The organism is Bacillus cereus group sp. BfR-BA-01380 (genome assembly GCF_022663535.1).
Lineage (GTDB): Bacteria > Bacillota > Bacilli > Bacillales > Bacillaceae_G > Bacillus_A > Bacillus_A cereus_BB.
Genome location: NZ_JAKUFS010000017.1, coordinates 57,672 through 109,777 on the forward strand (window position 1 = coordinate 57,672; position 52,106 = coordinate 109,777).

The following is a 52,106-nucleotide window of genomic DNA, read 5'->3' on the forward strand; positions in this document are numbered from 1 at the left end:
GGTATACATCACAACGGTGTAGGAATATTAATTTGTTCATCAAAATTTAATTCTACAAGCTGTCCAGCGTGAACTAAACCAGATCCAAAACCGTACATAAGAACTCGATCTCCATTTTTGACTTTTCCCTCACGGATTCCAAGGTCAAGAGCTAAAGGAATTGTTGCAGCAGAGGTATTTCCAAAGTTGACTAAGCTATAAAGGTTTTTTTTCAATGGGAATTCTAATTTTTCGCAAATCGGTTCTATCAGCCTTAAGTTAGCACTATGAGGTATAAACCAATCCACCTGATCTAAACTCGTTTGCGTTTTTTCTAAAATCTGTCTTATACTATCTGGAACATTCCTTACAACCCATCGAAAAACTTCCCTACCATTTTGTACAAGATATTGAGTATCGACTAATTCAATTCCATTGACCTTTTTTGATAGTCCAGGACGATATACATGTTGTGCTCCTCTCCCATCACTTCCTAGGTGGAATCCAATAAAGCTTTTTGATTGTTCATCCCTTTCAACTAATACCGCGCCAGCACCATCACCAAATAAAACACATGTACTTCTATCTGTATAATCCGTAATTTTTGAGATTGTGTCTGCTCCAATAACGAGTACCTTTTTGTGGAGCCCAGAAGAAATTAAACTGTTTGCTGTATGCAATGCATAAACAAACCCTGCACACGCTGCACTTAAATCTATGGCACCAGTTTGAGATATATTTAATTGGTCCTGTATTATACTGGAGACAGATGGGAATGGAAAATCTGGTGTGCTAGTAGCCACAATAATCATATCTACATCTTCGACTTTTTTATTATATCTGTACATTAAATCTTTTACGGCAGATACACATAAATCACTGGTAAATTCATCAGGGCGAGTTATTCTACGTTCATGAATTCCTGTTCTTTGAATAATCCACTCATTATTTGTTTCAACCATTTGCTCAAGTTCAAAATTTGTTAATTTCTTTTCAGGTACATAGGTACCAATAGCTGTAATTCTTGCTTTTGACCTCATTTATTTGTCCCCCTTTACTATTTTATACTTGATATTATAATCTAATATTAGTACCACATACTAATAACTGTCAATAATTTAAAATGAAAATAATGGTAATTAAATAACCACTTGTGAAAGTATAAAGGGGAGGGATTTATGCTCCATACTCAACAAATGAAAGAAAGTTTCCCTTAAACAAAAAAATCACCTCTTAAGATCGTGCTATCTCACGAGGTGATTTTTATCAAACTTTTTTATAAACCTACATTACAACTTAGCCGACTTCTTGGTTATTACCATCATTACTAATGTATAAAAGATAAAGATTCTTTCATCCACATTATTCTTCTGGCGTGATCCAAACAATTTGTTGCATCCGAATAAAGAACGGTGTATCTTCCTCTTCAATCACAATATGGTCTGGTTTAACGGCCCTTAACATGCCCTGCAAGCTGCCGCGCATTGTATCCACAACAACATTTTTCCCAACAATCATTTGTAACGTTTGCACAACATATGGATCAACACTAGAAACTACTTCTCCGCTCAACTGATAACCATTTCGAAAATCTCCGTACACATCTTCGTTTGTATTATCCATTATTCTCCCCCTCTTTCTACAATTCGTTTGTATTGTATGAAAGGAATTAGCTAGATGTGCCTATGTAAAAAAGAAACGAGATGCCATCATTTTCAGCATCTCGTTATGTTTCATAAGTTAGAAGGTTTGCTGCTTCTAGCTTATGATTTCCATTTATACGTCCAAAATTGTTCAATTTGCAACCGTTTTGTCGTCGCTGGATCCTGCTTTTTCAGCTTTGCTTCCATTTCTTCTAACATCGCTTCTGTTTGCGAACGATGCGCACGAAGCGCCGCTAATTTTTGCGGTAATACATCGCTTATATCGTTGACTACATCTGGTTTTCCTAATACTTCTTCACGATTTTTCGTAATAGCCACCGCGTGAATAACTGGGCGTTCTTCTTTTGGCATACGTTCTACTGCGCGAACAGCTGCGCGTCCAAATGCATTGTGATCTGGATGTACACCGTGTTCTGGGTAGAATGTGATGATTAAAGAAGGATTCACATCACGAATCACTTCTTCAATTTTATCTGCGACAAAATCAACGTCTTCAAACTCTAACGTTTTATCATGGAAGCCGAGTAAACGTAAGTCTTCAATTCCCATCGCTTGGCAAGCTTCTTCTAATTCCCGTCTTCGAATGCTCGGAATCGTTTCGCGATTCGCAAATACGTTTTTTCCCATGTTACGTCCCATTTGCCCAAGTGTTCCACAAGCATACGTAACAGGTACTTCATTATTTCGGTATTGACGAATTGTTCCTCCCGCCGCAAACGATTCATCATCTGGGTGCGGAAATACTACAAGTACATGTCTTTCCATAATCTCCACTCCTTATGCAAATGGCGTTAAACTTAATTGCAGCGCAACTGCTAAACGCCCTTTTTCATCATGACCCGCTAATAAAAGACGATTTTTCTCATCTTTTTCCCAATGTGTCACACCTTCTGCATATACCCAGCCGTGCTCCATTTTTAAACCTATGCGATATGGATTCGTCCCTGTAATCATACCGCGTTCAAAACGAATCACTGCATTACGGATGAACGCCCCAACTGTCATCGCTTTCTCATTTACATGCGAAGCATATGCACCGTTTGTCGTTTCTAAATGAAGATATACATCGTGATTTAGAAAACGTTCAATTTCACTTTGCACGACAGAAGTATTTGTAATTATTTCCATCGGATTTCACCTCTTCTAACCAGTTTACGAAAAAATAATGTAAATTGCTATCTCTTATAATAGAGGACAATGATTACTTTGCATACTTTTTTGCTTTTTTATTTTTTTATATTTAATACAGTATGTGAAATTATCAATCTTTTTTGATGTATTCCGCATTTTCATTTCTTTCTGTATGCGAATTTGCTACAATAAAATTTATGCAGAGGGATACATTTCGACATTTTTATACACAACTATGTATAAGATACTTAAAAAGAAGGTGAACACATTGGATCATTCAGCACATGAAGTTGCAAACTGGCAATATTATTTTGCCATTGCTGTGTTTTTAATTACATACGGCTTTATTATCTCTGAAAAAATTAATCGTGCTGTCATTGCTTTACTTGGCGGTGCCATTATGGTGATTATGGGAATTGTAGACTTACATACTGCCTTTACTACACATATTCAATGGGAAACAATCACTCTGTTAATAGGAATGATGATTCTCGTACATATTACAAGTCAATCTGGTGTCTTTGAATATGTGGCAATTAAAGCTGCAAAAGCAGCTGGTGGAAAGCCAATTCGAATTTTACTACTTCTCTCTCTCTTAACCGCAATTGGTTCTGCATTTTTAGACAATGTAACAACCGTTTTATTAGTTGTACCTGTTACATTATCGATTACACGTATTTTGAAGGTACCTCCTGTTCCATTTTTAATTTCAGAAGTATTATTTTCGAACCTAGGAGGAACAGCAACACTTATTGGAGATCCTCCTAACATTATGATTGGATCAGCAAATAAGCATCTTGATTTTAATGCATTTTTGCTGAATTTGGCACCCATTGTTGCTATTATTTCTGCCGTTACGTTGCTTATTATATATATCATGTATCGTAACAAATTAAAAACAACTGACGAACAAATTCAGAAACTGATGTCTTTAAACGAAACTGATTATATTCGCGATCGCAGCTTACTCGTTAAGTCTTTATCCATTTTAGGACTAACAATACTTGGATTCATTTTTCATTCTATTATTCATGTTGATGCTGCCGTCATCGCTCTACTTGGCGCTGTCCTTTTAATGCTAATCGGTGTAAAAGAACACGAAATAGAAAATGTATTTGCACATATTGAATGGGTAACGATTTTCTTCTTTGCAGGTTTATTCGTTCTTGTCGGTGCACTTGTTGATATCGGGCTTATTTCCTCACTTGCTAAAAAAGTATTGGACGTAACAAACGGAGATATCGGCTATGCATCTATCTTAATTTTATGGGTATCCGGGGCTGCTTCTGCCACAATTGATAACATTCCGTTTGTTGCAACAATGATCCCGCTTATTCAAAACTTAGCAAGCGGACTTGGACTTGGGGCAGATTCTCCGCAAGTTGAAGTATTATGGTGGGCATTATCACTTGGGGCTTGCTTAGGAGGAAACGGTACGCTAATTGGCGCTTCTGCCAACGTCGTTGTAGCAGGTATTGCGAAACGTGAAGGATGCGGTTTCTCGTATATGGATTTCTTAAAAATTGGATTACCATTAACAATTGTTGCACTACTTTTATCACACGCATATATTTATTTACGTTATTTAATGTAAGAAGGTTTGCAGCATGAGCTGCAAACCTTCTTTTTCACCAAAAGATACCAATAATTGCAAGAGCACCTAAAATTAAACCGCCAACTTGACCAATCATGGTCGGTGTCCATTCAATTCCCTTTTTCATTTGTACAACTGGTCTTTCATGCATCAATTGCTGCACTTCTGCTTGCAGTTGATGAATGGAACCATGCAACTCTTTCACAAGCTCCTTTAGTTCTACTATTTCTTCTTCAGCTGACTTCTTTTTTTCTAAATTCATTTTCAATACCCCTTTTAAATCAATAGATTAAATAATGTTGGATTGTGATTGATTTCCATATAACGTACACCTTGTTCTTCCATTCGCCTAATAAGAGGCTCATAGTCTTCTTTTTTCTGCAGTTCAATTCCAACTAGTGCCGGGCCATTATCTTTATTATTCTTCTTCGTATACTCAAAACGAGTAATATCATCATGAGGTCCGAGCACGTTATCTAAAAACTCACGCAGGGCACGTGGCCGCTGTGGAAAATTAATAATAAAATAATGTTTCAGTCCCTCATACATTAATGATCTTTCCTTTGTTTCCTGCATCCGATCAATGTCGTTATTGCCGCCGCTCACGATACAAACAACTGTCTTTCCGCGAATTTCGTCTCGGTATAAATCAAGAGCTGCAATCGGCAATGCACCAGATGGCTCTGCAACAATCGCATTTTTATTATAAAGTTCAAGTAATGTCGTACACACTTTTCCTTCTGGTACAGCAACAATATCATCTAGTATGTGTTTACAAATTTCATATGTAAGATAACCAACTTGTTGAACCGCTGTTCCGTCCACAAATGAATCAATCTGAGGAAGCGCGACAACCTCTCCTTGTGCAAACGCCTCTTTCATCGAAGCAGCACCTTCTGGCTCCACCCCAACAATTTTCGTTAAAGGACTAATCCCTTTTATGTATGTTCCAACGCCTGCCGCTAAGCCTCCCCCGCCAATTCCCATAAACATGTAATCAATCGCACAATCCGTAATGTAAAATTTCTACACCAACCGTCCCTTGTCCTGCAATGACATGAGGATCATCAAATGGATGAATAAATGTTAACCCATATTCTTCACAATATTTCACAGCCTGCCCATAAGAGCTATCAAATGTATCTCCTTGCAACATTACCTCTATGTATTCCCCTCCAAAAAAGCGTACTTGTGATACTTTTTGACTTGGCGTTGTATTTGGCATGAAAATTTTTGCCGGAATTTGTAATTTATGACATGTATAAGCTACACCTTGCGCGTGATTACCAGCGCTAGCGCAGACTACCCCTTTTTTTAAATCTTCCATCGGTAAATTACTAATACAGTTATAGGCACCTCGTATTTTAAAAGAACGAACAACCTGTAAATCCTCTCGTTTTAAATATACGTTACATTGATATTTCTCTGATAAAATCAGATCTCGCTCTAAAGATGTATTTCGAATTACATCTTTTAACGTATTATACGCAACGAGAATATCTTCAATTTTGATCATTTCTTTCACATGTTTCATATCTTTGACCGCCTCACTGTGAGATTTAAAAAGTTTTGCTTTACATTATACAGAATAATCTAAATTTTTCAAACCTTGTTTAAATAAAAAATGAACCAACATATACACTACGTTGATTCAACCTTTTATGATGACGTTTCCACTTTAATAGAATTGCTCTTTGACATGTACAAAGTTTATTCTTTTTATCTTATATAAAATGATCTCTTAATCAACCTCTTGTTCAGGAATAGACTTCCATCCGGTAGCTACGACGCCTGCTTCTAATCTAAGACCATGTACTACTTTTTCAATAAAAACTGTTTTCTTAGCATCACAATGTAAAACTGCGCGAATCACTACTTTTTTACTGTCTTCAATCTCTTCACTATATAGTTCTCTTAGCTCAATTTCTTCTGTATTTAACATTTGCATGAGCAACAACCTAATATGAACTTCATCTGTATTAGAGCACGTTACAGATAACATATAACTCATTTTCTCTGGCATTTGATCGGTTGATTTTTTATTCATAAATAGTGCAACTGGACGAAGGAAAATATTAGCTAATAAAACGCCAAATGCCCCTAGTATAGCTACTTTTAGAAAACCTGCTCCGACAAGAGTTCCGACAGCTGCAGAACACCATAATGTTGCAGCTGTATTCAATCCTCGAATACTAAAGCCATCCCGAATAATGACTCCCCCGCCTAAAAAGCCAATTCCACTAACAACTTGAGCTGCAATCCGGGTCGGACTCGATTCTCCTGTCACAATAACTGATAATAAAACAAACAAGCATGCTCCTAATGAAACTAGCGCATTCGTTCTTAAACCTGCCATACGATGAAGCCACTGGCGCTCTGTTCCGATAAGGGCCCCAGCAAATATAGCTACAAGTATACGAAGTGCCATCTCTTGTAACATCATTTTCTTCACCCCTATCTTCTAATCATAAATCTTACTCCTATTTATTCTTCTATAAATAACTGTCTCACTTCTTCATCATAATCAAATAAATCTGCATAGCGTCCCCAATCAATTAATACATCCAATTGTTTTTCAGATTCTTCTACATTATAATGTTGATTTAAAATTTCAATGAAAAACTCCCGGTTCATCGTTTTATTCGCTTTAGAATGCAAGACATTCACAACTGTTGCCATCATCGGGATATGTTCCAATACTTGTTTACGAAACAATTCTTTCCGCTCTTGTACAGAACCCTCCGCAAACAAATGCCCAACTTTCGTTAAAGAAATATCTCCATTTGTTGTCGTTGTAAGACATAATAAATCTGCTGCTTCAACAAGAGGAAGGAAATCTTCCAAGTCAAGCATCAGCTCTTCCCCAGCAAGCCGATATAAATCCATTTTCTCTTCTCCTAAATCTTGCAAAAGCTCAATAAATCCAGCTAAGGCACCTCCTGAAATCGTAGAAGGAACTTTCGCCCATTTTTTGGTATTCTTTTTCTCTACAACAACTTTTTCTCTTTTTGTAAGTAAAGAATACAAATGATCAACAATACTAGAAAAAATCGGATCTTCTTTGTCCCTTGGACGTTTCATCGTTATTGAAATATCACTGATAATACGCGCCGGATCTCGTGATAATACAATAGCTCGGTCTGACATATAGACGGCTTCTTCAATACTATGTGTTACCGTAATGATTGATTTTGTTGGAATTTTTCTTTCAAACCATAGATCTAAAATATCATTTTTAAGATTCTCAGCAGTTAATACATCAAGCGCTGAAAAAGGTTCATCCATCAGTAAAATATCTGGTTCCATCACTAAAGCACGCCCAATCCCAACACGTTGGCGCATGCCACCAGATAGCTCTTTCGGATACGCATTTTCAAATCCTTCTAAACCAATCATTTTCAGAATTTGATTTACCTTTTCCTTTTTTTCATTTATTGACAAAGAAAATGTTTCTAAACCTAATTCAATATTTTCTTCTACAGTTAACCACGGAAATAGTGCAAAAGATTGAAATACCATACTGCATCCCGGATTAATTCCCTCTATTTTTTGACCATTATATTGAACAATTCCTTTAGAAGCAGGAACAAGCCCAGCAATAATACGCAATAATGTTGATTTCCCCGATCCAGAAGGACCCAGTATAGAAACAAACTCTCCTTCTTGAATTTCAAGTGTAATATTTTCAAGAACAATTTTATTTTGAGATTTTTCTTTTTCATATAACTTTGTTACATCTTGTACTTTTATTAGCGCTTGAGACATAAGACTTTCCTCCTCTAATCAAGGCGATATTTTGTTTCAGCCATTGTATATAATTTCCTCCAGAAAAATCGATTAAACAAGACAACAATGAAAGCCATGATAACAATTCCCCAAATAATATGAGGCCAGTTTCCAGCAGTTGTAGCTTTTGTAATATAAGACCCAAGTCCAGTCGCAACAAGATCATGATTTTTCCATGAAACAAATTCCGCAACAATACTAGCATTCCAAGCCCCGCCACTCGCTGTAATCCCTCCTGTTACTACATAAGGAAAGATACCTGGTAAAATTAATACTTTCCATGTTTTCCAAACTGATAATTTTGACATTTTAGCAGCTTCACGAAGATCAGAAGGAATTGCCATTGCCCCTGCAATAACATTAAATAAAATATACCATTGTGTTCCAAGCATCATAAGAGGAATCGATCCTACTTCAAAATTCACTCCATATTTCACATATAGAATAGTTAGAAATGGAAACGCCATATTCGCTGGAAATGAAGATAAAATTTGAACAATCGGCTGCATAATTCGAGATAATCGTGGATGAAATCCAATTGCTACTCCGACAGGTATCGTCCATAACGCACCTAGCAACGTAGAAATACATACACGAAACAATGTTAAGCATCCTAACCAAATGACATGCATCATCTCTTTTATACTTAAGGTTGCCATAAATTTAATTCCTTGCACAGTATACATACCCAAACACATAACCGCACTTATTATAAGAACAATATAAATAAAACGAAGCAAGACAAAATTCACTTGTTTCTTTGACGTTCCTATTTTTTTATTCCTTGCAAATCGTTTTCTCATTTGAAATATCGTTTTTTTCCGTATAAGTAACATTTGTTCACTTAATACTTGTACAAAAACAGCTCGCTTTATAAGTGTAAGAACCCATGAAGTTTGTACATTTGTTGAAGTTGTCTGTTCATTTCGAAATTTTTGTGACCAAGCAACAATTGGACGCCAAAATAATTGATCAACGAGAATAATAAGAACCACCATTGTAAGAATTGCATATAAGATAGCTTTCATATCTCCTTTATCAATTGCAGACGCCATATAAGAACCGATCCCAGGTAATTGAATATTCTTATTCAAAACGGATATCGTTTCAGATGCTGCAAGAAAAAACCATCCCCCGCCAAAAGACATCATACCATTCCATACGAGCCCAATCATGGCATGAGGCAATTCTAACTTTGTAAATCGCATCCATCCATTTAAACGACTCATTCGAGAAAACTCATATAAATCTTTCGGAACAGTTCGTAAAGAATGGTAAAAACTAAACGTCATATTCCAAACCTGTCCAGTAAAAATAGCAAAAATAGACGCGCACTCTACACCTAATAAAGAGTTTGGAAATAAGGCCATAAATCCAGTTACAGTTACCGATAGAAACCCAAGTACCGGAACAGATTGTAAAATATCAATAACCGGAATCATAATACGCTCTGTCCACCGATTTAACACAGCAATTTTACTGTATATAAGTGTAAATAATAATGATGCCCCGAGAGCTAAGAACATCCGTAGTAAGGATCTCCCCGCGTAATAAGGTAAATTTACAGGATTCAAATCAATAGTTTCTTTTTGCTGAGCTGAAAAATGGATTGTCATTCCCTCACCTAAGTCAATAACCATATAAAATAAACCTATAATAGCCAGCAATACAATAATATCCGCCCAACTAAAGCGCTTTTTCTGTTCTTGAACAGAGAATACAGATGTCTTCATCATTTTCCTCCTTGTCACATCAAGGAATACCTCTTTCATTCACCGTTAAGCGGTGAGAAAAGATAAGCATGCCTCTCTAATTAATATATGCTCGATTCCCCTATCACCATCCATCTTTTCTCACCTCCAAGCAATATAAAAAACCCCTCTCACAACAAGAGAGGGGCATACTTAAACAAGGCTAAAATATATATATTCTTACCCTACCTCTCTAGTTGAGCTTTGGCACTATACAACGTAGAGAAGTAAATCTCAGCCACCTTAAGTAAAGCCTTAATCCGACAGTACCTGTTCTACCCATTGGCGTCTTTCGACATTTCCGGGCAGTGGCCTATGTTTGTATAGGAGCCTCGCCTAACGAGGAATCTATTCATTTTCTATAATGACAATAATCTGTTTAATAAGAACTGTCAATCCTTAATGGCACATATAAGTATGACATTTTTTTGTCTAAAATATGTTGAAAATTATATTTACACTTAAACTGCTTATGTTCATTTTCTTATGCTTAGCATGAAAATAAAAGCAACACATGAACTGTGCTGCTTTATAACTAATATTGTATTAAAGTTTTTCATTACTTTTTCGTCTCGTTAGAATAATAAAGCTAAGCATCGCACCGATATGACAACAAACAATCGTAATCCCCATCGGTACAGCTGTATGCTCTCCTTGAATCCCAACTAAAGGTGCTACTACAGCGCCAGAGATAAAAGGTAACAGTCCTAATAAAGCTGCGGCACTTCCTGCTGCTTTTTGCTGATTTTCCATCGCTAACGTAAATCCAGTCGTCCCAACAATCCCTACGCTAGAAACAATCATAAAGAAGCAAATTAACACCCCTATTAAAGAAGGCGCCAATAAAATAATAAAAAGAAGAGTTATGCCCCCAAACAATGCGAAAAGAAGTCCCGTTACTAACAGAGTACGTTCATTCATTCTTCCTGCCAAACGCCCTGTAACTTGCGACGCAATAATGATCCCAAAACCGTTAATCGCAAAAAATAAACTATATAATTGCGGTGAAGCACCAAAAATGTTTTGAATCACAAACGGTGATCCTGAAATATATGCAAACATCGCCGCTGTAATAAACCCTTGCGAAAGTGCATATCCCATAAATACACGATCTTTTAATAAGCGTTTATAATGAGATAGGCTCTCTCCCCATCCACCTGCGGTTCTTTTTTCTTCGTGTAATGTTTCCGGCATTATAAAAATGACACTTAATAGCATAAGTCCACTTAATATACCTAATACAATGAATACCCAGTGCCAAGAAGCAAAGCTTAAAATTTGCCCCCCAATAATAGGTGCGAAGATTGGAGCAGCTCCGTTTACTAACATTAAAGTAGAAAAGAATTTCGTAAGCTCCGATCCCGTGTATAAATCTCTCACAATCGCACGCGAAAGTACAATCCCCGCTGAACCGGCTGCACCTTGAATAAAGCGTAATACAATTAGTACCCATACAGACGGTGTTAGCGCACATAAGAATGACGCAACCGCATAAATAACAAGGCCGATTACAATTGGTTTTTTCCTTCCTTGACGATCACTCCATGCACCGACCCACAATTGACCTAACGCAATTCCTAACAAACATGCAGTTAAACTTAACTGCGTAAGTGCGCTTGTCGCGTGCAAATCGTTTGTTAAAGATGGAAAAGCTGGAAGATACATATCAATAGAAAGTGGTCCAATCGCAGATAAACTTCCAAGAATGATCGCTAAAATGATTCGCTTATCTTTTGCGACTTGTACTTTCATTTGTAATTCTGTTTGCAATCACATAACCTCCTTTTTCCCCCGCACTAACGTGCAGAATGAAGAAAACTTCCATTGCTAGAAGCTTCATTTTATGTTTCAAATTACGTATATCCTTTTCAACTGAATCACTTCACAAGAATATAGAATAATCAACACGACGTAACTATTTCAGTTACAATTATATTTATTGTCAATACATTTACCCGATATTTTTCCAATTCAAACATATATAAAAGGATATCAACAAATGTCGATATCCTCTTACCTTCTAGATTTTCAGCTCACTTTCCTCTATATTCAGTGTTTTTCGACCACTCACCTTCTAGTTTGTACCAATACCTCGCGCTGCCCAAATACGATCGATTTCCGCACCGTGCTGTCCTCCATAAAGAAGAGCATCCGCTTGTTTAATTGCTCTAGCACCATCATGGAATGTAGCGTTAGGAGTAAGAGACCAATGCGATTGTAAAATCATTTTTGTCGCAACATCTCGACCAAAAGCTTGCGCCATGTCATACTCACCTTGCGACCATATTTCGCCGTCATCATGAACTTCATTTCCAATATCTTTCGGATACACTTTGTTATTATCTAATCTGCGAAGGCAAGTTGGATTCGTATTGGAATAAGAAGTCGAATCCCATTCTCCAATACACGCTTTTCCATAACCTGTATCTGATACAGCATCTTCATAAGTAGCTCCCAAGAAATCTCCAAAGCCTTCTCCCATGGCTCCGCCTTCCGGAGAATCCCCAAATCCAGGAACTTGATTATCTTGAATAGAATGACCATATTCATGAGCAATAATCCCTGCATCTTCCGCATCATCAACTCCGCCAGAACCGAATGTCAGTGCCTTAGTCGAAGGAGAATAAAAAGAATTATCTGCTGTAGATGTATTTACATTTGCTTTAATAGAACGGTTGTTAATATTATTAAACCCAAGTTGTTGGATATATCGTTGCAAAGTATCAATGTGATAATATGCCATAACATCTTCAAATCTATCATTTGAACGTGTGTAATTATATTGAAAAGAGGCAGAATACGTTTTTACTTTCGACGCAATCGTCACATAATCTCCAACCAAATATCCTGACCCGTTGAGACCTTTTAAAGTGACCATTTTCAATTGGTTATTCAATGCAGTTGAATCTGCGTCATTTTTGTCAGCTAATCCAGCCAAGCTTCCACTCGTTACTACAGGATTTGGCAGGAACACTTTCCCTTGCCCTTCTACTTTTCGGTTTAAGTCTTTTTTCTTAAGCATATTTCCGTTTTCCGCATCAATAAATGTTTCCCATGCACCGAACGGCTTTTGAGAATGGATGACGACTCGATACACTGGAATTGCCACACCTTCTTCGATTATATATCCGAACTCACGCGTAGTCGGAGCCCATAAACTTGTATCTTCTGCTTCAATATACTGAGTCGATTTACCTTCTGCTTCCTTTTCGCTCAGCTTTTGTTTAATTTGTTTGACACTCTGTACAGGAAGGTAATCTGAAACTGCTAATACACCTTGTCCTTCTTTATTAAGCGTAACTGTTACTTGTCTAGAAAATACCGGAGATCCATTTACTGTTTGTTGAAATCTAACATAAGTTGCCACCTGTGTATCTGTCGTAGAAACATATTGCAAATCTGACAAATCCGACTTCAAAGCATACTGCGCAGCATTCGCTTTTAAATATTCGGTTGCCTGTACTTGAGGCGAAACTACCTGTACCTTTACTTGTGTTTCCTCTACTGCCGAAACAGTGGACATCATACCAAAAACCAAAGGAATTGCCGTTGCAATCGCGACAACTTTTTTCAACAAAACTATCACTCCCTCAATTTTAAAATTATTTCGGACGTACGAATAATTCTATAGGAGCTAATATTTTACCTTTCTATTTTATATAGACTTAACGAATGAAAGATTTTCTCAATAATTTTGCATAAAAAAGGAATATTTCAAAATCTATTATTTATAATATATAGACATAACCTCTTTTTTATAACCATTTTTACAATATAAATAACAATAAAATTATGTTAATATTATAAATATTCTTTATAAAAGGAGCATACAAATGAACGTTTCATTAGTAAAACCTACACTTGAACTACAAAGCGAATACTTAAATTTTTATCAAGAATGGAAAGATAGCGGCGAAAATATGGTGCCGTGGGTCATTAGTAAAGACCCATCAGACTTTCGAGGAATGATTCAGTTTCTAATCAATTCAGAGAAAGGTGAAAATCTTCCTGAAGGTTGGGTACCTGATTCTACTTATTGGTTAATTACCGAACATAAAAAAGTGGTAGGTGCTGTAAATATACGCCACCAGTTAACAGAAAAACTATTGCACTCTGGTGGACATATCGGTTATGGCATTCGTCCTTCCGAAAGACAAAAAGGATACGCTACGATTCTATTACGTTTAGCATTGGAAAAAACGAAAAAACTGGGCATTGAAAGAGCGCTTCTCGTCTGTGATGAAAGTAATATCGGTTCTGAAAAAACCATTATCAAAAATGGCGGAATATCTGATTCAAATTATATCGAAGAAGATGGAAATGTCGTAAAAAGATATTGGATTGAACTATAACGTATAAAGGGACGATCCATTTATCCCGCTATTTGTGGGCAGTAATACTCCCACCTCAAAATTCAGCGAAAGCATTGTCCAGTTCCAGTGGCTAAAATGTTCGGTGGCTTCCACATTTCTTTGTTGTCCAGCTCTAGCGGCTAGAATCTCCGGCCGTTTCGCCCCCTCAGATGAGGCAAAAAGCGCCTCTCTGTCAGGGGCGTGGGCGTCCTGCGATTCTGAACGAGCCGCTTCCGCTTTTCTTAAGAAGTTAGGTGGGAGATAAACTGCCCGTAAAAGCCCAATTGGTGAGGGCTAATAATCAGTGGGGGATGAAGAAAACCCCCACTGATTAAAGTTTCACTTTATACAAAAATCTTTAAAATGTGAATATAAAAAGGCGCTTCACAAGAAGCGCCTTTTTGTATTCATCATAATTCATCTAGTTACTTCAATTCACATCTTTTTAGAAACTTCCTAGAAAGAGTGCAATCTCTGCACCTATACAGTACGTACCTCTGCAACTAATTTCTGACCATCTATGTACATAACAAGCTTCACTGGGTTATCGCTTGTGTTCTCAAATACTAAATCTAAATACGGATATGCAATCGTTGCATCTCTGCCTTTAGGCACATAACCTACTTCTTTAGAATGTGTTGATCTCTCTACCATTTTTAATCCCGCTTGATCTGCAGCGTTAAACAGTGTAGAAGAAGTTTGGCATACACCACCGCCGTATCCATCAACTAGTTTACCATCTACAATCTCTTTCCCTAACTGATAACCTTTATCAGGTGTTGTATCTCCTACTAAAGCGTTAAAGGAAAATCTATCTCCCTTTCCTAATACAACCCCACTGACAGTGCCTGAAGATACACGAATATTTTCTATTCTACCACCAGTAGAACCCCCTAAATTCGTTTCATATCTCCCAATTACTGTTCCATTTTCTCTTCCAGCCTCTGGTGTTGCTACAGGCTTTTTCTCTACAATCGGCAACTGATAAGAAGAATCCCACATTCCAGCATTCATCAACTTGTCTATTAACTCTTTTTCCATTAATTCGTAAGAAGGCTTTCCTTCTACCCATGTACCGTCACTCTTCATACGAGAAGGAACCATCTTTGTATCTACACTCTTTGCCATCTCGCTAGCAACCTTAGCAACCTCTTTTTTAAATGTCTTTTCATCTTCGAAATAACCTAAACTTGCTAAATTTATATTTTTTACTTCTTTTCCAGTTCTACCATCTACTAAACTTATACTTTTATTTACCTCTCCTTTTGCTTCTACAGCATGATCCCCTGCCCCGCTTACTAATGCAACTTCGTTGACTTTCCCACTGCATCCACTAACGACACTTAAGCATAATGTACCTAATACTAAACTTCGAAACTTACGTAACAATTTACTCTCTCCTTCTATTCGCTATCTTTTTTTCATTTCAAACAATTCTATGTATGTATAATTACATTACTTTTTTATATAACTTCTATGTATTACTATGTAAATACAAATTAAAAAATCGACATAAAAACCCTCTTTCTCTTTAGGCCGGCGAGGGCATCTAGCCATGCATAGAAGCGGTCATGTTGTATTCTGCATAGCAGCGACTTATAAAGAAAAGCGGAGCCGACTGTTTAGGCCCGTTGGCTAAGGTTCTTTCACACACAGAAGATTCTTAGACTTGAGGGCCTAGGAGGCAGAGCTAGACAAAGATGGCAAAAAATAAAAATGGATATATATAGCATATTTCTTCATATTTTAAATTACTCTTTTCTTTCATAAAAGTCTACAAATATTTCCTTAAAAAATTCTTAACTCTGCTAAAAATCCCACCAACGCACCCATCCAGTATATACCAAAAAATACATGAAGACAATTTTTATACAACCTATATTTTATTATATCAATATTACACAAAAATGTAATGAATAATGTTTCTAAAAAAATAAGATATATTATACATATGTGTTCGCCCTGTCAATCATTCGCACTTACACATATGGAAGCTTCTCACACTACTTTAGGGCAGTAAGAGCCCGACTGGGCAGGCTTTCCATCAGCGAGAGACCACTGGTGAAAGTTTCACTTTATCCCGCATTAACGGGCAGTAATACTCCCACCTCAAAATTCAGCGAAAACAAAGAAGTTAGGTGGGAGATAAACTGCCCGTAAAAGCCCGATTGGTGAGGGCTAATAATCAGTGGGGGATGAAGAAAACCCCCACTGATTAAAGTTTCACTTTATTAAATTGACGAATGTTTTCTCCATCTCTATACTGAAAAGAGTTAACGAAATGAAACAAGGTGATAATCATGGATTTTGAAATAAATTTCCTTTCCTTTTACGTCGTACAAGTAGACGGACAAGGTGAACAAGCAGACAAACGCTATAAACATTTTCAAACATTAGATGCTGAAGAATACGAAGACAGTCCATTAAAAGACTTTCTAGACGGTGAATTATTAAAAATTTCGAAACGAAAAGTAGACCGTCACCCAAAAAGCGAACAAGTCCCTACAAAAATTGGTCGCTTCATTGTTGAAGTTGGGCATGAATTCGATTCTAACCCGAACTACAACCTTTTCAACCGCATTCGGTTTGCAGAAACGAAAGAAACATTTAAAGATACAAATGAACCACTCGTCTATACGTATATTGATACAAGCGCTGTACGCGGCGGTGTATTTCTCGTTGTCCAAGCAAAGCTTCGCAAATACTTCGACGATCCGTTCGTCTTTGTATTGAAATGTGACTTCGAGCCAAAGGTTGCATCTATTTCTGATGAGGCAACGCTAATTCGAAATGTTGAAATGGCAATCACAACGAAAAACATGAAGTCAATTCAATATCCATACATGCCAGAAGAAGGCATCGTGGAAGTAGGCGAACTAAAAATCCACCAAGCATCACACGCCCGTTACTTCGAAGACTTCTTAAAATTCGTAGAATACGAGCGTTCCATGCCAGAAATTATGAAAACACACGTCATGGATATGGTATACGACCAAATTGAAGACGTGTTTGAAGAAGGTACAGAAGAACGGGAACAATTTGACCAAGCAATGGAAGTATGGGCTGCGAGTCCAAAGCGTGAAATTATGGAACACTTCACAACAGAAGAAGTTATGGAAGCTACCGCACAAATTGTGGAGCATACCCCTGAGTTCGAATTAAAACTAAAGGCAGATCATATTTCTGTGAAAGCCTTGCTTGCGGATTTCGGAGACCAGATTCATATTGCGAAAGTTAATGATAAATATGTATTGATGATTGAGGCGGATACGCTTACGTTTGAAAAAGGGTTCTCTCCTATTGAGTTTTTGAAGCCTGATGAGCTGCAAGATGTAATTGAACGGATTGAGAAGAAACAGCAATACCACGGTATAGGAGCAGAAGAATAAAGTCATTAAAACAATTTTGAACGTTTTAGTGAATCATTAGTGACCAAAATATGCTCTTTAGCTTGTTAAAAAATTTATTTATTAATAAAAAATGAGTGCATGTTATAAATACACGCACTCTCTCCTCTTATCATGTTTCTATTTCCAAATCAACTTCCGTTTCTATACATTACATGTTCAACCTTGAATCCCATACTGAGTCATTACTCCCTCTATATATCCACTTTAGACATATAAGTCGTTGCCGTGCAAAACACAGCATAACCGCTACTTGCTTTCTTTTTTTGTTTTAAACGTTGTATGTGGTAGGAAATGGGCTTGACTGTTTCTATGTGCGGTAAGATGGTCTTGTCCGCATAAAGTGAAACTTCCATCAGCGGAGAGTTTTTTCATCTCCCACTGATGGTTAGTTGAACCAATCGGGCTTTTACTACCCGTTAATGCCGGATAAAAAGAAAAGGTGGTTTCTGTCAGTTTTCAACTTATATATAAAGGCATTCAATCGAGGTTCTACATATTGCCCATAAAAGAGTAATAGATTCTTTCTATCTTTGAAACCATTACATCTTGAGTTAAATGTTGTCGTGAATAGGCCTCTGCCTCTCTTCCTAATTGTTCACGAAGATCCTTATTCGTTAAAAGCAATTCAAGAGCATCGACAAGTTGTTGCACATTGCCTGGTTCACAAATGATCCCTGTTATTCCATTTTGAATCATTTCTGGTATACCGCCGCAGTTTGTTGTAATAATAGCTTGACGAGAAAACATAGCTTCGATAATTGAAATTGGAAAGTTATCGTTAATGGTAGGTAAAACATAGATTGCAGAAGAAGCAAGAATTGCTGGTATATCTGTTCTTCTGCCAAAAAATCTAATATTATCAAGACCGAGCTGTATGACTTGATTTTCTAGTTTTTCTCTCATAACACCATCACCAACAATCCATACCTCTACATGAGATACATCTTGTTGAACTTGTGAGAGTGCTTTTAGAAGAATATCATGACCTTTTCTAGGTGAGAGGCGAGAAACACAGGAAATTACAAGATTGTTATTACACTTCAGTTTAGATATAAAATCTTGCTGAAAATGTATACCTGTATGAACAGTAATCAATTGCTCTGTCTTTGCTCCGTATTCTTTTAAAGGAGGATGAAAGGAATTACTGATCGTTATGATTTGATCAGCCGCTTTTATTCCCTGTTTTTCAATTTCACTGAAATACACTTCTTCAATTGATCCTTTTTTTATTTTATCAAATTTTAATCGACTTTTTGTAAAATGCCCATGCGGTGTAAAAAAAAGTGGTTTCTTATATTCTAGGTTTAGTTGCGCTAATAAAAAGGCAGAGAATAAATCTTGTGCATGAAACACATCATATTGCTCTAGGCTTCTTTCTCTTAAGAAAGACTTAAACACATTCAAAAAACTCGTGTTTTTTATAATTTTTTCATTCACTGTACCATATCGTTGTAACATAAAATCTCTTGCGCATTCTGCAGCCTTCGGAATGTCTTGTTCTAAATGAACTGCTGTCATTTGAGTAGGAGAGATGACATCTACGTCATGATCATACCTTTCAAAGCCTGTTTTTAAGGTCGTGATATAATTTGATAATCCGCCTGTATTAGGATATTTCAAAAATGTTACATAAAGAATTTTTAATTTTCTGTTTTCTGTAAATATGCTATCTTTTTTAATCCCAAACGTCTGAAACGGTTCAATTATATAATTATGATCTATTTGATAGTATTCATCCATGACTTTTAGTAGGCTCACATGAAAAGGATAAATGAATTCATTTCGCTCTTCCTTTGTTGTATTCAGAATCATCTCCTCCTCACTCTACTAATGATGAAAGTTGTATATACTATAAACCTAATTCGCTTCCCCAGGTAGAAATTTTCTCAAGGTGATACGGTAATAACTCACCGCCGCGGTTATCAAATATTCTTCGTAGCTGGGTATGCAGCCCCTTTTCTAATGTTCTCTGCAAATACGCCATTTTATAAAGGTCAATTGGCTTTGTTTTAAATGTAATGCCATTCTTCTGCATTTCTTTTGCATAGACTTCCACACAATGTGTACGAATTTCTTCTGCACTACTTTGCCAATCCTTTCTGAAACCTAATAAAATTTCAACTAGAACAACCATATCAAACCAGACAGGTGCATATTTAGTTGACTCCCAATCGATAAACTGAATATTCCATGGTGCATTTTGTGTCACATTATTACTGCAAATATTTTGCATATGAAGATCGCCATGCGTTATCGATGAGCCATTTTTAAATAGTTCCGGGAAAAAATCCGGTCCCTTATTACATAGTTTTACTAGCGATTTATAATAAGGTTTAATGATCCCCTTTAACCGGTCGTCTTTCATTCCTGCATCGAGAAAATCAATCGTCTTTTCAATTTGTTTCATTCGCTCATTCCTCATTTGACTCGATTCATAAATAGGAAGCCAAGATTTCCAAACATCTTTCTGCTTTTTAATATGATCTTCAAATGTGTGTGCGTGAAGTTTAGCAACAGTGGGAATAATGTAGTCAAAATGTTTCGGAGAGAAGGTAATTTGACCGCGTATTTGACGCACAAATTCCATGAATATCCAAGTTTCATTTCCAGTTTGTTCAATATGATATATTTCAGGAAGAAATTCTTTCATTATAGGATAAGCTCTATCGTACATATTAATCTCTATTTCATTTTTGTAATCTGCTGAATTATATATTTTTAAAACAATAGAATCGTAATTAGCTTTTGATTGAATAAATAATTTGTAAATGCTACTTCTTCTTGTTGATTTTAAACACTCTATTTTATCGGGATTAATTGTAACTCTCTTATCCATTGAATAAGAGAGTTTTTCTGCAATTTTTAATTTTTCCAAATGACGGGATAATGCTTTTACCTCGTACAATGTGTTCATTCCTTTCGCTTTCGTTTCCAGGCGTTTTTCAAATGAGACCATGTGCTTCTAATGAACGGCATTGGATCATCCCATGCAAACAAAGCAAACTCTTTTTTTCCTCGCAGCCCTTCATAAAAATCTTTCCACGTCATTTCATCTCTTTTTTTCTTATAACGGTATGTTAAATAATACCGCACAAGATAGATCCATTTAATACCGTCTATTTGTTTGAGTCTCGGTGTTGGATTTTGCTTCGTTAAATATAAATAATACATAGAAACAAAATCAATGCCAGCAGGTCCTGTCAGACTGTGAGTTAACCAAAAACGGGGGTTTATTTCGATAAACTTATAAATGCCATCTCGAGGGTCCTTTTTAAACTCTGCCATAGCAATACCTTTAAGATTAATCTGTTTAAAAAAAGGTAAACAGATATCTACCAATTCTGGAACTTGTTTACTAACAATGTGAGCTCCCGTTCCGAATTCAGCTGGGAATTGGTGATTCTTTTGTAAAGAAAATAATGCTAGTAGCTCCATGTTATCATCATAAAATGTGGCAACTTTATAAAAACATTGATTATCACCAGGAATAATTTCCTGAAGAATAAGCTTTCCGTGCTGTCGATATGATTTATACTCATTTCTAAGTTGGTCTGGATTTTGTATAAGAATTGCCTTTTGGTTTATCTTTTTTCGAAACTCATGTCCCAAAACCGGCTTTAATATACATGGAAAATCAAGGCTCAATATCGCTTCTTCCAATTGTTCTTTTGTCTTAATCTCATACGTTTTAGGACACGGAATATTATGCTTGGTTGCGAGTTCATGCATTTTATGTTTATTTAATGTTTCTTCAATCAACGAATGTTCAGGAAACAAAAATAAATAGTAGTTAGACAGCTCCATTCGATATTTTGAAATGAATATTACATAATCATCCGCACCTGTATACAAAACAGGTTTCAATTTAAAATCTTTAGCGAAGTCGATTAGAAAAGTTAGTAATTGTTTTTCTTCAAATAAAGGACTTGGGCATACTGCACATGAAGCAAGGCGTGACTTTCCTATTTTATATGGTTTCTCTACATCAAATGCATAAACACTTACTCCTTTTCTCGCTAAACTTCTAATAATTCCAATCCCATTAGCACTTAAATCCAGCACAACTGCTGCATGATCATGATCCATAGAATCCTTCCTCATCTAAACACTTTTTGTAAATTTGTTCAATATTTGCTACCATTGTCTCTCTAGTTAAATACTTTTTAGCGAACTTTCTTGCATTTTTACCTAACTGCTCGCGATCCTGCTGATTTACAATGACATGTTTTAATGCCCGCGCCAGTTTACTTACATCTCCTGCCTCAACAAGGATCCCTGTCTTAGCGTGACTAACAAGTTCAGGTATACCTCCCGATGGAGTCGAAATGACACAAACTCCACTATGCATGGCCTCAATAATAGAAATAGGTAGGCTATCGTTTAAAGTTGGAAGTACAAAAATATCAGTTTTACTTAAAATGTCTGGAACATCATTTCTTTCTCCTAAAAACTCCACCATGGAAAGATTCAAAGAATTAACTTGTTCTTCTAATTTTCCTCTCATCTCACCATCTCCGACAATGAGCAATTTTACGTTATCTGTATATTTTCTCCCCATTTGTGAAAGAGCATCAAGTAATATAGTATGGCCTTTTCTTGGGCCTAATCTAGCCACACATGTAATAACGATTTTTTTATGTGCTGATGATGTATTTTCTGTATGATACTTATCAGGATAATTAATGCCTGTCAATACAGTTGTCATTTTCTTTTGTTTTGCCCCCAACTGCATTAATGGACGGTGAAATGAATCACTGAGAATAATAAGATGATCGGCATAATCAATGGCCTTTCTTTCTATTTCCATATGATAGAATTCTTCCAGTGAACCCTTTTTAAATATGCCGAACTTTATCCGGTTAAAAGTAAACATTCCATGAGGTGTGAATAATAATTTTTTTCCATATCGTTCATTGATTCTTCCTAATATATTAGCTGTAAATAAATCTTGCGCATGGAAGAGATCATATTTTTTTAAGTTAATATTTTCAAGTAGCATTTTTTCGTATATATACATATTTCTTTGATTTTTGACAATTGTGTTATTAAAACTTCCATAACGGGTTTTAAAAAAATTTTTTAATTGCGGAACGATCGTTTCACGCATCTTTTCCACTCTACTTCTAGAAAATTGATTGGGAGAGATAATGTCGACGTGATGTCCCTGTTTTCTTAATCCTTCACTAAGTGCTGTAATATAATTAGATAATCCCCCAGTATGAGGATAGTCCCAAAATGTAGCAATTAATATTGAGAGATTCTTCTTTTTAGACACCTTTGACTCTCTATTTATATAACGTTCTTGTACTTTATCCTTCTTTTTTTGTAATGAGTATGACTGAACTCCATAGTACTTATCCATTGTTTTGATTACATAAGGATAAGGAAACTCAGATCCCTTTTTCACTTCCAAACCCTCCTTATCACTTCGAACGCTTCGGCATATGATACGCCAATCGTCATTCCCCTTACTCTTCCTAAATATTGAACTCCTTCGTATGAACGAGGATGAGGAAAATCTCTCATTTCTACATCATAATGTTTAAGCGCCGCAATCTTCGAATCTATTTGATCAGTAATGTTAACAAAATAATTAGGTTTGAAAGATTTATCATTCGTGTGGATATTCCATTCACTAGAGGAAACGGTTTCAAATGTAATCAATTCTATTGGTTGTTGGTTTGGTAGAGGGCGAGTCGCAGTCAAAACCGCTTGAAAAGTAACATGGTGATCGATATTGAGGTCTCCATAATGATGTGTGAAAATTTTGCTTGGTTTATAGATTTTTATTAATTGTTCTATTTCTTTCGTTAATTTGTGCAGTGGAATTAATTCCAACTCTAAATTATCATGTTGGAGGAATATCACTTCGTCAATACCAATCGCTTTATTTGCACACCGGCCTAGCTGCTGTATGTGATGAGCTTCCTCTTTTCTTCCTAGAGCAGTAATGATTGAAATTACCTGATGTCCTTCTTCTACTAACCTTTTTAAAGTACCACCAGATCCTAATAATTCATCGTCGGGATGTGCGCCAATGACTAAAATACACTCTTTCATTCGTATTTTCACTCCTTGTACTACCTAATTTATGATTGATACTGCAAAAAGAAACTGTCATTAGCGGAAAACTTGTTTTTATTTATTACTAATAACCAATAGTTCAGCTATATATTTACATGTGTATTTCTCCCTATGTGATAAAGAGAACCTTTTATCAACAATGGAAATATCTTACCAATTAGGAGCATACAAGCAGGTATTGTCCACAAATTTTAGAAAATAAGCAATAAAAAAACACAGGAGTGGTTTATATATTAAAAATGTTAAGTCCAAGACATTTCGTTTTTTATTGATGCTTCATCCATGTATTGTAAACAGAGGGTTTTATATTCTTCACGTCTTTTAAAAATTCCTTTTCCAATCCAAATTTTTGAAAACCTTTTAATAACTTAGCAGGTACTTTACTATTTGAAGTAAAAGCTCTTTTATGATCAATGACTTTTAGCTGACCGCTTTCATTTATTAAAACGTGTCTCACTTCCGTGTCCCATCTAGTGAATCCTATCTTTTTGAATTCACTCAACATTGTTAATATTTTTCCGGTTAATTCTTCTGTAATTTTGTTTCCTCTTTTCAAGTAACGCGCAAGTGAAATTCCCTGTATATACTCCATAACAATGTAATTTTCTCCATATTCATACAATCGTGGAATAATAGGTGATGATTGTCCAATTACAAGAGCTTTCAACTCTTTGTTTTGAGTTTCTTCCAGGAAAAATATTTTCACACATTTATTAGTGGTTAATTGATATACCTCCCCGTCCTTTCCACTCCCAATGAGCTTATATTTTTCTATATCTCTTCTACTTATTCTTCTTTTATTAAAGTATGATTTCATTTCATTTCTCCTTAATCGGGATTTCATAATTTTGTAATCGCTTCACCTCATATTCTATGATTCTTCACTCGCAAATGTACCCTAAATTAATATCTATTTTTATAAATTAATTCAATTTATAAAAGGATTAATAGTTGATGAGTAGTGGAATTCCTCTGTTTTAACAAACGGTGTACTATTAACTATTTTTATTACCTTCTTATGATTAAACAAATTAATAGTGTTTTATCAAACGTAAAGTAGAAAAAAATTATTCTATTCATTCTTTCTAGTATTGGAATATTCATAGAAAGGTTTCGTCGTTTTCATTCCATTCACTTATTGACTAAATCATTTTCAGTGGTTATTTGCTATGTTCAATAAAGTGAAACTTTAATCAGTGGGCGTCTTACTACTCACGTATAGCAGGATAAACGGGGATTCGTTGATATTTATTGAAAAATGAATAAGAAAAAACCACCTTTAAAACACGCAGGGCATAGCCCAGTTTAAGGTGGGGATGAATTGCCATCACATTCGTAAAAGTATTTTTGCACCCGGACGAATGTATGTTCTTTTTAGTACTTTGTAGTATCATAAAGGAAAGAAGGAGGTGAAAATGATGAAGAAAGAGAAAGAAAAAGAATATGTAACCTATCAAATTGGGATCAAAAGAGGTGATAATTTATACCCTTACTTCCTAGAAATGTGTCAAAACGAAAAAAAATCTCTACAATACAACAAACTCTATATTCGCCAAATGTATACAGCTACTCAACAACAAGAAGTTCTCTACACATTACAAGCACATATTGAAATCATGAATGAAAATCAACTTTATACGTACCAAAACACGTGCATAAACAGAAAGAAAAACCTCATCTCGAAACATTCGCTTTTCTTATCGCATCTATTTTGTTTTATTTGCTTGGTTATTCATTGCTGCTAATACTTGAAGTTGCTGTTTAGCTTTCTTTAAAGCAGTATGAAAATAATTTTGCAACAGACGTAAGGTCGGATTATCAAAATGATATTGTTCTAACACATTCTCCCATGTCTTACTCTTCATGAATGTATTCCATGTCAAGCGGCAATGTCCACTTCTCTTTACCTCTTTAAATACCCATCGCTTCATTTTCTTTCTACCCTTATCAGTTAAAGTGCCATTTTTCACAAGAATGAGCTCCACATTTCTCTTATACCGTTTACGAATGTCCTTTTGCTTAGCAGCTGCGAGAAAAATATTTGCCGTGTTCTTGGCATCGTCAAAGGCGCGATGTTGTTTTCCTTCCCACTCTAAAGTCAATTGTGCTACTGCAAGTTTCAAACTGGGTGGATTTACGAATAATTCTTTATATGCATGAAATACAAATCTCTGCAAATCAAATCTTCTTTCTTTCTCAAGATTAGGACATTTCACATTATATCGTGCACAATCTTCTGTTAAAAATCCATAATCCTCTTTCCCCCACGTTACAAACATATAATCCTCTCCAAGAAACCTACGAAATCGCTCAATTACTTTCGGGAATTTTTCTGCACCTTTTACATCTTGTTTTGTGATTCCTGTTAGTTTTGTTGTATGACGAGATAGGGATGCCGTTGGTTTCACTAATGAAGAAAAGACTTCAATGATGCTCATTGTACTTGCTTCAATCTTAATAGCTCCGATATCAACAATTTCCGTTGGAGCATCTGATTGATAAGGTCTAAAATTCCGTTCAATATCAAATACAATATAATATTTTGGTTCATACATACCACATACCTCTTCCTTATCACTTCTTAACAGTATATCCCTTATTTCCAATATGTATTAACAATTACTCATATTTAAGGTATTAAAAAAGAGAAGGGAGTTCCCTTCTCTTTCACTTCAATTATTTTTTTGTTACGTTAGTAGCTTGTGGTCCACGGTTACCTTGTTCAACTTCGAAAGTAACTTCTTGACCTTCTTCTAAAGTTTTGAAGCCGTCGCCTTGGATAGCTGAGAAGTGAACGAATACGTCTTCTCCACCTTCAACTTCGATGAAACCGAAACCTTTGTCAGCGTTAAACCATTTTACTTTACCGTTTTGCATGAAAAAATCCTCCTAAAATATGTACCTTAATGTACATGTCCATTTTCTACCATTTTACAAATAATCATCAGATAAAAAAACTGTAACCAAGAGAAGATTTAACATTGCTATCCCCTCTGAAGTTACAGCTTATTTAAATCTCTATGGTATTAAAAGTAAAATGGTTTAACCTCACTATACACCTTTATTAACATAAATGCAAATTTTTATTTTTAAAATTTATCCCGCATTAACGGGCAGTAATACTCCCACCTCAAAATTCAGCAAACGCAAAGAAGTTAGGTGGGAGATAAACTGCCCGTTAATGCCCGATTGGTGAGGGCTGATAATCAGTGGAGGATGAAGAAAACCCCCACTGATTAAAGTTTCACTTTATGTAAAGTGTACCTTAACACCCTTTACTTCATATAGCCCATGACTTGAACGAATCACAAACTCTGCTTTATTGTTTCCCTCTATTTTGTCTATTTCTTTCTAAATGAGATTCACTTATTTTTCCTATCATTATAAATCTGACCGTTTTTATTGTGATTTAACAATACACCTTCATATTTTGCTCTTGCCAAATTGTTCATACCATCTTATTGTATAGGAATCTACGCTATAAAAAAGCAGTGATTGCACCAAAAAACTATATATATCCATTTAATTTCTTCGACATATTTGTCTAGCTCTGACCGTTTCTATGCATGGCCAGATGCTCTCATCTCACTAAAAAAAAGGTTTTTATGTCGGGTTTTTAATGGGTATATAAAAGTTGAATTATATAAGAGGAGTTTTCAGAATGAAAAAGTATCTAAAAAAAGCAATAAAAATAGCTTCCATTTTATTACTTGTTTTCATTGTAATTGGTGCTGGTGTTTTGTTTGGTACTCCGTATGGACATAAATTACGTGTAATTGCTGCGGAAAGTATCCTAACTTCACAACATCGTGATTTGGCAAAATTCACTTTTTTATCACAACAAGAATTGGAAGATATTTCGAATTCAATTAATAATCCAAAATGGAAAAACAGCCAATCCGGCGGGCTTCAAAAACTTACAAAACAACAATTAGAAGCGGAAAAACATATGCCGCTTCATGTAAAAATCGAAACCGTTCAAAAAAAGTATGCGGATCATTATTTTGAAGGCAAACTCATGACAATTAGTAATCCTTTTAATGTAAAGCTTGTAACACAGCAAGGTACACAAGGTAACGATGTTGGCGAAAAAATTTACGTGATGGCGAAACGAAATCATGCACTTGCTGCGGTAAATGCAAGTGGGTTTTCGGATGAAACAGGACATGGTGGCGGTAAAGTTGGTCTAGGCATTGTGATTGAAAACGGAAAAGTTATTCATACACCTCAAAATGATAATACGCCAGCTATTATCACCGGTTTAACAAAATATGGGCAAATGATAACAGGCGACTACTCTGCACAACAATTGCTGAATAAAAATGTTGTTTCTGCAGCTGGTTTTATGCCCCAACTTATCGTAAATGGTGAAAAAATGCTTACGAATGACGGTGGCTGGGGATATGGCCCGCGAAGCATTATGGCTCAAAAAAAAGATGGTTCAATTATGTTTCTTATCGTAGATGGTAGACAACCTCACAGTATTGGCGCTTCTTTAAAAGATTGTCAGGACCTTTTATATGACAAGGGCGCTGACAACGCGATGGCTATGGATGGCGGCTCTTCTGCAACTATGTATGCCTTAGGGGATATATTAAATGTCCCTTCTACTTTATCTCATAAGTCTCGCTACCTTCCAAACTGTTGGGTTGTAACTACTAATAAAGATCAAAAAGTGGATGTTACAATTGACGGTCACCCGGCAGAAACTTCGAAGCTTGCGGAAGTTATAGGAACATCTGCTATTGCTTCTAACAAAACAAAGAGCAGCTAAGTATCTTACAGATACTTAGCTGCTCTTTTCTATTTCATTCATACTGCCATATTTTATTTTTTAAAGATACCGAATGGCTTACCAACCGGTAATACAATGTTTCCGAAATGTGTATTTAATACTGCAGCTGCTGATCCGTAGAATGAAAGCAGTGAAATAAGCAGTTCAGAAATTGCTGCTAATTTATGCATTGCATGTGGCATAACACCTAAAGTACTAAATGAAAGGCCTATAAATAAGAAATCAATAAGTACAAAAATCGTAAATAATACTTTATGTGTTTCCATTGCACCAATTGTCATAAATAAGCTGAAAATTAAGTAACCAACAAATGCCACTCCAAGTTGTTTTGGGTCCACACTTGCTGCTAACTTTTCACCAAATACGCCAAGTTGAATTAACCATGAAGTACCAACGCCAAACCAAAATAATGCAAATCCTCCAAACGCTGTTGTACCGAATGTATTATTATGCTTTGCATCGTTAATACATGCAAATAATTGAGCAAAACCCCCTAAAAAGATCGCCCATGGCAATACAAATGAAACACCACTTGTTAAGCCAAGTTTTTGCGAGGACGCAACAAGTGTAACCATTGCAAGTCCAAATAATCCTAGTGCAGACGGATCTGCTGTTGTCATTTTCACATGATGTGTAGTTTGCTTTTCCATAAAACCCTCCTGATTTAAACACATACCTGAATACAATACTGAAATCAGAGGGTACTGTCAATCTTTTTTATTACATTCACACAAATTACATATTTTCATATAAACGATATACATATTCTCCCACTTCTAACGGTTTAATATTTATATTTAGTACATTCTTTATCGGTACCCATATCGGAATATATTTGTTACAGTCACTGTCATTATGTATATATTCCTCACCTTTTCCATTACCGAATGTACCACCTACCATTACTGCTTCATAAAAATATTGTATCCCATTGTAGTTCACCTTCTTTGCAAACTGTTTGATTTGTATATGTATCCCAAGTTCTTCATATACTTCTCTAACTGTAGCTTCTTCTGAAATTTCTCCTTCCTCAATTCCACCTCCTGGAAAAACGTAGTACACATCTTTATCCCGAATACGTTTTATAAGAGCTAGTTTTCCTTCTTGGATAATAATTGCTGCGCCTCGATCTCGCATTCTTATAACATCTCCTCAAAATATTATTTTTTGCCTATTCCCATCCCCTTCAGCAACTTCATTCATTGATAAAGTAAAACTTCCATCAGTGCTCTCGAATAGCAGGATCATAAAACTAGACAACATCGTCTAGTTTTATGATAAAGAAGCTCGTAAAAAACCAAAGCGTATGGCATGCTCTATTTCATCTGTCATCGCTCGAAAAAACACGTCCCGAACTGCTAAATTTTGGGTTAACAAATACGCATTTCGATAGTCTTCATAAGCTTCTAGTTCATCTTCATACGCACGTTCTAATCCCTCTTTATAAGAAGAATATTGCGTTTGTACCACTTGATACGTTGGCTGTTGCCCCGTTAATGTTGTATACAATTGTATAAATTGCTGTAAATGTACTTTTTCGTCTTCTAATGCATGTGCAATATCTTTTTTATGTTTCGCATTTGGTGCTTCTTTTACAAGTCGACTATAAAAATCAATTGCAGTAGCTTCACCTTTAATAGCTTCTAAAATAGCTTGTGTCACTTGGTTATAAGTTCCTTCGTATACTCGATATAATTGATTATACGAGTTAGGATTTACATAGTACATACTACTCCTCCTCGAAATAATGCATTACTCCATTGTATGTAGACGCATTGTTTTCGTTCAGTTTAGTTTCGCTTATTATAAATATCCGTTTGAATTTTCCGACACATAAATCGCTGCTATGCACAGCCAGATGTCTCGTCCTTACCTAAAAAAAGAGTTTTTATGTCGTTTTTTCAACTTGTATTTATATAAAAAGGAATATCTTATACTATTACATATATAGCGAAAGGAGATTAAGATATATGCGTTATGTAGTATTAACAGGAACTTCTCGAGGATTAGGTGAGGCAATTGCCGCGCAATTATTAGAAAAAGGAACGAAACTCATTTCTATATCACGTAAACAAAATGAACAACTCATTGAAAAAGCAAGACAACTTAATATTCCGTTTGATTTTTATTCGTTTGATCTACAAGATGTTCATCAAATTGAATCATTCATGGGAAAAATTTTTTCAAATATTGATGTAACGACCGTTTCTTCTATTCATCTTATTAATAATGCTGGTATGTTAGCACCCATGAAACCGCTTGAGCGGTCAGAAAGTGAGCAATTAATTGCAAATGTACATGTAAACTTATTAGCACCTATGTTGCTTTCAGCAGCATTTATGAACCATACGAAAGACTGGAGCGTAGATAAACGTATTATTAACATCTCTTCCGGCGCTGGACAAAAACCGTACTTCGGCTGGGGAGCATACTGCACAACTAAAGCTGGTATAAATATGTTCACGAAATGTATAGCAGTAGAAGAAACTGACAAAAAATATCCAGTAAAAATTATTTCTTTTGCGCCAGGTGTTATAGATACAAATATGCAGGCAGAAATTAGACAAACATCAAAAGAAGATTTCATTCATCTAGAACGTTTCTTAGCCTTGAAAGAAGATGACCAATTACTTTCACCGAATTATGTGGCAAGGGCCGTTATTGATTTATTAGAAACAAATCACTTCAATCAAGGTGACATTATACGCATTGATGAAAAATAAAAAACTCGCTAATAGCGAGTTTTTCCTATTATTTAGATTCTAAAAATAATAGAACTGACTCCATTATTTGTTCGTAACCAATCTCTTGATAAATTTTGTTAGATGTAGGGTTAGCTAGATCCGTGTATAATGAAGTCGTCTCATACCCACTGTCCAACATATATTGACTTAATGCCGATACACAATTGAAAGCATAACCTTTTTTACGTTCTTTCTCCGGAGTATATACAAAATTAATTGTGATATTACGTTTTGTCGGTCTTGTAACAGCTGCCATTGAAACTATCTGCCCTTCCACTTCCCATCCGAACAGACGCTGGCTTTCAATTAATTCAGCGGCAGTATGCACTACTTCTTCTTTTGTGATTGCTAAATTTACTTCTTCACAAAAATGGTATACCCAATCTTCAATTAAAACTTTTTCTTGTAATTCTACTCGGCGGAAAACCCCGTTGCTTCCAGCCTTCTTCTTTACATACTTTAGCCCATATACACCTTGGTTCATTTTGATTTGGATTGATTTATTTTGAAAACCTGCGAGTTGTTCTGCTAAACGCTCCACCACCTGTTTTTCCCCAATTAATCCAGGCACATCAGGATATGCAATCGCTAGTTGCTGTGCAAGCTCTCTCATATCATCTTTTTCTAAAGGCACAGATTTCGCTACAATAACTTGACGATGATGTGTTTGAAGCATGACGAATACAAGCTCTTCCTCTTTTACAGCTGTTGCCATGAATAATGGCAGCTGAGAAGATCGTAACACACCCAGTATTAAATTATTCTCTTGCTCATATGTTTCTAAAAAAGGAAGAACATCATTTTTAAATTGAGTAAAATTTGTATATATATGGAGTCGTATCACTATCATCTCTTCTTTCTTTCCTAAATGTATAAATCCAACTTGAAACAACGACATAAAAACTACTTCCTTTTTAGATGGACGAGAGCATCTGGCCATGCATAGAAGCGGTCGGGGCCTTTTCCTGCCACATGCAAGGTTTAAAGCTAGTAGTGGTTATGTTGTATCCTCCGGAACTGAGATTTGTATGTTAGTAAATCAAAGTTAATGTATATATGGTGATATATTAGCGATTTAAGAGGAAAATCCTTCTTTGTCATATCTAGCAAGAAGCCCCCACCTCAAGCGTGAAAATACAGTAGGTGGGGGGTAGTTCAATTTATGAGTTTACAATTGCTGTAACAATTGTGTTAACTTCCGTTTCCGCTTCACTAAGCTGCTTCCTCGCATCCTTTAACGTTTGGTTTTGCCCTGCAACATTCTCTTTTCTTTCTCTAATCATCCGTTGCATTTGCTCTCGGCTCGGTCCTCCGTATACGTTTCTCCTTGCAACAAATGAATGAGGTGAAATCATTTCTTTCCACTCTTCTTCTGCTAGTACAACCTGTAGTTCTTTTTGTAAATACACATTAATATCGGCAAGGTTTAGTTCATGTAAATCTTTTTTCTGTTCTTCTGAAAATTTTGCTATATAACTAGCTACGTGGTGGGCACGGCGAAATGGAACATCATACTTCCGAGTTAATGAATCAGCTAATTCAGTTATCGTAATTGCATGCCTATTGGCACGACTTTGCAAAATTTCCTTTTCAATTTTCATTGTACGTACCACCGCATTCATTACACAAACAACTCGAATTGCTTTCTCAAACCCTTCATATAAATGAGGCTGTAAATCATCTTCTGTATCGACTATATCTCCAAATGGAGTATTATGAATCATTTGAAAAACGGTAAACGCTTCTCCCCAAATACTGCTTGCAAGAGATCTTGCATGTTCAATTGAGACTGGATTTCGTTTTTGCGGCATAATACTACTAATTTGCACATAAGGATCTGCAACTGTAATACCACTATATTCTTTCGTAGTTAATAATAAAAAGTCTTGGAGCCATCTACTTGTATTTGTCATCATTATCATAAGTGCACTGCTCGTTTCTAATAAATAATCAGTACTTGCAATCGCGTCATATGAATTTTCAATTATTTTTGAAAAACCAAGAAGATCTGCAACGCGCTTTCGATTAATTGAAAAACTTGTTGTAGCAAGTGCTGCCGCTCCTAAAGGAGATTGATTTACTGTGCGATATGCCCTCCATAACCGCTCCGTATCACGCCCCATCATATCATAAATGGCCAGCAAATAATGACCAAACGTTGTTGGCTGTGCTGGCTGTGTATGGGTATATGCTGGCATAATCGTTTCCATATGCTCCTCGGCCCGCTCCAAAATACCCTCTTGCAGTAACATAAAATGTTCGATGTATCGTAGTAAATAACGCCGTAAGCTCATCCGATACATCGCCACCCCCATATCATTTCGACTTCGTCCAATATGCATATTACTAATACTATCGCTGTCCGCTTCTTTTTGAATCAGATGCTCAACTAAAAAAAAGAGATCTTCATGCGCTTCACTATATACAAGCTTGTCTAATGGGATCGTTTTTACCTTTTCTACTGCCATTACAATTTTTTTAGCATCTTGTTTTTTTAACAAACCTTCTTCTTCCAACATAATGACATGTGCATGATGAATACGAAACATGTCCTCCAATAAATAATTTCTCTGAAAATAGAATATGTGTTGTAGTATACAATCTGCATATGTCTTCCCAGGAAAGGTTATCCCTTCCCATTGCAAAAACTCCTTATTCCCCTCCTGCATTTCAAATAACTCCCCTCGTCTAATGATTATTAATCATCATACCCACCTACTTAAAATAATGTGTTTATCCAAAGAAAAAAACCGATGCATACACATCGGTTTTACTTAATAATAGTTGCTTTATATTTATCACTTTGCAATATTTGAAAATGCAAATTAAGTAAATGTTTACGTAATTCAGCACTGTCGTCTTCATTTACATCATTTGCTAAAAAGACAATTTCTGTACAGTTCCCCTGTTTATCCGTTGCATATACTGCTTTAGATAAAGACCATGGTGTATAGCCATTTTTTTGACCGGCATGTCGAAAAACTTGGCGATACTTTTTCCCTTGCATATCTGATTCTACAAGTTGTGCCCATTCTTTCTCTTCTTCTTTTGTAAGATTCCTCTTATGATTTGCTTTCTCTAATAAAATCATATAATCATTCGCGGAAGCAGCTGGAAACCTATCCGACCATACTTTTTCATACTTTTCTCCTAAGTAAAGCGGAATTTCATTTTGCAATTGCGAACCTTTTTTCTTTAAACGCTCATGCATCAACATTGCATATTTGCGATATTCTTCTTGCGACATGTTTTTTAACTTATTTTCTAATTGCTGTTTTGGAACATGTAATTCCTTGTGTAAATATCCCGGAATATACAAAGACGCAACGATTGGGAATAATGGCTCATGTGATGGTAATGCCAGTTTATTTATGTTTGCATTAATATTGTCGATGCCCAGACGATCCATTAAATACTCTGTATTTGCATTTGAGCTAAATTTCATCATTCCTTTTGCGATTTCTTCTAGCGTAACTGCATTTTCTTCTATGAGTCCTTTTTTCATTAAAACATTTTGCCATCTTTCATGAGCACCGCCGTCTGTCTTTGGAATATAATAACGATTAACTTCTTCCAATGATACAAGCTGATTTGGATCAATTTTTCCTTCTCCTACTTGTTTTGTAAATTCCAATGCTACAATAAGCTTCATCGTACTCGCTACAGGTAATACAACATTAGAATTTACAGAATAAACCAATTTATCATTTCGTTTTACTAACAATGCGCTGTTTTTTTGCTCTTTATTTTCTTCTACAAATGACGCAACATACTGCGCATCATCATAATTTGAACTCCATACTTTTTTCACTAAAAAATTACCTGAGATAATAAATGCGAATAAACCAATTATCCCCACACATAATCCAATTGTTCTCAAATGGAATTCCTCTCCTAAATTTTCTCTTTTAATCTATTATATAAAATTCATATTCAAAACAATAGAGGCGATCTGTAATAAGATCGCCTCTATTGTAACTTGTAAACTTGCATATTGTCTATGTCATAATTCGAATAAAATCTCCAAGAAATTGTTTGTAGTGTAATTTCCATCCAATTCTTACCCAATTTTTCATCGCCTCTGCACTTGGCTGCGGTCTGAAATCAGCAATACTTTCTCCTTTTGCAAAACCATCTACGTCAACTTGAACACGACGATATACATATTCTATCAAAGAAGGATTCACGACAGCCATCATTGTTAAAACATCGTGAATCGGACTTCCCCCTATTTTGGGATTTAATTTTTTATAGGCTACGTAATAATAATTAAAAATCGGTTCAATCAATTCACTAAAATTTGTTTTTGTCTTCTTTGCAATAGATGTAACAGTATTAGGAGTAATGATCGCTTCATTCGTTACATTTAGCGGGATTAATGTAACATGTTTAGCATATTGCATGACTAAATTTGAAGCAATCGCATCTCCGTGAAAATTTGCTTCTGCAACAGGCGTAACATTACCTGGAACAAGAAATCCCCCGCCCATTATGTAGTACTCTTTTACATTTTTCATCAATTCTTTCTCTAAAATAAAAACCGTTGCTAAACTTGTTGAACGACCTGTATCAACGATAATCAGCTCTCCTTTGTACCTTTTAATAACTTCAAATATTTCACAAAATGGCTTCACATTTGCTTGAATCGTTTCAGGTGGTCGAATAGGACCCAATCCTTCTGGCCCATGTATTTCTGGATAATATGTTATAAATTCTCCTGATAAAGGAATCTTTGCCCCATTAATAATGGGAATATCTTCTCTTCCAGCTATTTGTAATAAATATGCCGCATTATTCGTTGCTTGTTCTTGTGTAACGTTTCCATATCCTGTTACAATGCCAACAATATCAATATCAGGATGTAATAAACCGTATATAATTGCCAATGAATCATCAATACCTGGATCTCCAAGAAACAGTACTTTTTTCAAGGCATTCAACTCCATCCTATCAATTGCTATTACTATATGAATTAAAAAAAGTGTACAGAAGCAAATGATGAGCATTTTTTATTTCATACGAAAAATATTATTAACAAATGATGAATCATTTATAATAAATAATCCCAATAAATAAAAGGCAATACATATAAAATATGTATTGCCTTTAAGACCGTTGATAAAGTTTCAATTGTTTCATATAATCAATAGCCTTAGTTTTATTCTTTTGCTGAGAAACATATTCTGCTTCGTTTTTAACTCTATAATAGGTATTAAATCTTTCCTCTGAGAAAATCCCTTCAGAGATCGCTTTTTTAACTGCACAGTCAGGCTCAGTTGTATGAGTGCAGTCAGAAAACTTACATCTCATGGATAATTCTAATATATCTTCAAATCCATTATCTAAGTTTTCTACAGAATTTATTATTTCAGATACCTTTTTATTCAATTTCATTTTCCAACTCCTCTTACCTGTATCTTATAAATTTTCTGAATAATCAATTTATTTTATCATATATAATGATAAAATATCAATTTTCAACATTTATCCCGCATTAACGGGCGGTAATACTCCGACCTCAAAATTCAGCGAAAACAAAGAAGTTAGGTGGGAGATAAACTGCCCGTAAAAGCCCGATTGGTTCAACTAATAATCAGTGGGGGATGAAGAAAACCCCCACTGATTAAAGTTTCACTTTATCTTTAACAGATCCATTCAATGAAGGCACCCGTTAACTTTGTCTATCGATCTCAATACGTTCCTTTAATATTTTATACATCATAGACTACTTTCTAAACTCTGAATATACATATAAATAAAAATTAAAAAATCGACATAAACACCTCTTTCTTTTTAGCGGGCGAGAGCATCTGGCCATGCATAGAAGCGGTCAGGGCCTTTTTCTACCACATGCCAAGTTTAAAACAAAAGGAAAAAGCAAGTAGCACTCATGTTGTATTCTGCATAACAGCGACTTATATATAAAAAAACGGAAATCGATATATGTATAGTAAATAACGTAAAAAAGAGGTTCATCACCGTAACATGGGGTTGATTTTTTGAAAGTGAATCATTTTCAATACACGGAACGGGGAGTGGCGACTCCTGCGGCCCGCTGGCTTGCTGAGGAGGCTCGCTCTCGCCCGCGGAAAACGTCCACTCGGGGTGAAGTATACATCTATCTAAATGTCACCCCCCGTCTTTTAGTGATGAATCAAAAAAAAAGAGGAACTATGCTCTCATATTTGACATAGTAGCCTCTTCTAATTATCGTACGTTTCATGATATTCTCTTTTTATCAAATTTGTTGCAACTTACGTGAAAACAACATGCTTCCTATAATATAAGCAATAAGCGCTAAACAGACCGGAAATACGACCGTATGAACACCGAAAGGATTAGGGAGAAGCAAATGGAATCCCATATAAGAACCAACTCCAACAATAATAGAAGCGAGTGCTCCGGCAGCATTCCCTTTTCTCCAATACAGCCCAAGTACAAGCGGCCAAATAAATGCTGCTTCTAAACCGCCAAAAGAAAATAAATTTAACCAAATTAAAAAGTCAGGTGGTTTAATCGCTGCAGCATAAACAAGCAATCCAACAATCGCTGTAATCCAGAGCGTTCCCCTTTTTACAGTTTGATCCGCAGCATTTTCGTTTATGTAATTCACATAAATATCTTTAATAATAGAAGAACTCACAAGTAACAATAATGAGTTCACGGTCGACATAATAGCTGCCATTGGAGCTGCCAAGAAAATACCAGCAAGCCAAGGCGGTAATACTTTCATCGCTAGCAACGGCATTACTTTATCCGGCACATTCACTCCTGGCAAAACAACACGGGCGAATACACCTGTTAAATGCATACCAATCATAATTGTGCCAACGACAACAGTGCCGATAATTAAAGCTTGATGCATCGCTTTTGAATCTTTATAAGACATAGCACGCACGCTAATTTGCGGCAAGCCAACTACTCCAACGCCAATTAAAATCCAAAATGATGACACATATACTTTTGTTAAACTACCGTCTACCCCAAATGGTGTAATGAGATTCGGGTTAATCTTTACAAGCTCTTGCATAATATTTGAAATACCACCGCCTGCAATAATTGTACCAATTAAAATAATTGTCGTACCAAGCAGCATAATAAGACCGAGTATTGTATCTGAAAGCGCAACAGCACGAAATCCGCCAATCAAAACATAAACAAGTACAAAAAACGTAAAAAGAAATAAAGACGTTGTATAAGAAAGACCTGTTAATGATTCAATTAATCTTCCGCCGCCAACCCACTGCGCAACAGTTGCTGAAAACAAGAAAATAATAATACATAATGCCGATAAAATAACAACAACTTTATTATTATATCTTCCTTTCAAGTAATCAATTAACGTAATTGCTTCCATTTTCCTTGCAATAATCGCAAATTTCTTTCCAAGTACAGTTAATACTATGTAACCCGTTACAACTTGAATAGATGCCAATAGTACCCAGCCAAGGCCCATGTTATAGGCAATACCAGGCCCACCGATAAAGCTACTTGCACTTCCGTACGTCGCAATCATCGTCATCGCTAATAATAATCCACCAAGTTCGCGTCCACCAAGAAAATACTCTTGCAAAAATTTATTATGCGCGGTCGCTTGAACACGTCTCGATGCATATACACCGATTAAAAATACAACAATAAAAGATAACATCATTGGAATAATTACATACCAGTTCATTTTCATTCCTCACTCTTTTCTTCCTCATCAAACGAAACATCTTGAAAGACAAAACGAACAACAAAGACAATCAGTAAAACCATTACAACAAATCCCATTATACAACTATAAAAGAACCAGGCTGGAAATCCTAATATGTATGTATACTCTTTTGGATTGCCACTACCTAATCCATATGCAAAACCGTACCATAACACAAAGTTGATAATAGCAAGTCCAATTCCAATCCACGCTTCACGATGTGCAATGCGAAAACGCGGATCATCATGATGTCGATTCATTTCTTTTCCCTCCTTCCACGATGTATTATTGTAACATTCTTTGCATAGTTTTTCCTACAAAAATTCAAAATGAACATCCTTTATGAAAAAGATTGGGCTTACATTGGAAATTTACATATTTTTAACAATTATAATATAAATAAAGATTGAAATTTCTGATTTCTTACGTTACGATTGAAATTAGATGTCATTCACCTAGTTTATCTGACACCTCCTCTTTTATTTGGAATAAACGCAGTATTTTGCTGCGTTTACATTATATATTTTTAAGGGGGTTATACAATGAGTCAACTAGCTGTGAACCTTCATGAAAAAGTAGAGAAATTTTTACAAGGAACAAAAAAATTATATGTAAACGGAGATTTCGTTGAAAGCACTTCCGAAAAAACATTTAAAACACCAAACCCAGCAACTGGCGATACATTAGCCGTTGTATATGAAGGCGGCCGTGAAGATATTCATAAAGCCGTCATAGCAGCGCGCCTGGCATTTGATGAAGGTCCATGGTCACGTATGAGCGGTGCTGACCGCAGCCGTCTCATGTACAAGCTTGCTGATTTAATGGAAAAACATAAAGACGAGCTTGCACAGCTTGAAACTTTAGATAATGGAAAACCAATTCAAGAAACAACAACGGCAGATATTCCTCTTGCAATTGAACATATGCGTTATTACGCTGGATGGGCAACAAAATTAGTTGGTCAAACCATTCCTGTTTCAGGAGATTATTTTAACTATACACGCCATGAACCAGTTGGTGTTGTTGGTCAAATTATCCCTTGGAACTTCCCTCTTTTAATGGCGATGTGGAAACTGGGAGCAGCACTAGCAACCGGATGTACTGTTGTATTAAAGCCAGCTGAACAAACGCCTCTTTCCGCGTTATATTTAGCTGAATTAATTGAAGAAGCTGGATTCCCGAAAGGCGTTATTAACATTGTGCCTGGATACGGTGAAACAGCTGGTCAAGCTCTTGTCAGTCACCCTCTCGTTGATAAAATTGCTTTCACAGGCTCCACTGAAGTTGGAAAACACATTATGAAAGAAGCATCTCAATCTTTAAAACGCGTGACATTAGAGCTTGGAGGTAAATCGCCAAATATTATTTTACCTGATGCTGATTTGTCTCGTGCAATTCCAGCTGCACTTTCGGGCGTTATGTTTAATCAAGGACAAGTATGCTGCGCGGGATCTCGCTTGTTCATTCCAAAGAAAATGTATGATAATGTTGTAGCAGATCTTGCCTTATATTCAAAAAGCTTAACGCAGGGTGCTGGATTAGATCCGCAAACTAACATTGGTCCCCTTGTATCAGAAGAACAACAAAATCGAGTGATGGGCTATATTGAAAAAGGAAAAAATGAAGGCGCAGAAATATTAGTTGGCGGAACGAAACCTTTCGAAAATGGTTATTACGTTTCCCCAACAATTTTCGCAGCTGTACAAGATGAAATGACGATTGCGAAAGAAGAAATTTTTGGTCCTGTCGTTGCTGCAATGCCATTCGATGACATTGATGAAGTGATTGAACGTGCTAACAAATCAGCATATGGATTAGCAGCTGGATTGTGGACAGAGAACATAAAAAATGCGCATTATGTTGCAAATAAATTACGAGCTGGAACGGTATGGGTAAACTGTTATAATGTCTTTGATGCAGCCTCTCCGTTTGGAGGTTATAAACAATCAGGTCTTGGACGTGAAATGGGTTCTTATGCATTAAATAACTATACAGAAGTAAAAAGCGTTTGGATTAACTTAAACTAGAAGAAAGTCTTGCCAATCGGCAAGACTTTCTTTCTTCATTTAGTAAGATTGGTGAGCGTTTTCTATCAAACACTCATCGATTGAAGTTTCACTTTATACTTGTAATCCCCCACTTACATTTAACACTTCTCCAGTAATATAAGAAGCAAAGTCTGACGCTAGAAAAGCAGCTGCATGTGCAATATCTTGCGGAGATCCGATTCGCCCTGCTGGAATTGCGGCGATCATCATGTCCTTTACTTTGTCCGGCATAGCTTTCGTCATATCAGTATCCATAAATCCCGGACAAATTGCATTACATGTAACACCAAATCCAGCTGCTTCTTTTGATGCTGTTTTTGTTAATCCAATTACACCTGCTTTCGCAGCAGCGTAGTTTGCTTGGCCGATATTCCCCTGCCAACTAATCGAAGAAATATTAATAATGCGTCCATATTGTTGTTTACGCATATGTAAAAGCGCTGGTTGCATACAGTTAAATACCCCTGTTACATTTACTTGCAACACTTGTTCCCATGCTGTTTTTTCCATTTTATGCAACATGGCATCTCGTGTAATTCCTGCATTATTTACTAAAATATGCAATGCACCGTATGTTTGAATTGCATACTCAATTAGCGATTTTGCATCTGTATGACTGCTTACATCACAAACATACGCCCTTACATCATATCCTTCCTGTAACAATTCGGTTGTCGCACTATTTAGGACTTCTTGATTCATATCACTTAGCAATACTTTCGCTCCTAAAGTGCCAAATACACGCGCAATTTCTTTTCCAATTCCTTGCGCTGCACCAGTGACAACAGCTGTTTTCCCCTCTAAAAAGTTCATTCTTCTCCCCCACTTTCCAATATATATTCTATATATTTCGTCTTATGTATTTCATTTTCCTTTTTGTATAAAAAAGTCTATTTGTGTCACACTATAATTGCAACTTAACATAACACAAGGAGATTGTGTAAAATGAAGAAAAAGAATGTACAGCAAAACAACGTATCTGACGGTATTGATGTTGCATTTTCTCGAGAACTTGCTGATCAAGATGACTTAGAAGCACAAGCACGTGCAGATGCTGCAGATGCACGTCAAAAACAGCAACGAAACAAAAAATAAACCGAGAATATGTCTCGGTTTATTTTTTGTATTTTTTCACATAATGTGCCAAGGTAAGTAAAGGAAATAAACGATGATAACTATGATAACGAATATAAAACTCTCCTGGAAGTCCTGCTCCAGTCGGATATTCAATATTGTGAAAAGAGTGCGCTAACAAATAATTGATTCCGTTTTGAATGCTTGGCGTTTCCGTATCATGTACAGCAATTAGCGCATCTAGAGCCCATGCAGTTTGAGAAGGTGTACTAAAAGATGTTGAAATAAATTGTTTCTCCTTACTGCTTTTGCACGATTCTCCCCATCCTCCATCACGATGTTGAATCATTTCTAACCACCGTACTGCTTTTTCTATTGCTGGATGATTCTTTGGTAAACCATTTGCCCGCAGACCTGTTATAGCAGCCCATGTACCATATATGTAACAAACTCCCCATTTTCCATACCAAGAACCATTTTGTTCTTGATTGCGTAAAAGCCACTGCATTGCACGGTGTAAATCATAACTGTTTATTTCATTCGGTGCATACGTTCCAAAAAATTCAAGTACCCTTCCTGTTAAATCTGCTGTAGACGGATCGAGAATCATATCTTCTACGCTATCGAGAGGAATATGCATAAACATATGCTTATCAACATTCTTCTCGAATGCCCCCCAGCCCCCATCTTTATTTTGCATTCCAAGAATCCAATGTATCCCTTCATTCCAGGCTCGTTTCACTTTCTTATCTTTCTTCGCGATAGAAGTAAGTGAGCGCAACGCTGCTGTTGTATCATCACAATCTGGCGCAATCGTATTCGTATCGGCAAACCCCCATCCGCCAGGAAGTAAAGAAGGTGCATGAACATGCCAATCTCCGTAAGAGGTATGCTGTTTCCTTAATAAATAACGATTTGCTCGCTCAATCATCGCATCCTCTTCTGACACATTTGCTTCTTGCAAAGCATAACTTAAAAGAGCAGTATCCCACACTGTGGAAGGTGAGTTTTGTAAATGGGCACCATTCTTTGTATTCCATATGTACGACTGTATCCCTGATACAGCTTTCTCGATAATAGGAGAATGTATAGAATGACCGAGAGCAAGGAGGGCGTAAATCATATAAAAAGTAGCGCTCGCATAAGTATAAAGTGTTCCATTTCCTTCTATACGTTCTAGTATAAATCGTTCCGCCGCTTTATACCCTTTATGATGAAGTGTATACGGATAGGAAATTAGCTTTTTTCCTTCCAATAAAATGGTTTGCCAAACTGGAGAGCGCTTAGAATGAAACCAACTTGATTTATTCGCACCTGCTATATGATTCAAATTAGGAACGTCCATATCTTCTACTACAAATTTCTTATTCATACAAATAATCGTAGGCACGAAATGAATACGAGCAGAATTACTCACTTCATACATACTAAACGGGGAATGATCCGGTAGAAAGAAAAAAGACATAGGAAAATGAAACAATGGAGGATAACCGTATTGTCCATGCAATGCTAACATAAACTTTGTCATAAAGTGAGCATTTGTAATTCCACCTTGTTCACGAATAAATTGTTCTGCACGGTGCATAATCCCGTCTTCTTTCTTATATTGCCGAGAAGCTAACAATGCAGCATAAACTTGAATTGTAGCTGAAAGATTCCCATTTGGCTCATCTTCATACAACTTCCACGTTCCTTCATTTGCTTGCAAGAAAGTAAGCCTTGCTACAAATGGTTCTATTTCTTTTTCTTTTCTCAACATACGTAACAAGAAAATCATCATGCAATCCGTAAGCGGGGATCCTTCAAAACAAAAGCGCCATGTTCCATCTCTTCGCTGCATCGTACGTAACGCTGTAACTTGTCTCTGTATTTCGTATTTTACTTTGTCATACAATAGCATAGATATCCCCCCTTCTTTACTGAATCCATATACAATATTCAAAAACATACGTAAATATGTGCAAAACAAAAAGCAAAGTAAGGTTCATTCCTTACTTTGCTTACGAACAATAACAAATCGCCACAACAATTCCTAAAAGCGCCCCGATAACGACTTGATATGGTGTATGACCGACAAGTTCATTCAATTTTTTATAATCCGTTTGTCTTCCATGGAAAAAATCATTTAAAATTTTCGCTTGTTTACTGACGGCAAGTCTCACTCCTGATGCATCATACATGACAATAATTGCAAAAATCGTCGCAATAGCAAATATAGAGCTCGTCATTCCTTCTTCAATTCCGATTGCTATTGCTAATGCTGTGACGGTGGAAGAATGAGAACTCGGCATTCCGCCAGAAGCAAAAAACTGCGCAAAATCAAATTCTCTCTTTTTTACTAAGGTGATGATAACTTTTGTAAATTGTGCTAAAAACCATGCAATCACCGCAGACATTAATGGGTTGTTATGTAAAATTGTTTCCATAATTCACACCTCACCGCTTATAATGGAATATCCTTACTTTCATTATAAAGAAAACGGCATACATAATACTATGCCGTTTTACGAAACTTTTGCAGATTTATTTTTTATAAATTTCGGCTGCTTATTTAACATAAATTTCGTTTTTGCTATCGAAAAGATAAATAACGCAATCCAAATAAAGAAAAATGCCGTCATGTGTGCAGTAGTAAAATGTTCATGAAAGACGAAAACTCCTAATACAAGGCTAATTGTCGGTGCAATATATTGCAAAAATCCGACCATTGATAACGGAATAAGCTTTGTACCTTTTGCAAAATATAAAAGCGGCAGTGCAGTGACAATACCAGCCCCTGCTAGAAGTAATGTCGATGTAATCGAAACTGCTCCAAATGCACTAATCCCCTTAGCACCTAGTATTCCTAAATATACGAGAGCAATCGGTGTTACAAGCATCGTTTCCATCGTCAGCCCGATCATTGAATCATAATCTAATAATTTCTTTGATAAACCATATAAACCAAATGTACATGCTAACGAAATTGCAATCCACGGAATCGATCCATAGCGAACTGTTAAAATGGCAACTCCAAATGCTGCTAACCCTACAGCAATATATTGCCAAAAGTTGAGTTTTTCTTTTAAAACAAGCGTGCCAAGTAAAATACTAACAAGCGGATTAATATAATAACCTAGACTTGCTTCAATAACATGATTATGATTAACAGCCCATATGTACACAAACCAGTTCCCGCTAATTAATATAGAAGCAATAGTTAATGACATGAATAATTTAGGACGTTTAAAAAGTTGTACAAACTCATTCGTAAATTGGCCAAAACGTTTACAAATGAATAAAACGAATAACATAAAAACGAATGCCCAAACGATGCGATACGCTAAAATTTCTTCTGCTGGAACTTCGTCTATCAATTTCCAATAAAGCGGAAGAATCCCCCACATCATATATGCACTTGTCGCATATATCATCCCTTTTTTTTGCGCTTCCATTTGACTCTCCTCTTTTCTTTTTTCTTCATTATAAAGTGTCCTTCTATCTGTTTACAATTTTCCGCTACATTACTTTTTTATATAAAGTGCAACTTTCATCAGTGGGATTTTCTTCATCCCTCACTGATGGAAATGTACAAGGACAAGAAAGTCTAAACTAAATTTTTTAAAGATTAATGTCTTCCTAAAAAAACTTCCCACTAACAGGTTGGCCCACCACCTGTAGATTGACACAATTGTATTAACTTAAATGACAAATTTATACCCACTTAACGCGCGATATCTTCAATAAGAATTAAAAAACAATGACATGAGTCTTTTTTATATAACTTGTGAAAAACACATTCTTGCATAAAAAAGAAGCATAAATCTGCATAAAATGCGAAGTTATGCTTCTTTTTATAAATAAACAAAAATTCCGATAAACACCTTTTACTGTACGCAATTTCAACACACCGATTGAAACTTTGAAGGTATTCTAAATCACTTTGGTATATTGCGAAATTTGTTTGTTGTCATAAATAAATCGATTTCACCCACAGGTGAAGTCTGCCCAAAATGAAGTTAGGTTCATACATAAATTGTTTTGAATTGCATCATAATCTGTCATTGAACAGTCCATATATGTTTCTATGTCTCTATTGCACCAGAACCCTATACAGTGCTGCTATTGATATTGATATATTCGTAATGTCACAAATTTGATGTACAGTCATTAAGCGGCTTTTTTACATTCACATCACTATTCACAAATAATACCTTTGATAGTGAAAATTTATATTTATAAAGTTGCATCTTTCTGGACACTCTACTTTGTGGTTAACGAAAGGTACGCTCCCTCTATCCCTTCTAATTCATTTGCGAGATATTTGGCCATCTTTTCCACTGCTGGGGAGAAGACGATCTCCTCATGCGACCCAGGCACCGAATACTTATTCACTTTCCCCCGTAACCACGGCTTCCAATCCGTGAACAATTCTTTATCTTCCTCAGCACTAAAGTAAATGACTTCCCCAGAATATGATATTAAATCATGCACTGCCATTAAATTCAGACACTTCCTGTGAGCATTGATAATTTGCTTCAAATTCGTAAGATCTGCATCATACGGGAGCACTCCTTCCACAATTAATTGCTTAACAAGCATGTCCTGTTGATGAACGAGCTCTTCTTCCTGCTCCACTAGCTCTAAATGGATGAAATGCTCCAATATATAAGATAGCATTTTATCCTCTGTCTTGTAATCCTTTTCTGAAGGCACCTTAGTATCCATTAGTACCAACACCTCAACTTCTTCTCCCTGGTTCCGTAGTATAGTCGCGATTTCATAGGCGATGGCACCGCCCAGAGACCATCCTCCCAGACGATACGGTCCCTCTGGCTGAACTCGCTTCATTTCCTCGATGTAGAGTTGAACTACTTCCGACAAAGTCAACCCGTCCATTCCTTCTTTCTCTACGAGAGGATTCTGTAGACCATAAAATGAGCAGTGATCCTTGAGTAGCCTTGCTAGCTGAATGTAACAGAATACATTACCCATAAACGGATGAACACAGAAGAAAGGCCTTTTCTCTGATTCTTGTAATGGAATCAGAACCGAAAACGATTTTTCCATACCATGATTGTCACGGATGAGACAAGCGATCCCTTCCACTGTCGGGTTCTCAATTAATGCGGACATCTTAATCTCTTTTCCAAATTTCTCTCTGATCTTTGAAATCAATTTGATTACCAGGAGAGAGTGCCCCCCTCTATCGAAGAAATCATCGTTTACATGGACATCTTCTATCTGTAGCACATCCTGCCAGATTGTAATCAGCTGATACTCGATTTCATCCCGTGGGATGATTGGTGTAGAAAAGGTACTTTCTCTTTGAATCGTTAAGCTGTTCAGTGCCCTTCGATCAACCTTCCCATTTGTTGTAAGCGGAATCGCGTCTACCTCAATAAAGTGTGCAGGAACCATATAATTCGGTACTTGTCTCTTAAGATGCTCACGCCATTCATGCATACTTCCTTCACCCACCACATAGGCAACCAATCTCTGATCTCCTGGTTGGTCCTCTCTTATCAAGACTACTGCCTCTTTCACCGATGGATGACTTTCTAATTTCGCTTCAATCTCTCCAAGCTCAATCCGGAAGCCTCGAATTTTCACTTGATTATCGATTCTCCCCACATAATCCAAATGGCCATCAGCTAAATAGCGGACTAGATCTCCCGTCCGGTATAACCGTTCCCCTTCATTAAATGGATGAGGAATAAAACGTTCGGACGTTAACTCTGGACGATTCAAGTATCCTCTCGCTAGGCCTGCTCCACCGATATAAAGTTCACCCGTTACACCAGCTGGAACAGGTAGCAAATTCCCATCCAATACATAGGCTTGAACGTTCGGCAACGGACGCCCAATGGTTACTCTTTTACTGTCTTTTTTGATACGATAGCATGTCGCATCAACCGTACATTCTGTAGGACCATACACGTTATAAAAATGGATCTTGTCAGCCTTTACTAATTGTTCCCACAGTGACGGCACAATTGCTTCTCCACCGACCAGTACCTTGCTTGGAACATGAACACTATCGTTTGTTTCTAACAACCCCTCATCTATGAGTAATTGGAGTAGTGAAGGTGTTATATCGAACATTTCCAACTTATTCTCCCGAATATAAGATACAAACTGTTGAGGATCACTGCGAACTTCGTTTGAAATAATATACAAACTAGAACCATACAACAGCATTTGTAATTGTTTAACGGATGAATCAAAGGCGATTGAGGCATTTAGACCAACGCGCATGTTAACAGGCGTCCGATGTGAAAAAACCTCTTTCTGTAAACCATAGGATAGATTTAATACCGAATGATGCTGTATCAAAACCCCTTTTGGATTCCCGGTCGAACCTGAAGTGTAGATAACATACGCCAAGTTTTCTCCGGTCACTTTACATATTGGTGAAAGGGTGTTTTCTTGCGAAATCATTGCTTGATCCCGGTCCAAACAAACTGTTTCAACTTCTTCAGGTATCCAATCTTGTGATACTTCGTTTGTAACCAATATTTGAATTCCTGTGTCCTCCAGAATATATCGTAGGTGACTTTCTGGATACGATGGATCCAACGGAACATAGGCTGATCCAGCTTTCAAGATTCCCATGAGACTGACAATCATCTCAACTGAACGTTGGGAACAAAGCCCGACCAATGACTCCGTCCCAACCCCACATTTCTGAAGATAATGGGCCAATTGGTTTGCTTTCTCATTCAGCTCTCGATACGTCAACTGCTGATTTTCATCCACCACTGCCACCGCATCAGGTGTACGCTCCACTTGATCTTCAAACAGTTTGTGGATCACACTCTCACGTGGATACGCTGCTGCATTATCATTCCATTCTTCCAGTAGTTGTTTCTGTTCTATTTCTGTAACATACACCAGCTCCGACAGAGTTTGATCAACGTTCTCGATCATTTGCTTTAACACCTGGCTTAAATGACCCAGCATCCGTTCAATGGTGAGGCCATTAAACTTGCTACGATCATACTTCATCTTTAACAACAACGGGCTTTCTGGAACAACTGTCAATCCTAATGGATAATGAGTTTGCTCTACTCCTTCCAACTCACCAATATCTAGATTTCCTGAAGACTCCTCTTTCACTGGGTAGTTTTCAAACACATACAAGCTATGGAACAGTGGGGTTCCTCTAGGAACTTCACTCCATCCTTGAATCTCCGTCAAAGAAGCATATTCATATTGTCTTCTTTCTATCTCTTCCTCTTGTATCTTCTGCAACCAATCTATTATTTTTATATCATCTATCAACTGAATTCGCGTCGGTGATGTGGTAATAAAAGGACCTACAATGTTTTCAACATCAATAATTTCCGTAGGGCGTCCTGAGCTAGTTACACCATAGACAATATCATCTTCTCTACTATACCGGCTCATGAGATACGCCCACGCACCTTGAATTACCGTATTCAAAGTGAGCCTATTGCGCTTCGCCCAGTTTTGTAACGCTTGGGTTTGCTCTTCTGATAAATAAGTTACCTTCTCTGTGTAACCTTTTTCTTGCTCCTTACTTTCTAAGCCAATCAAGGTTGGCGCTGTAAAGCCTCTGAGTTTCTCTCTCCAGAATTTTTCCGCTTGCTCCTGATCCTGCTCTTTCAGCCACTGAATATACTTCCTGTATGGCGGTGACTTAGGTAAATCCACAGCCTCTCCTTTCATCCTCTTCTGGTACACTGTAAGCAATTCGTTAAATACCAGTGGCAGGCTCCATCCATCCAACAAAATATGGTGATGCGTCCAAACAACCCGATATTCTTCCTCCGCTTCTTGAATGACAGTCACCCGCATCAATGGCGCTTCATCAAAAAGAAAGGCTTGTTTTCGATCCGATGCCAAAAAGGCTTTTCGTTTCTCCTCTTTTTCTTCATCAGACAACGTACGCCAATCCACTTCATTCAGCTTAAATGGGATATGTTCATACACCACTTGTAAGGGCTCTTCAATCTCATCCCACACAAATGCTGAACGAAAGATCTCATGCCTCTGAATCACCGATTTCCACGCCTGCTCAAATGTAAGGATATCCAATTTTCCTCTAAGCAGGAAATTTAATTGCACCATATACGGCGCTGTTTGTTCATCCCTTTGATCATGCAGCGTATGAAAGAGCATGCCTTCCTGCAAAGGTGATAGTGGATACAGGTCGGTAATCGGATGGTTCTTTCCACGATTCATCTTAGATAGTACTTTGTTTAAATCTTCTGGGGTGAGATTTGCAATCGCAAAATCCGAAACGGTCAGCGCGGATTCTCCACCCGAAGAATGAATCAACCCTCTCAGTTGATGGAGCATATTCTCTGCAACACTTTGAATGGTTGACTTCGCAAACTGTCCAACATTGTACACCCAAGTGAACTGGAGTTTTCCATCGGTTACAATTCCGATTACATCGATTAAATGTGATCGCTTGGAACCAGGAGCATGGTCTAAGCGCGTAAACCCGGTCTCCGGAACAACCATCGCATCATCAGAGAACATTTGGTCAAATTGTCCAAGATAGTTAAAACTAATGGACGGTGTAGACTGAGACTCCAATCGCTCACGCATCGCTGGATTCAAGTACAGTAAAATTCCATAGTCAATGCCCTTATTAGGAATTTGGCGCACTTGTTCTTTGACTGCTTTTAATGCTGCAATTGGCGTGTTGGCACCTGTAATATTTAAGTGAACAGGATAAATACTTGTAAACCATCCTACGGTTCTCGATAGGTCAATGTCTTCAATAATCTCTTCTCGACCATGACCCTCCAAATCCACGGTCAGCGTCGAATGACCTGTCCATGCTGCCGTAGCCTGTACCAATGCTGCCAATAGTACTTCATTGATTTGGACACGATGGGTGCTTGAAATCTCTTGCAATAACGCACGGGTCTCTTTCTCATCCAGTACCACGGTAATCTCCTCAGTTGCTGTGTTTGCTGGATCTTCGAGGGTGGCATCCACTGGTAGCATAGCCACTTCTTGTTCGAATTGCTGCTCCCAGTAATCACGCACTTCTTGTGCAATCCCAGCTTCAGCGTAATGATGCAATTTCTCCGCCCACGCTTTAAAGGATGTACTCTTCGTAGATAATTGGATTTTCTGATCCTGGCTCGCTTGATTATACGCCGTTTGTAGATCCTCCAGTAAAATCCGCCAAGAAACACCATCCACTGCTAAGTGGTGAATCACCCAGAATAATCGGCCGGCTCTTTTCTCACCTTCATCAAAATACACCATTCTCATTAGCGGTCCTGCGTGTAAGTGTAAGCTTGCTTGTGCAGTGTCAATCTCCGTCTGAATCACTTGATGCCATTCTGCTTGCGGCACTTCGTCTAATGAAATCACGGTCAGCGTCGATTGTTCTTTGATCCCTTCATTCCGCTGTTTCCAAGCTCCATCCGGTAAACGTTCATATTTTAAACGCAAGGCATCATGATGGATTAGAAGGGTACGCACAACTTTCTCCAGTAATACTATATCCAGTCGCTCTTTTGTTCTAAAAAACATGGATTGATTCCAATGGTGTGGGTTCGGATGATCTTGTGCAAAAAACCATTGCTGGATTGGTGTAAGGATTAGTTCTCCAGTTACAACTCCCTGCTCTGCTTGTACTCCCTGATCTTCTTTGACTACTTGCGCCAACTCGGCAATCGTTTGGTGTTCAAACATTTGCTTTGGTGTCAATTGCAAACCTGCTTGCTTCGCACGAGAGACAATCTGAATGCTGAGAATCGAGTCTCCACCAATTTCAAAGAAGTTATCATAGATTCCCACCTTCTTAATCCCTAATACTTGCTTCCAAATGGTAGCCAGTGTTTCTTCTTTACCATTCCGGGGTGCAACACATTCACTTTCTATTTTCCTCTCCTCTGGTACAGGCAAGGCCTCATGATCAACTTTACCGTTAGCAGTTAGTGGAATAGCTTCCATCATCACAAATCCTGAAGGAACCATATGGCTTGGTAGTTCCGCCTTGAGATAATCTCTCCACTCACCTACAT

44 protein-coding genes, 1 pseudogene and 1 riboswitch (1 of these 46 only partly in view) are annotated in these 52,106 nt (G+C 36.8%); of the genes and pseudogenes, 10 read left to right on the forward strand and 35 right to left on the reverse strand.

The window, feature by feature from the left end; all coding sequences use genetic code 11:
• Window positions 1-22, forward strand: partial view of a GNAT family N-acetyltransferase gene (locus MR076_RS16225; protein ID WP_242222252.1) — the final stretch only. It extends 125 nt beyond the left edge of the window; the window shows 22 of its 147 coding nt (coding positions 126-147); the start codon falls outside the window, past its left edge; its stop codon occupies window positions 20-22.
• Here MR076_RS16225 and MR076_RS16230 read toward each other — a convergent pair.
• The 4 genes from MR076_RS16230 to MR076_RS16245 form a co-directional block, all read right to left on the reverse strand.
• Entirely contained in the window at window positions 9-1,019 is a 1,011-nt protein-coding gene (locus MR076_RS16230; RefSeq protein WP_242222254.1) for a ketoacyl-ACP synthase III, read from the reverse strand. The two genes, MR076_RS16225 and MR076_RS16230, sit on opposite strands and share 14 nt — an antisense overlap.
• Before the next feature lie 322 nt (window positions 1,020-1,341).
• Window positions 1,342-1,602, reverse strand: a complete 261-nt coding sequence (locus tag MR076_RS16235; protein ID WP_242222257.1) for a YuzF family protein — start codon at window positions 1,600-1,602, stop codon at window positions 1,342-1,344.
• Window positions 1,603-1,742: 140 nt separating this feature from the next.
• A complete protein-coding gene (gene bshB2 / locus MR076_RS16240; protein WP_242222259.1) occupies window positions 1,743-2,408 on the reverse strand; it encodes a bacillithiol biosynthesis deacetylase BshB2 in 666 nt (221 codons plus the stop codon).
• Window positions 2,409-2,420: 12 nt separating this feature from the next.
• On the reverse strand, window positions 2,421-2,771 hold the full coding sequence (locus MR076_RS16245) for a YojF family protein (protein ID WP_242222261.1): 351 nt from the start codon (window positions 2,769-2,771) through the stop codon (window positions 2,421-2,423).
• A gap of 271 nt (window positions 2,772-3,042) precedes the next feature.
• Between MR076_RS16245 and MR076_RS16250 the strand changes: the two genes are divergently transcribed.
• Window positions 3,043-4,368, forward strand: coding sequence for an ArsB/NhaD family transporter (locus tag MR076_RS16250; RefSeq protein WP_242222263.1), 1,326 nt, complete (start codon window positions 3,043-3,045; stop codon window positions 4,366-4,368).
• Between the two features lie 34 nt (window positions 4,369-4,402).
• Here MR076_RS16250 and MR076_RS16255 read toward each other — a convergent pair whose 3' ends face one another.
• From MR076_RS16255 to MR076_RS16285, 7 genes and pseudogenes are all read right to left on the reverse strand, one after another.
• Window positions 4,403-4,630 carry a hypothetical protein gene (locus MR076_RS16255; RefSeq protein WP_242222265.1) on the reverse strand — a complete coding sequence of 76 codons (228 nt, stop codon included), beginning with the start codon at window positions 4,628-4,630 and terminating at the stop codon, window positions 4,403-4,405.
• Between the two features lie 14 nt (window positions 4,631-4,644).
• A pseudogene (gene ilvA, locus MR076_RS16260) lies at window positions 4,645-5,902 on the reverse strand (threonine ammonia-lyase IlvA).
• Window positions 5,903-6,109: 207 nt separating this feature from the next.
• Window positions 6,110-6,811 (reverse strand): MgtC/SapB family protein, encoded by a 702-nt coding sequence (locus tag MR076_RS16265; protein WP_242222267.1) that lies wholly within the window; start codon window positions 6,809-6,811, stop codon window positions 6,110-6,112.
• A 41-nt stretch (window positions 6,812-6,852) separates the two neighbouring features.
• Complete coding sequence (locus MR076_RS16270; RefSeq protein ID WP_242222269.1) at window positions 6,853-8,133, reverse strand: ABC transporter ATP-binding protein; 1,281 nt, start codon at window positions 8,131-8,133, stop codon at window positions 6,853-6,855.
• A gap of 14 nt (window positions 8,134-8,147) precedes the next feature.
• Window positions 8,148-9,887 carry an ABC transporter permease gene (locus tag MR076_RS16275; protein WP_242222271.1) on the reverse strand — a complete coding sequence of 580 codons (1,740 nt, stop codon included), beginning with the start codon at window positions 9,885-9,887 and terminating at the stop codon, window positions 8,148-8,150.
• 200 nt (window positions 9,888-10,087) lie between these two features.
• A riboswitch (M-box (ykoK) riboswitch) is annotated at window positions 10,088-10,256 on the reverse strand.
• A 195-nt stretch (window positions 10,257-10,451) separates the two neighbouring features.
• Entirely contained in the window at window positions 10,452-11,657 is a 1,206-nt protein-coding gene (locus tag MR076_RS16280) for a multidrug effflux MFS transporter (RefSeq protein WP_242222318.1), read from the reverse strand.
• 322 nt (window positions 11,658-11,979) lie between these two features.
• Complete coding sequence (locus MR076_RS16285; RefSeq protein WP_242222319.1) at window positions 11,980-13,431, reverse strand: M36 family metallopeptidase; 1,452 nt, start codon at window positions 13,429-13,431, stop codon at window positions 11,980-11,982.
• 307 nt (window positions 13,432-13,738) lie between these two features.
• On the opposite strand from MR076_RS16285, the gene MR076_RS16290 reads away from it, so the two are divergent.
• Window positions 13,739-14,257 carry a GNAT family N-acetyltransferase gene (locus tag MR076_RS16290; RefSeq protein ID WP_242222272.1) on the forward strand — a complete coding sequence of 173 codons (519 nt, stop codon included), beginning with the start codon at window positions 13,739-13,741 and terminating at the stop codon, window positions 14,255-14,257.
• 480 nt (window positions 14,258-14,737) lie between these two features.
• Here MR076_RS16290 and MR076_RS16295 read toward each other — a convergent pair whose 3' ends face one another.
• The gene (locus MR076_RS16295; RefSeq protein ID WP_242222273.1) at window positions 14,738-15,646 is read right to left on the reverse strand and encodes a VanW family protein; all 909 of its coding nucleotides are present in this window, start codon (window positions 15,644-15,646) and stop codon (window positions 14,738-14,740) included.
• A gap of 911 nt (window positions 15,647-16,557) precedes the next feature.
• Here MR076_RS16295 and MR076_RS16300 point away from each other — a divergent pair.
• On the forward strand, window positions 16,558-17,646 hold the full coding sequence (locus MR076_RS16300; protein WP_242222275.1) for a DUF3900 domain-containing protein: 1,089 nt from the start codon (window positions 16,558-16,560) through the stop codon (window positions 17,644-17,646).
• A gap of 510 nt (window positions 17,647-18,156) precedes the next feature.
• On the opposite strand, the gene MR076_RS16305 is transcribed toward MR076_RS16300, so the two are convergent.
• The 6 genes from MR076_RS16305 to MR076_RS16330 all read right to left on the reverse strand — a co-directional run bounded on the left by MR076_RS16305 (window position 18,157) and on the right by MR076_RS16330 (window position 24,568).
• On the reverse strand, window positions 18,157-19,479 hold the full coding sequence (locus tag MR076_RS16305) for a glycosyltransferase family 4 protein (protein WP_242222277.1): 1,323 nt from the start codon (window positions 19,477-19,479) through the stop codon (window positions 18,157-18,159).
• Between the two features lie 37 nt (window positions 19,480-19,516).
• Complete coding sequence (locus MR076_RS16310; RefSeq protein ID WP_396021707.1) at window positions 19,517-20,572, reverse strand: phosphotransferase; 1,056 nt, start codon at window positions 20,570-20,572, stop codon at window positions 19,517-19,519.
• Window positions 20,573-20,577: 5 nt separating this feature from the next.
• Complete coding sequence (locus MR076_RS16315) at window positions 20,578-21,753, reverse strand: carboxylate--amine ligase (RefSeq protein WP_242222281.1); 1,176 nt, start codon at window positions 21,751-21,753, stop codon at window positions 20,578-20,580.
• Window positions 21,743-23,074, reverse strand: a complete 1,332-nt coding sequence (locus tag MR076_RS16320; RefSeq protein WP_242222283.1) for a glycosyltransferase family 4 protein — start codon at window positions 23,072-23,074, stop codon at window positions 21,743-21,745. The genes MR076_RS16315 and MR076_RS16320 overlap by 11 nt, the downstream gene beginning before the upstream one ends.
• A complete protein-coding gene (locus MR076_RS16325) occupies window positions 23,071-23,727 on the reverse strand; it encodes a PIG-L deacetylase family protein (RefSeq protein ID WP_242222285.1) in 657 nt (218 codons plus the stop codon). The genes MR076_RS16320 and MR076_RS16325 overlap by 4 nt, the downstream gene beginning before the upstream one ends.
• 289 nt (window positions 23,728-24,016) lie before the next feature.
• Window positions 24,017-24,568: a serine/threonine-protein kinase gene (locus MR076_RS16330; protein ID WP_242222287.1), complete on the reverse strand. Its 552-nt coding sequence runs from the start codon at window positions 24,566-24,568 to the stop codon at window positions 24,017-24,019.
• A 261-nt stretch (window positions 24,569-24,829) separates the two neighbouring features.
• Here MR076_RS16330 and MR076_RS26830 point away from each other — a divergent pair, with 261 nt between their 5' ends.
• Window positions 24,830-24,931: a DUF1361 domain-containing protein gene (locus MR076_RS26830; protein ID WP_396021708.1), complete on the forward strand. Its 102-nt coding sequence runs from the start codon at window positions 24,830-24,832 to the stop codon at window positions 24,929-24,931.
• Window positions 24,932-25,169: 238 nt separating this feature from the next.
• Window positions 25,170-25,496, forward strand: coding sequence for a hypothetical protein (locus MR076_RS16335; RefSeq protein WP_242222289.1), 327 nt, complete (start codon window positions 25,170-25,172; stop codon window positions 25,494-25,496).
• Here the strand turns inward: MR076_RS16335 and MR076_RS16340 are convergent.
• Entirely contained in the window at window positions 25,458-26,306 is an 849-nt protein-coding gene (locus MR076_RS16340; RefSeq protein ID WP_242222293.1) for an exonuclease, read from the reverse strand. The genes MR076_RS16335 and MR076_RS16340 overlap by 39 nt on opposite strands.
• A 121-nt stretch (window positions 26,307-26,427) precedes the next feature.
• On the reverse strand, window positions 26,428-26,628 hold the full coding sequence (cspD, locus tag MR076_RS16345) for a cold-shock protein CspD (RefSeq protein ID WP_035430809.1): 201 nt from the start codon (window positions 26,626-26,628) through the stop codon (window positions 26,428-26,430).
• Window positions 26,629-27,412: 784 nt separating this feature from the next.
• Here cspD and MR076_RS16350 point away from each other — a divergent pair.
• Window positions 27,413-28,525, forward strand: a complete 1,113-nt coding sequence (locus MR076_RS16350) for a phosphodiester glycosidase family protein (protein WP_242222295.1) — start codon at window positions 27,413-27,415, stop codon at window positions 28,523-28,525.
• A gap of 53 nt (window positions 28,526-28,578) precedes the next feature.
• On the opposite strand, the gene MR076_RS16355 is transcribed toward MR076_RS16350, so the two are convergent.
• From MR076_RS16355 to MR076_RS16365, 3 genes are all read right to left on the reverse strand, one after another.
• Window positions 28,579-29,196 carry an acetate uptake transporter gene (locus tag MR076_RS16355; RefSeq protein ID WP_242222296.1) on the reverse strand — a complete coding sequence of 206 codons (618 nt, stop codon included), beginning with the start codon at window positions 29,194-29,196 and terminating at the stop codon, window positions 28,579-28,581.
• Window positions 29,197-29,281: 85 nt separating this feature from the next.
• Entirely contained in the window at window positions 29,282-29,683 is a 402-nt protein-coding gene (locus tag MR076_RS16360; RefSeq protein ID WP_242222297.1) for an NUDIX domain-containing protein, read from the reverse strand.
• Window positions 29,684-29,818: 135 nt separating this feature from the next.
• Complete coding sequence (locus MR076_RS16365) at window positions 29,819-30,274, reverse strand: ferritin family protein (RefSeq protein ID WP_242222298.1); 456 nt, start codon at window positions 30,272-30,274, stop codon at window positions 29,819-29,821.
• Between the two features lie 242 nt (window positions 30,275-30,516).
• On the opposite strand from MR076_RS16365, the gene MR076_RS16370 reads away from it, so the two are divergent.
• Window positions 30,517-31,269 (forward strand): (S)-benzoin forming benzil reductase, encoded by a 753-nt coding sequence (locus MR076_RS16370; RefSeq protein WP_242222299.1) that lies wholly within the window; start codon window positions 30,517-30,519, stop codon window positions 31,267-31,269.
• Between the two features lie 28 nt (window positions 31,270-31,297).
• Here the strand turns inward: MR076_RS16370 and MR076_RS16375 are convergent, their stop codons facing one another.
• From MR076_RS16375 to MR076_RS16405, 7 genes are all read right to left on the reverse strand, one after another.
• Entirely contained in the window at window positions 31,298-32,140 is an 843-nt protein-coding gene (locus tag MR076_RS16375; RefSeq protein ID WP_242222320.1) for a GNAT family N-acetyltransferase, read from the reverse strand.
• A 310-nt stretch (window positions 32,141-32,450) separates the two neighbouring features.
• Window positions 32,451-33,959 carry an argininosuccinate lyase gene (argH, locus tag MR076_RS16380; RefSeq protein WP_242222300.1) on the reverse strand — a complete coding sequence of 503 codons (1,509 nt, stop codon included), beginning with the start codon at window positions 33,957-33,959 and terminating at the stop codon, window positions 32,451-32,453.
• Between the two features lie 101 nt (window positions 33,960-34,060).
• Window positions 34,061-35,161 carry a serine hydrolase gene (locus MR076_RS16385; protein WP_396021709.1) on the reverse strand — a complete coding sequence of 367 codons (1,101 nt, stop codon included), beginning with the start codon at window positions 35,159-35,161 and terminating at the stop codon, window positions 34,061-34,063.
• 127 nt (window positions 35,162-35,288) lie between these two features.
• Entirely contained in the window at window positions 35,289-36,236 is a 948-nt protein-coding gene (locus tag MR076_RS16390; protein ID WP_242222301.1) for a nucleoside hydrolase, read from the reverse strand.
• Window positions 36,237-36,396: 160 nt separating this feature from the next.
• A complete protein-coding gene (locus tag MR076_RS16395) occupies window positions 36,397-36,684 on the reverse strand; it encodes a hypothetical protein (RefSeq protein WP_242222302.1) in 288 nt (95 codons plus the stop codon).
• Between the two features lie 844 nt (window positions 36,685-37,528).
• Window positions 37,529-38,968 carry a sodium/pantothenate symporter gene (gene panF / locus MR076_RS16400; protein ID WP_242222303.1) on the reverse strand — a complete coding sequence of 480 codons (1,440 nt, stop codon included), beginning with the start codon at window positions 38,966-38,968 and terminating at the stop codon, window positions 37,529-37,531.
• A gap of 2 nt (window positions 38,969-38,970) precedes the next feature.
• Window positions 38,971-39,249, reverse strand: a complete 279-nt coding sequence (locus MR076_RS16405) for a YhdT family protein (RefSeq protein ID WP_242222304.1) — start codon at window positions 39,247-39,249, stop codon at window positions 38,971-38,973.
• A gap of 282 nt (window positions 39,250-39,531) precedes the next feature.
• On the opposite strand from MR076_RS16405, the gene MR076_RS16410 reads away from it, so the two are divergent.
• A complete protein-coding gene (locus MR076_RS16410; protein WP_242222305.1) occupies window positions 39,532-41,016 on the forward strand; it encodes an aldehyde dehydrogenase family protein in 1,485 nt (494 codons plus the stop codon).
• Between the two features lie 93 nt (window positions 41,017-41,109).
• On the opposite strand, the gene fabG is transcribed toward MR076_RS16410, so the two are convergent.
• Complete coding sequence (gene fabG, locus MR076_RS16415) at window positions 41,110-41,850, reverse strand: 3-oxoacyl-ACP reductase FabG (RefSeq protein ID WP_242222306.1); 741 nt, start codon at window positions 41,848-41,850, stop codon at window positions 41,110-41,112.
• A 132-nt stretch (window positions 41,851-41,982) separates the two neighbouring features.
• Here fabG and MR076_RS16420 point away from each other — a divergent pair, with 132 nt between their 5' ends.
• Window positions 41,983-42,132: a YfhD family protein gene (locus MR076_RS16420; protein WP_242222307.1), complete on the forward strand. Its 150-nt coding sequence runs from the start codon at window positions 41,983-41,985 to the stop codon at window positions 42,130-42,132.
• Window positions 42,133-42,151: 19 nt separating this feature from the next.
• Here the strand turns inward: MR076_RS16420 and shc are convergent, their stop codons facing one another.
• The 4 genes from shc to MR076_RS16440 all read right to left on the reverse strand — a co-directional run.
• The gene (shc, locus tag MR076_RS16425) at window positions 42,152-44,011 is read right to left on the reverse strand and encodes a squalene--hopene cyclase (RefSeq protein ID WP_242222308.1); all 1,860 of its coding nucleotides are present in this window, start codon (window positions 44,009-44,011) and stop codon (window positions 42,152-42,154) included.
• A gap of 100 nt (window positions 44,012-44,111) precedes the next feature.
• Complete coding sequence (locus MR076_RS16430) at window positions 44,112-44,537, reverse strand: divergent PAP2 family protein (RefSeq protein WP_242222309.1); 426 nt, start codon at window positions 44,535-44,537, stop codon at window positions 44,112-44,114.
• A 78-nt stretch (window positions 44,538-44,615) separates the two neighbouring features.
• Window positions 44,616-45,545 carry an EamA family transporter RarD gene (gene rarD / locus MR076_RS16435; RefSeq protein WP_242222310.1) on the reverse strand — a complete coding sequence of 310 codons (930 nt, stop codon included), beginning with the start codon at window positions 45,543-45,545 and terminating at the stop codon, window positions 44,616-44,618.
• 808 nt (window positions 45,546-46,353) lie between these two features.
• A partial coding sequence (locus MR076_RS16440; RefSeq protein WP_242222311.1) for an amino acid adenylation domain-containing protein occupies window positions 46,354-52,106 on the reverse strand: 5,753 nt, incomplete at its 5' end.

Bases quoted from the DNA above. Each gene is read 5' to 3' on its own strand.
- fabG (WP_242222306.1), bottom strand. From the start codon at position 41,850: ATGAACTTTTTAGAGGGGAAAACAGCTGTTGTCACTGGTGCAGCGCAA.
- MR076_RS16230 (WP_242222254.1), bottom strand. From the start codon at position 1,019: ATGAGGTCAAAAGCAAGAATTACAGCTATTGGTACCTATGTACCTGAA.
- MR076_RS16375 (WP_242222320.1), bottom strand. From the start codon at position 32,140: ATGATAGTGATACGACTCCATATATATACAAATTTTACTCAATTTAAA.
- MR076_RS16290 (WP_242222272.1), top strand. From the start codon at position 13,739: ATGAACGTTTCATTAGTAAAACCTACACTTGAACTACAAAGCGAATAC.
- MR076_RS16405 (WP_242222304.1), bottom strand. From the start codon at position 39,249: ATGAATCGACATCATGATGATCCGCGTTTTCGCATTGCACATCGTGAA.
- MR076_RS16410 (WP_242222305.1), top strand. From the start codon at position 39,532: ATGAGTCAACTAGCTGTGAACCTTCATGAAAAAGTAGAGAAATTTTTA.
- shc (WP_242222308.1), bottom strand. From the start codon at position 44,011: ATGCTATTGTATGACAAAGTAAAATACGAAATACAGAGACAAGTTACA.
- MR076_RS16280 (WP_242222318.1), bottom strand. From the start codon at position 11,657: ATGAAAGTACAAGTCGCAAAAGATAAGCGAATCATTTTAGCGATCATT.
- MR076_RS16355 (WP_242222296.1), bottom strand. From the start codon at position 29,196: ATGGAAAAGCAAACTACACATCATGTGAAAATGACAACAGCAGATCCG.
- MR076_RS16340 (WP_242222293.1), bottom strand. From the start codon at position 26,306: ATGTATGAACCAAAATATTATATTGTATTTGATATTGAACGGAATTTT.
- MR076_RS16315 (WP_242222281.1), bottom strand. From the start codon at position 21,753: ATGGATCATGATCATGCAGCAGTTGTGCTGGATTTAAGTGCTAATGGG.
- MR076_RS16300 (WP_242222275.1), top strand. From the start codon at position 16,558: ATGGATTTTGAAATAAATTTCCTTTCCTTTTACGTCGTACAAGTAGAC.
- MR076_RS16325 (WP_242222285.1), bottom strand. From the start codon at position 23,727: ATGAAAGAGTGTATTTTAGTCATTGGCGCACATCCCGACGATGAATTA.
- MR076_RS16395 (WP_242222302.1), bottom strand. From the start codon at position 36,684: ATGAAATTGAATAAAAAGGTATCTGAAATAATAAATTCTGTAGAAAAC.
- MR076_RS16420 (WP_242222307.1), top strand. From the start codon at position 41,983: ATGAAGAAAAAGAATGTACAGCAAAACAACGTATCTGACGGTATTGAT.
- MR076_RS16270 (WP_242222269.1), bottom strand. From the start codon at position 8,133: ATGTCTCAAGCGCTAATAAAAGTACAAGATGTAACAAAGTTATATGAA.
- MR076_RS16235 (WP_242222257.1), bottom strand. From the start codon at position 1,602: ATGGATAATACAAACGAAGATGTGTACGGAGATTTTCGAAATGGTTAT.
- MR076_RS16360 (WP_242222297.1), bottom strand. From the start codon at position 29,683: ATGCGAGATCGAGGCGCAGCAATTATTATCCAAGAAGGAAAACTAGCT.
- rarD (WP_242222310.1), bottom strand. From the start codon at position 45,545: ATGGAAGCGCAAAAAAAAGGGATGATATATGCGACAAGTGCATATATG.
- MR076_RS16285 (WP_242222319.1), bottom strand. From the start codon at position 13,431: ATGATGTCCACTGTTTCGGCAGTAGAGGAAACACAAGTAAAGGTACAG.
- argH (WP_242222300.1), bottom strand. From the start codon at position 33,959: ATGCAGGAGGGGAATAAGGAGTTTTTGCAATGGGAAGGGATAACCTTT.
- MR076_RS16245 (WP_242222261.1), bottom strand. From the start codon at position 2,771: ATGGAAATAATTACAAATACTTCTGTCGTGCAAAGTGAAATTGAACGT.
- panF (WP_242222303.1), bottom strand. From the start codon at position 38,968: ATGAACTGGTATGTAATTATTCCAATGATGTTATCTTTTATTGTTGTA.
- MR076_RS16430 (WP_242222309.1), bottom strand. From the start codon at position 44,537: ATGGAAACAATTTTACATAACAACCCATTAATGTCTGCGGTGATTGCA.
- MR076_RS16305 (WP_242222277.1), bottom strand. From the start codon at position 19,479: ATGATTCTGAATACAACAAAGGAAGAGCGAAATGAATTCATTTATCCT.
- MR076_RS16275 (WP_242222271.1), bottom strand. From the start codon at position 9,887: ATGAAGACATCTGTATTCTCTGTTCAAGAACAGAAAAAGCGCTTTAGT.
- cspD (WP_035430809.1), bottom strand. From the start codon at position 26,628: ATGCAAAACGGTAAAGTAAAATGGTTTAACGCTGACAAAGGTTTCGGT.
- MR076_RS16255 (WP_242222265.1), bottom strand. From the start codon at position 4,630: ATGAATTTAGAAAAAAAGAAGTCAGCTGAAGAAGAAATAGTAGAACTA.
- MR076_RS16350 (WP_242222295.1), top strand. From the start codon at position 27,413: ATGAAAAAGTATCTAAAAAAAGCAATAAAAATAGCTTCCATTTTATTA.
- MR076_RS16265 (WP_242222267.1), bottom strand. From the start codon at position 6,811: ATGATGTTACAAGAGATGGCACTTCGTATACTTGTAGCTATATTTGCT.
- MR076_RS16370 (WP_242222299.1), top strand. From the start codon at position 30,517: ATGCGTTATGTAGTATTAACAGGAACTTCTCGAGGATTAGGTGAGGCA.
- bshB2 (WP_242222259.1), bottom strand. From the start codon at position 2,408: ATGGAAAGACATGTACTTGTAGTATTTCCGCACCCAGATGATGAATCG.
- MR076_RS16330 (WP_242222287.1), bottom strand. From the start codon at position 24,568: ATGAAATCATACTTTAATAAAAGAAGAATAAGTAGAAGAGATATAGAA.
- MR076_RS16335 (WP_242222289.1), top strand. From the start codon at position 25,170: ATGAAGAAAGAGAAAGAAAAAGAATATGTAACCTATCAAATTGGGATC.
- MR076_RS16390 (WP_242222301.1), bottom strand. From the start codon at position 36,236: ATGGAGTTGAATGCCTTGAAAAAAGTACTGTTTCTTGGAGATCCAGGT.
- MR076_RS16365 (WP_242222298.1), bottom strand. From the start codon at position 30,274: ATGTACTATGTAAATCCTAACTCGTATAATCAATTATATCGAGTATAC.